This is a genomic window from Gardnerella vaginalis, from assembly GCF_040427915.1.
In the GTDB taxonomy this organism is placed as follows: Bacteria; Actinomycetota; Actinomycetes; order Actinomycetales; family Bifidobacteriaceae; genus Bifidobacterium; species Bifidobacterium vaginale_C.
The window spans coordinates 1,211,099-1,268,769 of the sequence record NZ_JBETXJ010000002.1; the positions used below are offsets into that span (position 1 = coordinate 1,211,099).

General features: G+C 40.2%; 47 protein-coding genes, 1 tRNA gene, 1 pseudogene and 1 riboswitch (2 of these 50 running past the window's edge). Of the genes and pseudogenes, 42 read left to right on the forward strand and 7 right to left on the reverse strand.

The features are described from left to right. From ABVC65_RS04880 to ABVC65_RS04890, 3 genes are all read left to right on the forward strand, one after another. Positions 1-1,025 carry the 3' portion of a branched-chain amino acid aminotransferase gene (locus ABVC65_RS04880; RefSeq protein WP_353582726.1) on the forward strand. It extends 145 nt beyond the left edge of the window, so 1,025 of the gene's 1,170 nt are visible here — the last part of the coding sequence; the start codon falls outside the window, past its left edge; it ends in the stop codon at positions 1,023-1,025. Positions 1,026-1,208: 183 nt separating this feature from the next. Further along, positions 1,209-1,964: a trimeric intracellular cation channel family protein gene (locus ABVC65_RS04885; protein WP_004121498.1), complete on the forward strand. Its 756-nt coding sequence runs from the start codon at positions 1,209-1,211 to the stop codon at positions 1,962-1,964. A gap of 71 nt (positions 1,965-2,035) precedes the next feature. Continuing rightward, positions 2,036-2,227, forward strand: a riboswitch (Lysine riboswitch). Between the two features lie 51 nt (positions 2,228-2,278). Continuing rightward, entirely contained in the window at positions 2,279-3,727 is a 1,449-nt protein-coding gene (locus tag ABVC65_RS04890) for an amino acid permease (RefSeq protein WP_004124439.1), read from the forward strand. A 64-nt stretch (positions 3,728-3,791) separates the two neighbouring features. On the opposite strand, the gene ABVC65_RS04895 is transcribed toward ABVC65_RS04890, so the two are convergent. Together ABVC65_RS04895 and ABVC65_RS04900 are read right to left on the reverse strand one after the other, a co-directional pair. Then, entirely contained in the window at positions 3,792-4,790 is a 999-nt protein-coding gene (locus ABVC65_RS04895; protein ID WP_353582727.1) for a hypothetical protein, read from the reverse strand. A 208-nt stretch (positions 4,791-4,998) separates the two neighbouring features. Then, positions 4,999-5,074: transfer RNA gene (locus ABVC65_RS04900), tRNA-Asn, on the reverse strand. Between the two features lie 276 nt (positions 5,075-5,350). On the opposite strand from ABVC65_RS04900, the gene ABVC65_RS04905 reads away from it, so the two are divergent. Together ABVC65_RS04905 and ABVC65_RS04910 are read left to right on the forward strand one after the other, a co-directional pair. Next, on the forward strand, positions 5,351-6,112 hold the full coding sequence (locus ABVC65_RS04905; protein ID WP_353582728.1) for a M23 family metallopeptidase: 762 nt from the start codon (positions 5,351-5,353) through the stop codon (positions 6,110-6,112). 95 nt (positions 6,113-6,207) lie between these two features. Next, positions 6,208-8,022: an AMP-dependent synthetase/ligase gene (locus tag ABVC65_RS04910; protein WP_353582729.1), complete on the forward strand. Its 1,815-nt coding sequence runs from the start codon at positions 6,208-6,210 to the stop codon at positions 8,020-8,022. Between the two features lie 6 nt (positions 8,023-8,028). On the opposite strand, the gene ABVC65_RS04915 is transcribed toward ABVC65_RS04910, so the two are convergent. From ABVC65_RS04915 to ABVC65_RS04925, 3 genes are all read right to left on the reverse strand, one after another. After that, entirely contained in the window at positions 8,029-9,750 is a 1,722-nt protein-coding gene (locus ABVC65_RS04915) for a hypothetical protein (RefSeq protein WP_353582730.1), read from the reverse strand. An 87-nt stretch (positions 9,751-9,837) separates the two neighbouring features. Further along, the gene (locus tag ABVC65_RS04920; protein WP_029600507.1) at positions 9,838-10,644 is read right to left on the reverse strand and encodes a fructosamine kinase family protein; all 807 of its coding nucleotides are present in this window, start codon (positions 10,642-10,644) and stop codon (positions 9,838-9,840) included. An 82-nt stretch (positions 10,645-10,726) separates the two neighbouring features. After that, positions 10,727-11,155, reverse strand: coding sequence for a hypothetical protein (locus ABVC65_RS04925; RefSeq protein WP_004122522.1), 429 nt, complete (start codon positions 11,153-11,155; stop codon positions 10,727-10,729). Positions 11,156-11,360: 205 nt separating this feature from the next. Between ABVC65_RS04925 and leuS the strand changes: the two are divergent. The 37 genes and pseudogenes from leuS to ABVC65_RS05110 all read left to right on the forward strand — a co-directional run bounded on the left by leuS (position 11,361) and on the right by ABVC65_RS05110 (position 56,990). Then, positions 11,361-14,346: pseudogene (gene leuS / locus ABVC65_RS04930) on the forward strand (leucine--tRNA ligase). A gap of 148 nt (positions 14,347-14,494) precedes the next feature. Next, entirely contained in the window at positions 14,495-15,286 is a 792-nt protein-coding gene (locus tag ABVC65_RS04935; protein WP_353582731.1) for a ComEA family DNA-binding protein, read from the forward strand. A 26-nt stretch (positions 15,287-15,312) separates the two neighbouring features. Then, positions 15,313-17,136, forward strand: a complete 1,824-nt coding sequence (locus ABVC65_RS04940) for a ComEC/Rec2 family competence protein (RefSeq protein ID WP_353582732.1) — start codon at positions 15,313-15,315, stop codon at positions 17,134-17,136. Positions 17,137-17,262: 126 nt separating this feature from the next. Next, positions 17,263-18,234: a DNA polymerase III subunit delta gene (gene holA / locus ABVC65_RS04945; protein WP_353582733.1), complete on the forward strand. Its 972-nt coding sequence runs from the start codon at positions 17,263-17,265 to the stop codon at positions 18,232-18,234. Positions 18,235-18,298: 64 nt separating this feature from the next. After that, positions 18,299-18,868, forward strand: coding sequence for a tRNA (adenosine(37)-N6)-threonylcarbamoyltransferase complex ATPase subunit type 1 TsaE (gene tsaE / locus ABVC65_RS04950; protein WP_019261650.1), 570 nt, complete (start codon positions 18,299-18,301; stop codon positions 18,866-18,868). Positions 18,869-18,906: 38 nt separating this feature from the next. Further along, a complete protein-coding gene (gene tsaB, locus ABVC65_RS04955) occupies positions 18,907-19,701 on the forward strand; it encodes a tRNA (adenosine(37)-N6)-threonylcarbamoyltransferase complex dimerization subunit type 1 TsaB (RefSeq protein WP_353582734.1) in 795 nt (264 codons plus the stop codon). A 21-nt stretch (positions 19,702-19,722) separates the two neighbouring features. Then, a complete protein-coding gene (rimI, locus tag ABVC65_RS04960) occupies positions 19,723-20,349 on the forward strand; it encodes a ribosomal protein S18-alanine N-acetyltransferase (protein WP_353582735.1) in 627 nt (208 codons plus the stop codon). Next, positions 20,342-21,394, forward strand: coding sequence for a tRNA (adenosine(37)-N6)-threonylcarbamoyltransferase complex transferase subunit TsaD (gene tsaD, locus ABVC65_RS04965; RefSeq protein WP_353582736.1), 1,053 nt, complete (start codon positions 20,342-20,344; stop codon positions 21,392-21,394). Before rimI ends, tsaD begins: the two co-directional genes overlap by 8 nt. 35 nt (positions 21,395-21,429) lie before the next feature. Continuing rightward, positions 21,430-22,530: a tRNA (adenine-N1)-methyltransferase gene (locus ABVC65_RS04970; RefSeq protein ID WP_353582737.1), complete on the forward strand. Its 1,101-nt coding sequence runs from the start codon at positions 21,430-21,432 to the stop codon at positions 22,528-22,530. A 21-nt stretch (positions 22,531-22,551) separates the two neighbouring features. Then, positions 22,552-23,109: a SixA phosphatase family protein gene (locus ABVC65_RS04975; protein WP_004117220.1), complete on the forward strand. Its 558-nt coding sequence runs from the start codon at positions 22,552-22,554 to the stop codon at positions 23,107-23,109. 134 nt (positions 23,110-23,243) lie between these two features. Next, a complete protein-coding gene (gene metE / locus ABVC65_RS04980) occupies positions 23,244-25,580 on the forward strand; it encodes a 5-methyltetrahydropteroyltriglutamate--homocysteine S-methyltransferase (RefSeq protein ID WP_353582738.1) in 2,337 nt (778 codons plus the stop codon). After that, complete coding sequence (gene metF, locus ABVC65_RS04985; protein WP_016825114.1) at positions 25,577-26,431, forward strand: methylenetetrahydrofolate reductase [NAD(P)H]; 855 nt, start codon at positions 25,577-25,579, stop codon at positions 26,429-26,431. The genes metE and metF overlap by 4 nt, the downstream gene beginning before the upstream one ends. A 49-nt stretch (positions 26,432-26,480) precedes the next feature. Next, a complete protein-coding gene (locus ABVC65_RS04990) occupies positions 26,481-29,786 on the forward strand; it encodes a bifunctional [glutamine synthetase] adenylyltransferase/[glutamine synthetase]-adenylyl-L-tyrosine phosphorylase (protein WP_004122485.1) in 3,306 nt (1,101 codons plus the stop codon). A gap of 108 nt (positions 29,787-29,894) precedes the next feature. Continuing rightward, positions 29,895-31,124, forward strand: coding sequence for an aspartate carbamoyltransferase (gene pyrB / locus ABVC65_RS04995; protein ID WP_004123465.1), 1,230 nt, complete (start codon positions 29,895-29,897; stop codon positions 31,122-31,124). An 87-nt stretch (positions 31,125-31,211) separates the two neighbouring features. Beyond that, entirely contained in the window at positions 31,212-32,624 is a 1,413-nt protein-coding gene (locus tag ABVC65_RS05000; RefSeq protein WP_353582739.1) for a dihydroorotase, read from the forward strand. An 84-nt stretch (positions 32,625-32,708) separates the two neighbouring features. Continuing rightward, a complete protein-coding gene (gene pyrF, locus ABVC65_RS05005; protein ID WP_004123471.1) occupies positions 32,709-33,743 on the forward strand; it encodes an orotidine-5'-phosphate decarboxylase in 1,035 nt (344 codons plus the stop codon). Between the two features lie 188 nt (positions 33,744-33,931). Continuing rightward, entirely contained in the window at positions 33,932-34,840 is a 909-nt protein-coding gene (locus ABVC65_RS05010; protein ID WP_004122473.1) for a dihydroorotate dehydrogenase electron transfer subunit, read from the forward strand. A 6-nt stretch (positions 34,841-34,846) separates the two neighbouring features. Beyond that, positions 34,847-35,842, forward strand: coding sequence for a dihydroorotate dehydrogenase (locus tag ABVC65_RS05015; protein WP_004122470.1), 996 nt, complete (start codon positions 34,847-34,849; stop codon positions 35,840-35,842). Positions 35,843-35,916: 74 nt separating this feature from the next. Next, positions 35,917-36,609 (forward strand): orotate phosphoribosyltransferase, encoded by a 693-nt coding sequence (gene pyrE, locus ABVC65_RS05020; protein WP_353582740.1) that lies wholly within the window; start codon positions 35,917-35,919, stop codon positions 36,607-36,609. 127 nt (positions 36,610-36,736) lie between these two features. After that, positions 36,737-37,678, forward strand: a complete 942-nt coding sequence (locus tag ABVC65_RS05025; RefSeq protein WP_353582741.1) for a hypothetical protein — start codon at positions 36,737-36,739, stop codon at positions 37,676-37,678. A gap of 135 nt (positions 37,679-37,813) precedes the next feature. Further along, a complete protein-coding gene (gene efp, locus ABVC65_RS05030) occupies positions 37,814-38,377 on the forward strand; it encodes an elongation factor P (protein ID WP_004115197.1) in 564 nt (187 codons plus the stop codon). 163 nt (positions 38,378-38,540) lie between these two features. After that, on the forward strand, positions 38,541-39,071 hold the full coding sequence (gene nusB / locus ABVC65_RS05035; protein WP_004122463.1) for a transcription antitermination factor NusB: 531 nt from the start codon (positions 38,541-38,543) through the stop codon (positions 39,069-39,071). Between the two features lie 189 nt (positions 39,072-39,260). Then, positions 39,261-40,475, forward strand: coding sequence for a glutamine-hydrolyzing carbamoyl-phosphate synthase small subunit (gene carA, locus ABVC65_RS05040; RefSeq protein ID WP_016825118.1), 1,215 nt, complete (start codon positions 39,261-39,263; stop codon positions 40,473-40,475). Positions 40,476-40,504: 29 nt separating this feature from the next. Next, positions 40,505-43,900: a carbamoyl-phosphate synthase large subunit gene (carB, locus tag ABVC65_RS05045; RefSeq protein ID WP_353582742.1), complete on the forward strand. Its 3,396-nt coding sequence runs from the start codon at positions 40,505-40,507 to the stop codon at positions 43,898-43,900. Positions 43,901-43,903: 3 nt separating this feature from the next. Then, positions 43,904-44,803 (forward strand): orotidine-5'-phosphate decarboxylase, encoded by a 900-nt coding sequence (pyrF, locus tag ABVC65_RS05050; protein WP_004115188.1) that lies wholly within the window; start codon positions 43,904-43,906, stop codon positions 44,801-44,803. A 22-nt stretch (positions 44,804-44,825) separates the two neighbouring features. Further along, a complete protein-coding gene (gene gmk / locus ABVC65_RS05055; RefSeq protein WP_004123482.1) occupies positions 44,826-45,443 on the forward strand; it encodes a guanylate kinase in 618 nt (205 codons plus the stop codon). Between the two features lie 99 nt (positions 45,444-45,542). Further along, positions 45,543-45,827 (forward strand): DNA-directed RNA polymerase subunit omega, encoded by a 285-nt coding sequence (gene rpoZ / locus ABVC65_RS05060; protein WP_004111763.1) that lies wholly within the window; start codon positions 45,543-45,545, stop codon positions 45,825-45,827. 116 nt (positions 45,828-45,943) lie between these two features. Continuing rightward, positions 45,944-47,170 carry a methionine adenosyltransferase gene (metK, locus tag ABVC65_RS05065; RefSeq protein ID WP_353582743.1) on the forward strand — a complete coding sequence of 409 codons (1,227 nt, stop codon included), beginning with the start codon at positions 45,944-45,946 and terminating at the stop codon, positions 47,168-47,170. 24 nt (positions 47,171-47,194) lie between these two features. Further along, positions 47,195-49,639 carry a primosomal protein N' gene (locus tag ABVC65_RS05070; RefSeq protein ID WP_353582744.1) on the forward strand — a complete coding sequence of 815 codons (2,445 nt, stop codon included), beginning with the start codon at positions 47,195-47,197 and terminating at the stop codon, positions 49,637-49,639. A gap of 46 nt (positions 49,640-49,685) precedes the next feature. Further along, positions 49,686-50,810: a shikimate dehydrogenase gene (locus tag ABVC65_RS05075; protein ID WP_353582745.1), complete on the forward strand. Its 1,125-nt coding sequence runs from the start codon at positions 49,686-49,688 to the stop codon at positions 50,808-50,810. Further along, positions 50,807-51,706 (forward strand): RNase adapter RapZ, encoded by a 900-nt coding sequence (rapZ, locus tag ABVC65_RS05080; protein ID WP_004122445.1) that lies wholly within the window; start codon positions 50,807-50,809, stop codon positions 51,704-51,706. The genes ABVC65_RS05075 and rapZ overlap by 4 nt, the downstream gene beginning before the upstream one ends. A gap of 174 nt (positions 51,707-51,880) precedes the next feature. After that, on the forward strand, positions 51,881-52,819 hold the full coding sequence (gene whiA, locus ABVC65_RS05085; RefSeq protein ID WP_004117190.1) for a DNA-binding protein WhiA: 939 nt from the start codon (positions 51,881-51,883) through the stop codon (positions 52,817-52,819). Between the two features lie 212 nt (positions 52,820-53,031). Next, a complete protein-coding gene (locus ABVC65_RS05090; RefSeq protein ID WP_004123485.1) occupies positions 53,032-54,237 on the forward strand; it encodes a phosphoglycerate kinase in 1,206 nt (401 codons plus the stop codon). 104 nt (positions 54,238-54,341) lie between these two features. Next, the gene (gene tpiA / locus ABVC65_RS05095; protein WP_353582746.1) at positions 54,342-55,139 is read left to right on the forward strand and encodes a triose-phosphate isomerase; all 798 of its coding nucleotides are present in this window, start codon (positions 54,342-54,344) and stop codon (positions 55,137-55,139) included. 59 nt (positions 55,140-55,198) lie between these two features. After that, on the forward strand, positions 55,199-55,447 hold the full coding sequence (secG, locus tag ABVC65_RS05100) for a preprotein translocase subunit SecG (protein WP_004115170.1): 249 nt from the start codon (positions 55,199-55,201) through the stop codon (positions 55,445-55,447). A gap of 130 nt (positions 55,448-55,577) precedes the next feature. Beyond that, on the forward strand, positions 55,578-56,414 hold the full coding sequence (locus tag ABVC65_RS05105; protein ID WP_353582747.1) for an HAD hydrolase family protein: 837 nt from the start codon (positions 55,578-55,580) through the stop codon (positions 56,412-56,414). A 234-nt stretch (positions 56,415-56,648) separates the two neighbouring features. Further along, positions 56,649-56,990: a hypothetical protein gene (locus ABVC65_RS05110; RefSeq protein ID WP_353582748.1), complete on the forward strand. Its 342-nt coding sequence runs from the start codon at positions 56,649-56,651 to the stop codon at positions 56,988-56,990. A gap of 223 nt (positions 56,991-57,213) precedes the next feature. On the opposite strand, the gene ABVC65_RS05115 is transcribed toward ABVC65_RS05110, so the two are convergent. Continuing rightward, complete coding sequence (locus ABVC65_RS05115; protein ID WP_075523999.1) at positions 57,214-57,663, reverse strand: hypothetical protein; 450 nt, start codon at positions 57,661-57,663, stop codon at positions 57,214-57,216. A 1-nt stretch (position 57,664) separates the two neighbouring features. Then, positions 57,665-57,671, reverse strand: partial view of a helix-turn-helix transcriptional regulator gene (locus ABVC65_RS05120; protein WP_004128511.1) — the 3' end only. It continues 194 nt past the right edge of the window; the window shows 7 of its 201 coding nt (coding positions 195-201); its start codon lies off the right edge, out of view; its stop codon occupies positions 57,665-57,667.

Below are 57,671 nucleotides of genomic sequence, written 5' to 3' on the forward strand. Positions count from 1 at the left end.
TGATTGATAAGCCTGCTTTTGGTCAGATTTTCTCCGACAATATGGTCCATATGTCTTGGACCAAGGGAGAAGGCTGGTCGGATAGACGTGTTGAGCCTTATGGACCATTAAAAATGGATCCAGGTGCTTCTGTGTTGCATTATGCCCAAGAATGCTTTGAAGGTTTGAAGGCTTATAAACGAACTGATGGATCCATCTGGCTTTTCCGTCCAGATATTAATGCGGCACGATTCCAGAATTCTGCTAAGCGTTTGTACTTGCCAGATCTTTCTATAGACGATTTTATTGGATCTGTTGCAGCCTTGGTTAAGCGAGATAAAGAGTGGGTTCCAAGCCGACGCGAATATACTCTTTATATGCGTCCGTTCATGTTTGCTTCCGAGCCGTTCTTGGGTGTGCGAGAAGCTCATGAGGTTGAATATTGTGTTATTGCTTCTCCGTCAGGACCATATTTTAAGGGTGGCCTGAAGCCAGTTAGTATTTGGGTTGAAGATCAGTGGTTCCGCACTGGCCCTGGTGGCACTGGTTTTGCTAAGTGTGGTGGAAATTATGCGGCTTCCTTGCTCGGCGAATACAAGGGTATTGAGCACGGTTGCGAACAGGTTTGCTTCGTTGATGCAGCAACTAAGACCTATTTGGAAGAGCTTGGTGGAATGAACGTGTTTGTTTTGCACAAGGATGGTCATTTGGAAACTCCATCTCTTACTGGTAGCATTCTTCCAGGTGTTACACGTCGTTCTATTATTCAGCTTGCAGAAGAAGCGGGTCACAAGGTTGTTGAAACTATGATTCCACTTCAGGGATTGCTCGACGATATTCGATCTGGTGAGGTCACTGAGGTCTTTGCTTGCGGAACTGCTGCGATTATTACGCCTATTGGGCGCTTTAAGTCAGATAACTTTGATCTTAAAGTTGCTGATGCTGGAGTTGGTGAGTTGACTCAGGCTTTGCGTGATGAATTGCTTGGTATTCAGCTTGGAGATGTTGAAGATACTCACAACTGGATGTGGAAGGTGTGCGACTAGTTAAAAGCTGTTTAAAAGCTGTTTAAAAGTCGTTTTAAAGCCGTTAGAGTTTTAGTATTTGGCGCGTCATTTTTTATGTATTATAAGAGGTGGCGCGCTAATTGTATGCTTAATTGGTTATAGGCTAAGTATTGGGCGGATTTTGTTTTTTAAGTGTTTAACTAACCTTGGAAAGGAAATATTGTGGAAGGGGCTTTAGGAGATAACGTTTTCTTCCTTGTTGTTGAATACATTGCTATGGGTTGCTGCGGAATGGTTGGCGGAATGTGGGCTATTCGCAAGAATTATGATATTTTTGCAATAATCACAACATCATGGCTTACGGCATTGGGTGGAGGAATTGTTAGAGACGTTTTGCTTGGGGCATTGCCGCCAGTTGGCATTGCAGATAGGGGATTTGTTTTTACTGGTCTTGCTTCGGGTGTTATTGTTGCTTTCGCTCATCTAGAGATTGATGAGTGGAAATGGCTTATGCTAACTCTGGACGCTTTAGCATTGGGGCTTTTTGCTGTAAATGGTACCGCTAAAGGCTTGGATTTTCACATGTCTGGAATGGCATCCGTGTTTTTGGGTATGGCTACAGCTCTTGGTGGTGGTTTAATTCGAGATATGGTTTTGAATCAAGTTCCTGTAATTGTGCGAGATAAGCATTGGTATGCGTTTCCTGCTGGCGTTGGATGTGTTTTAACAGTATTTGTTGTAAAAGCTCAACGTGCAGGGTATTTCGATGTTATTACAGAAATGATTTTAGACACGCTCATTGTTGTGCTCGTAGTAACTATGCGATTAATGTCGGTAAAGTTTGATTTAACGCTTTTTGGTGCAATGAACCGCAAATCGCCAATAAAAATAAGCAAATATCGTAGACATAACACATATAATCGTAAAATTTCCGATAAATCTATGAAAAATACAGAAAAAAATAATCAAAATAAATAGAAAATCTAGCCTAATCTGAATAAATATCGATTAGTGTCTAGACTTTGTCTTTGCCTATCTTAATAATGAAACACATCGACCAGAGGTCGCGCTCAACATGAGTAGCAATCATTAGCCAGAAAGAGGCGTTAAGTGATTTGCAAAAGGGGAGAGCGCCGAAGTTTGTAGGCTATTCTTTCTAGCTTACAAGCTGGGACTTGGCTTAATAGGCCAAGGACTGTCGCAGCAATTTTGGCAATTTGCTGCGGAGTGCTATCGACATGCATACTGTTGCCTGTTTGCCTCTGTTTGAATATTGTCAAAAGGAGGAAACAATGAATAACGACAGTTCATCAACTACTGAATCTCAAACCGTGCATCGCGGTTTAAAAACACGCCATATTTCCATGATTGCTTTGGGTGGAAGCATTGGAACAGGCTTATTTGTAGCTAGTGGCGCAACAATCCATATGGCAGGTCCTGGTGGCGCGCTTCTAGCGTATGCTGCAATAGGCATCATGGTTTATTTTCTTATGACATCTCTAGGAGAGATGGCAACATATATGCCAATTAGTGGGTCTTTTGCATCATATTCTGGAAAGTTTATTGATCCTGCTTTAGGATTTGCAATGGGTTGGAATTATTGGTTTAACTGGGCAATCACGGTTGCTGTAGATATAAGCACGGCAGCAATCGTTTTGCAATACTGGCTTCCGAAAGTCCCAATATGGGTATTTTCGCTAACAGTTCTTGTTGTTATTCTTTTGATTAACATTCTTACGGTTAAGTGCTTTGGAGAAACAGAGTACTGGCTTTCGATTATTAAAGTTGTAACCGTTATTATATTCCTTGCTATTGGTTTGCTTACGATTGTTGGAATTTTAGGTGGAAAAGCGCCATTGCTAAGCAACTTTACACATAAGAATGCTCCATTTGCTGGCGGAATCCCAGCTGTTTTAGGTGCGTTTGCTATTGCAGGATTCTCGTTCCAGGGAACAGAGCTTATTGGCATTACAGCAGGTGAATCTGCAACACCAGATAAGAGCATTCCAAAGGCTGTAAAGCAAGTGTTCTGGCGTATTGTTTTGTTCTACATTCTTGCAATCTTTGTAATCGCATGCATTATTCCATACACAAGCCCAAGTTTGCTTGGATCGGAAGCTAGCGATATCTCTATAAGCCCATTCACTCTTGTGTTCCAGCGCGCAGGATTGGCGATTGCAGCAACTATCATGAACGCTGTTGTGCTTACATCTGTTATCTCGGCAGCAAACTCTGGAATGTACGCTTCTACTAGAATGCTTTACGCCCTTGCAAAAGATAATCACGCTCCAAAGATGTTTGGAAACGTAGATAGAAGAGGCGTTCCAATGCAATCTTTGGTTGCAACGTTTGTTGTAGCTCTTTTAACATTCTTGATGAGTATTTTTGGAACTCAAATTTACATGTTCTTAGTTGCTGCAAGTGGTTTGACTGGATTTATTGCATGGGCAGGAATCGCAGCTGCACACTACAGGTTCCGCAAAGCGTATATTGCTCAAGGAAAGTCTTTAGACGATCTTGTTTATAAAGCTAAGTGGTATCCATTTGGTCCTATTGTGGCTCTTGTATTGTGCATTTTGGTTATTGTTGGCCAAGATCTTGAATCATTCCACACGCTTAATTGGCAAGCGATTGGCATAACTTATATGTCTGTGCCGCTGTTCATTGTGCTTTATGTTGGATACAAGATTAAGTATCACACTAAGGTTATTCCGTTAGATCAAGTTGATTTAACAAAGTGATTAGAATATAAAAAATGCGCTCAGTGATTTGCTGAGCGCATTTTTTATATTGAATTAACAGAGTTTAGTGAGTAGTGTTTGCGTCTTGAGCAGGTGGCTGATTAGTAGTAGAAGGATGATCCGTGCCGCCGTTTGCACCGCCATTATTTGTTGGGTTTGGCGTTGGGTTTGGCGTTGGCTGAACTGGTGGGTTTGGAGCAGGAGGTTGGTTGTTGTTTCCTCCTTCTCCGCCATCATTATTTTTATCGTTATTTTTCTTTTCCTCTTCAGCTTTCCTCCTAGCCTGTTCTTCTAGCTGCTTCTGTAGGTTTTCGTAAGCATCCCTAATTCGCTTTCTTCTTTCTAATTCTAAACGTCTCTTTTCTGCATCAGACTTTGCCTTTGCTTTAGCTTTAGCAGCTTGTTCGTCAGCTTGACGCTTTGCTTCTTCAATCTTTTTCTGCATGGCGTTATCTGCTTGAACTTTTTCTTCTTGAGTAGGAGGAATATTTTGAATAATAATATTCGGCTTACGCTTTACCTTAGGAGCTATACGAATAACAGGAGCAGTGATCTTCTGTAGTTCCTTCTGACTTTCTTCAGCCTTCTGCTTTTCCTGTGCATTAGCTGTAGTATCTGTAGATGCTGCAGAAAGCTTATCGATCATTGCAGAAGTCACTCCACGAATACGCTGAGCATTGTCAGAATACCACTGAGTTGCAGCTATAGCTTGAGCTCCCTGAGACCCTAACTCTTCTGGAGAATTAGCATTGCATACAACTGTTTCTGGCAAACGCTGCTTCAAAAGCTTAGCAAGTAATTTGCCATTTTCTGAGTTATCTTGAGCAAAAGAGATAAGAAGAGAATTTTTAGTAAGTTTTTTCCATGACTGGCTTGCTTTGCTAACTTGTGCAACCTTAATTTCGCACTGTTTTCTAGCTTCTTTCATACGAGATGAGTGCTGAATGCTCCAGCAAATACCACCAACGCCTAATACTAAAGCTAATACAATGACGCCAGCAATGAGAATTATCATCTTCTTTTTATGGCCATTATTTGTGGCTTCGGAGATGTTTTCTAACATGTATCATCCTCTGTTTTTATCAATCTTCGCCAAGAATTGCTTTTTGCAAAACAACACTTATAGTTTACGCCAAACTAAGTACGTGACCCTTGTAGTTTGTAGCATTTTTGATGGTTTGCAGGACAAGCAATATTACTTGCGATTCATTAGAATACAATATTCAAATAAATTCAAAACAAAAAACCACCAGGTTCGCTGGTGGTTTTCTTGGCTCCTGCGGCTGGGCTTGAACCAGCGACCATTCGATTAACAGTCGAACGCTCTGCCAACTGAGCTACGCAGGAATATCCTCTGTGCTTGGCTGTGTGCCGTGCACAAGACATTTATATTACACGGAATTTTATGATATGCAAATATAGCGTGTTTGGGCGTGTCGAAAACTCGTAATCGTTGGAATATCAACGATTTGCATGCTTTAACCACATTGATAAAAAAGTGTTCCTAAAAAAAGAATTTTGTGAAAAACTTTCAAATATAAGCAAAAACCTTTAAATAATGCAGATTTTCGCTGTTGAAGCATAAAACAAATTTGATTTATGAAAGGAGAAAAATAAAATATCATGAGAAAAATATTTGATTTAAAAATGATTAAGCCCAGAATCTTAAAAGTCAAAAAATTTATATTAAAACAAAAATCACAGTTTGTTAGAATACTGATTTTTATGATTCTGGTTGTAATCATGTTGATTATTCATAGTTGCATAAATCCTACAATAAACAAAAGTATTGAGTATGAATATTTGCAATCGAATCAAACTGATTATAGTGTGTCTTCATTTGACTCTGGTTGCATAGAAAAATCTTTTGTAGGTAAAAATCAAAAAATAGTCGCGAATACAGTTAGTCAGGCTTCAACAGCTTCAACACTAAAAGAAACTACAAATTGTAAATCAAGGATGGTATGGCCAGTAAAAAATGTAAATATTATTAAAGATTTTGATGCTCCAGCAAAACCATGGCTCGCGGGTCATAGAGGAGTAGACTTGCAAGCAGAGGAAGGAACTGAGCTATACGCTCCTTCAGACGGAATAATAAATTTTGCTGGACTAGTTGCTGGAAAATCTGTTGTAACAATCAAACATGGAGTTTTATCTTCTACATTTGAGCCAGCATATACAGATTTACCAGTTGGAACAGTTGTTAGAAAAGGTCAATTTTTTGGTTACGTAACAGTTGGATCAGATCATTGCGACAATTTGTGTATTCAATGGGGGTTAAAACGAAGAAACAGGACTTATGCAAATCCGAGGAAAATGGTAGCGAAAAAACGAATAATTTTAAAACCCAAAGAAGATACAAAAGAAGAAAAAAATAGTCTGTAAAATGTGTGTCGTATAGTGTAATAAGAGTCTTGGGCTTAAGACATTAACCTAAGATTATTACATAAGATTTTCTTAAACATATTTAGGGAGCGAATATGCAAAAGTATTCTCGTAATCTCGATGAGAAAATTGATTACAATGCAAACATTTTTTCGCTTCTTGAAAGTCGCGTAGAACGTAAGCCGAACGATTCATTGGTTGAGTATGTAGGACGCGACGGAAAATGGAATTCCTACAGTGCGAAAGACTTTAAAGATTTGGTTATATCGGTAGCAAAAGGATTCATAGCACACGGTGTGATGCCAGGAGATACTATATCGATAATAGCGCATACTTCATGGCAGTGGACTGTACTTGATATGGCAATAATGTCTATAGGCGCGTTAACAGTGCCAATTTATGAAACAAGTTCTGCAGTGCAAATAGAAAATATTATTAACGATTCTAAAGTAAGCATGATTTTTGTTGAAGATGAAAATATGCGTGAAACTGTGGAAATATCAAAGAAGTCATGCCCAAGTCTTAACGATGTATATGTATTAAGCAGAGACGCAATAGATGCGTTAATTGAGTATGGGAAAACAGTTACAGACTCAGAATTTTATGAAAGAGAAAAAGCCGTTAAAGGCGATGATCTAGCTACAATCGTTTACACATCTGGATCTACAGGAGACCCGAAAGGTATAGAACTTTCGCACGGAAATTTTGTGTTTATAGCAAAATCTGGAATGCTTTCCATGCCAGATATAGCATTAAAAGGAAAACCAAGACTTCTTTTATTCCTTCCTTTAGCACATGTATTTGCAAGATTTATGCAGTTCTTCTGTTTTGCAGGAAATGTAACACTTGGATTGTCAAGCAACCTTAAAACAATACTAAGTGATTTTAAAAGTTTTAAACCGACTTTCATACTTGGTGTACCTAGAATATTTGAAAAAATCTACAATGCTGCCTCTCAAAAAGCTGGTAGAGGAGTAAAAGGATTTATATTTGCTCAAAGCGTAAAAGTAGCAAAAGAATGGTCAAAAGCTCAACAATCGGGGAGAATGATTTCGCCAATGTTAGCTATAGGCCACTCATTATGTAAAAAGCTCGTTTACAACTCAATTTTGCAAGTTTTTGGAGGAGACGTTGAATATGGTGTTTCAGGAGGAGCGCCATTAGACAAATCGATTTCGCATTTCTTCAATGGCATGGGATTGCCAATTCTCGAAGGGTACGGAATGACAGAAACATGTGCTCCGTCAATGGTAAATCCAACAAAAGGTTATAAAATTGGAACAGTTGGTTTGCCAGTGCAGGGAGTGTCTGTAGCAATAGATGATGAGGGAGAGCTTTGTATTAAAAGTCCCGCTGTTTGCAAAGGATATCATAATCATCCAGAGATAACTGAAAAACAAATAGTAAATGGGTGGTTGCATACAGGAGACTTCGGATCTTTAGATTCCGACGGTTTTGTAAAAATTACTGGTCGCAAAAAAGATCTGATAATAACAGCTGGCGGGAAAAACGTTTCACCTAGCATACTCGAAGCATCAGTTATGACTTCTTCAATTATTTCTCAATGCGTTGTTATTGGAGACAGAAAACCTTTTATCTCTGCGATTATTGCGTTAGATCTTACAGAAGTGAATTCTTGGCTGAAATCTCGAGGAGCAAGCCCAGTGCGCTCGCTGGAAGAGGCAAGAAAAAATTCAATCGTCATAAGTTCCGTAGAACAAAGCATAGTTAAAGCAAATTCTAATGTTTCTAGAGCAGAATCAATTAGAAAATTTGAGATTGTTCCAGATGCTTTTACTCAAGAAAATGGTTTAGTTACACCAAGCCTTAAAGCAAAGCGCAATGCGGTTATAGAACGTTATAGCGATCTTATCGAAAATAAGATTTATGCTCCAAGACCGAGAAAGTAACGCAATTTACAGTCCTGCATCTGCAAGAGTTACGTATCCAGGGTCGATCAAAAGAGCTTTAAGATTAGTTGCGCTTACAGCGAGAATTGGTTCTGTTATTACAGGTATATCTTTTTCTAATCCACTGTTATTTACAAAAATAGAAATATCTTCGAGCTGAGATAATTTTCCATTAACATTTAGAGAACTGCATTCTTGAGCAACATCAGTAGAAATTTTCTGAATGTTTTCTATAGAAGTCATCCATTGCTTTCCATTTACAAGATTTGGTAAGGCATCTTTGTAAGCGCCGTAGCCAGTAATAACAGGCCATTTTGAATCGTTCAACAATTCATTAGCTGAATCTTTAAGCTCGGAATCTTCAGCATTTTTATTCTCTTTATTGGATTCAGATGAATTCAAATCATTATTTTTTGCGCTAGATTTTTGTGATTCATTATTTTTCGCAGTAGAAGCAGGCGTTGGAACCTTTTTCTTAGTTAAATTTCGTTTTCCTATAAAGCTTCCGATTATATCTGGAAGAGTAAAGGAAGGGTTAATATCTGCAGAGCTTCCCTTATATCCAAGGTCTTCAAGAGCTTTTTCTACTTGCATAACAACTTGATCATCTAAAGCAATAATGCCGTCTACGTGTTTTGTGGAAGTTGTTTCGTTATCATTCTTTATTACTAATCTCGACTTAAGTTCTGCCTTAACAGAGTCGGAATTATCTGCGTCGAAAGCAGCACTTTCCCAGTCATTCTCCGTTGAATCCTTATTAAGTTTTCCAGAAGGCGAAATCATTAATCCAGATGTGAAATAAGGTTTTAGAATTTTCCAGATTCCAGCGAAAGCAAGTCGTGCAAATTCATCATCAAATTCTTGAAGCTTGGAACTTGAATTATCAGAATCTGAATTACCATGAGTATTTACTCCAACATGCATATGAACATTTTGTTTTTGATTGTGACAAGGCAAAAGCACTTCTACACTTTTTGGATTATCTTTAGAAGCCTGATTTAATGCTAATTTTTGCACAAGAGTATACGCTTGAATTTCTCCAATGCTCTGAGCAGAAGAAAGTTTGAAGAATGCATCTGGCTTAAAATCTCTAGTAAGCCTAGATAACATAACGACATGCATGCCAGATTTTTTAGCCAAATCTAATGACGATGTAAGTCTATTTTCTGCTTCCTCTTGTGATTTTAGATCTTCTTCTTTTAGTTGCTCTTTAGGTGTTGTGGGTTGAGTTACGTAATCACCGTAATTATTATTACCGTTTTTATTACTCCAAGGAGCAACAACAATAGTCGTATTAGAAAGTTGCTTTTTTACGCTGCTATGAACATCTCTGATACTGGTTTTCTTGTTTTTGTTTTTAGAAGAATTTTTTGTTTTTAAAGATGTGATCATGCTCACAACGTAATCTTGAATATCTTGACTTTGATCGTATAAGCTGCTGGACGATTTAGTAGTAATAGAATTTTCTGAAAATCCTTGTTTTTTTAGCGATTTAATAATCTCTGGTACAAGAGTATCCCACGTGCTTAAAGGGGTTTTCCTACTTAGATTAAGACCGTCTGACGGCGTAAAAATAATAACACTACCATGATTTAAGCGAGTTTTAATAGAATTAGACGCTGTGTTTTGGGTAGTAGTTCCGCATGCACAAACAGCAAAAAGCATCATGCTAAATACTGTTATAGCAGCAATAGCTTTGCTTAAAAAGTGTTTCCGCACGCGAACCATATTTATAACCTTTCGTAAATATTTTAGTTATAGAATTTACTTTTATTATTAATTCTTTATATTCTTTATGTATTATCTATATATGATTTAACGGTTGAGTAAATCAAAGCACATATCGCGGTATTCGCTAACATAGCCTCCACCAAAGAAGACGCAATGTCCAGCAATAGGGTAGAGTTGCCAAATTGTCATGCGATTTTCAAAACCAGATTTTAATGGATGAACAGATTGATAGCCATCTAAAATTTGCTTAAAATAGCTGATCCCAAACAGTTGCAGCATTGCTAAGTCTTCCTCACGATGACCTCCGTGAGCTGCTGGATCAATCAAAACAGCCTCTGTGTGTTCGCCATCTTCGCTTTTAGTCCAAAGCACATTTCCACTCCACAAGTCTCCATGGACTCGCGCTGGTTTATCTTCAGCGGCTTTTCCCAGCAAATCTGGCAGAGCATCAATAACTTTATTTGTAAGATCTAAATCGCTTTTTGTAAGGCTACCTCTAGAAATACCAAGGTTTACCATTGGTAAAAGTCTTCCTTCTGCCAAATAGTCAATAACGTTACTCCAATTGCCACAATCCATTTTTACTGGGTCGCTTAAAGGTCCAAAATAGCATGTGCCATTATAATCTGCAGGTGGCTCCCCAAAATATTTTGCACCGAAATCGTGCATATGTGCCAAAGATGCACCAAATTCAAACGCTGCTAAAGGAGTGGGGCTTGTGGTTTCAATGCGTTCAATATTTAAATAGTCGTTTCCCCAATCAAAAACTTTAGCTACTTTAGGTCCGCCATTGTCGTAAGCTTCTCGAAGCCAGTTAAGTCCACGACCTTCGCATTCAAAGAATCGTTCTGGTGCGTATGATCTACTCTTTTTATACACGTTATTACTCATAGCAACCTCTGCGCTTGTATTTATACCAATCACATTATTTTACTTAAGACTTTGCACAATAATTATCTTTGTGTCTGATTCTTTATTTTTGGCTTTTAACTGGGCAAAATGTTTTAGCAAATTGATACCCAAAAAGCAATCCAGCTAAAGTAAGAGCAGAACCTAATCCAGTATAAAATACGGCTATAAATTGTTCTGGAGCAATATTGCTCGCGCGTAGAAGAATGCCAAAAGTCATCATGAATGCCATTATTATAAAGGATTTAATATCGAAGAAATTAAGGAAAAATTGCTTGTTTTCCTTGTATGCGTTAATCCTAGCAGTATGTTTTTTAACAAGTTTTCCGAAAATAAACACTTGGAATATTGCAAAAACAGCTAAAGATAAAGCGAAATTAATAGGGGATAAAAAGTTTGAGTATGCAATAATACCAATCTTAAGAATGTTGAATCCAGCAAAACACCATACAAGGCATGCAATTAATAAAAGTGTGTTCTTTGATACCTTCATAACTAACCTCGTTAAATCACATTATTCTTAATAAATTCTTATGTTAAACGTTTAAAACAATTGTAGTAATGATTTTTATGAAAAACGCTAAATAAGAGTATTTTGTGAATTGTGCATTAAAACTTTCAAAAAAGATAAGAAAATATGGATAAAAGTTGAAAAAAGTGTTGCAAATTGACGATATGAGTCGCTATAGTGCTTGTTTATGGAAGACAACGATCAACAGTATTCAACAGCTGACAATAAAGCTACTATTGCTGAGCCAGCTTTTCGTTACAATGCGCAGCTCGCACAAGATATTGAGCAGCGCTGGCAAAAGACTTGGGACGAGCAAGGCACGTTCTGGGCTGCTAATGTTAAGGGCGATTTGAAGGATGGCGAAGGCAGATTGGCTTGTGGTCGTCCTTCTTTCTTTGCAATGGACATGTTCCCTTATCCTTCTGGAAAGGGCTTACACGTTGGACATCCTCTTGGATATTTGGCAACGGATGTTGTAAGTCGATATCACCGTATGAAGGGTGAGAATGTTCTTCACGCAATGGGCTACGACGCTTTTGGACTTCCTGCAGAACAATATGCTGTTCAAACTGGTCAGCATCCGCGCATTACTACTGAGGCAAATATTGCAAATATGCGCAGGCAGTTGCATCGCATGGGATTGAGCTTTGATGATCGTAGATCTTTTGCAACTATTGATACAAACTACGTTCGTTGGACTCAATGGATTTTCTCGAAGCTTTATGACGCTTGGTATGACCCTGATTTTGTACGCAAAGATGGCGGTAAAGGTTCTGCTAGACCAATTGCTGAGTTAGTTGACGAATTTAAGAGCGGCAAGCGCGAAATTCCTGGTTTTTCTGGCAAAAAGTGGGAAGAGCTTAATAAAGTAGAGCAAGCAGATGTGTTAAACGATTTCCGTATTGCTTATATTTCTAAATCTCCTGTAAATTGGTGCCCAGGATTGGGAACTGTTCTTGCAAACGAGGAAGTTACTGCAGAAGGCAAGTCTGAGCGCGGAAACTTCCCAGTATTCCAGCGCAATCTTCGTCAGTGGTCCATGCGAATTACAGCTTACGCGCACCGTTTGGTTGAAGATTTGAATACTATTGACTGGCCGGAAAAAGTTAAGCTTATGCAGCGAAACTGGATCGGCGAATCTCACGGCGCTTCAGTGCATTTTGAAGTGCCGTGTGCTGACGGCGAAACTCGCGATTTGGAAGTGTACACGACTCGTCCAGACACGCTTTTTGGCACAACTTTTGCGGTTGTTTCTGTTGATCACCCAATTCTTGAACACGTTCCAGAAGCTTGGGGCGCGGATGTTCCAGAAAGCTGGAAGGGCGGTTACGCAAATCTTAAAGACGGTTTAGCTGAGTATCAAGCTCAAGCTCGCGCTAAAACCGCTAAAGATCGCACGGAAGATGCTGGAGCAAAAACTGGCCTGTTTACGGGTCTTTACGCAATTAATCCTGTAACTGGAGCGAAACTTCCACTGTTTACTGCTGACTACGTGCTTATGGGCTACGGTACGGGCGCAATTATGGCAGTTCCTGGCGGCGATCAGCGCGATTACGATTTTGCTAAAGCCTTCGATTTGCCAGTAATCTACACGGTTGAGCCTTTGCCTGATTCCGAAGAAAAGTTGGAAGATTATGAGGGTAAAGCTCCATTCGTTTCTCACGACGGAATTGTTATTAATTCAGCAGTAGAGCATACTCATAAGCTCGGTGACGCTTTGTCTATTAACGGTTTGCGCGTAGACGAAGCTATCAAAAAGGTGACGACTTGGCTTGAAACAGCTTGTGTTGGTAAAGGTAGAGTTTCTTACCGACTCCGCGACTGGCTGTTCTCTAGGCAGCGCTACTGGGGTGAGCCTTTCCCAATCGTTTACGATGAGGACGGTGTTGCTCACTTAGTTCCAGATTCTGAGCTTCCAATTGCATTGCCAGAACGTTCCAGACTATCAGCCGAAAACTTACGCGCCAGACGACGCGAATTCGGAGCCAGAAGCTCCTTTGAGCAGAAACGAGGATTGGGTAAAAGTTCAGCTCGACCTTGGCGATGGTGTAAAAACCTATTATCGTGACACCAACACTATGCCAAACTGGGCTGGTTCCTGCTGGTATTACATGCGTTACTTGGATCCGAACGACGCTGAGCACATGGTTGATAACGATGAATACGACTACTGGATGGGCACGAAGAGACCAGGCAAAGAGCATGTTTCTGGAGGCGTTGACCTTTATGTTGGTGGCGTAGAGCATGCAGTTTTGCACTTGCTTTACTCCAGATTCTGGCATAAGGCGCTTTACGACTTGGGTTACGTTGATTCTGCTGAGCCTTTCCATCGCTTGTTTAACCAGGGCATGATTCAGGCTTATGCGTACACGGATGAGCGTGGACAGTACGTTCCAGCCGACGAGGTTGAAGAAGGTGCTAATAACGGTGCTGGCGAGCCAACATTTACGTGGCACGGCGAAACCGTGAATCGTGAGTTTGGCAAGATGGGCAAGAGCTTAAAGAATATTGTGACTCCAGACTACATGTACGAAAACTATGGCGCAGATACGTTCCGTTTGTACGAAATGAGTATGGGCCCACTTTCTGAGTCTCGCCCGTGGAATACGCGTAACGTTGTTGGCGGTATGAGATTCTTGCAGCGCTTGTGGCGTAACGTTGTGAACGAAGAAACTGGAGCTTGTGTAGTAACAGACGACGCACTAGATGAAAAGACGCTTAAGCTTCTTAACAACACGATTGCAGAAGTTACTGTAGAGATGGAAGCAATGCGTCCAAACACTGCAATTGCTAAGCTGATTGTGTTGAATAATCACTTAACTTCTCTACCTCATGTGCCTCGTGCAGCTGTTGAGCCGCTTGTCCTTATGCTTTCTCCAATTGCACCGCATATTTGCGAAGAAATGTGGAGCAAGCTTGGACATACTAAGTCTATTGCTCACGCAGATTGGCCAGTTGCGGATTCTCGCTACGTTGGTGCGGATACTGTAACTGCTGTTGTGCAAATCAAAGGCAAGGTTCGCGCAAAGCTTGAAGTTGACCCTAATATTGAGGCTAACGAGCTTGAAAAACTTGCTTTAGATGCAGTAGCTGATCGCTTGGGCGGGAAGAAGCCGCGCAAGGTGATTGTGAAAGCACCAAAGATTGTGTCTATTGTGCCAGATGAAAGCTGAAAAAACAAATGTTTTCTAGGCAAAATAGCCTTTAACCACATTGGTTAATTTTACTTGAAAGATGCGTATCTTCATTTAATAGTGGAGATACGCATCTTTTTTATTTAACAATCAAAAATAAATAAGCTGAAACGAAGGAGGTGGTTAAATGAACAAAAACAATAGTAACGTTCTAGAAAGATTGGCAGCTATTGATGCTTTAAATAATAATTATGAAAATACAAATTATTTGCAAAATACTTTGAATGATGATTCTAAAAACCGCATATTGGCACAAGAGAAAAACAATTCTATAGATTATCAGCTTGCTGATTTTCCCATAAGCTCAAAAGATTCTGCTTCAAATATTGATAATCTTAATAAACGAAATAATTTTGAAAAAAGAAATCTCGTCAGATTACGAATAAAACCAGTACATGCTTTGTCTATTATGCTAATTCTCGTAGTATTTTTAGCATCAAGTTTAACCATGCTCATATGTCAATCTAGAACTTATAACAAGATTTATTCTTATCAAGCACAACGAGAATCTAAAGTTGAATCTTTAACTAAAAAATTTGAATCAAATAATAAAGATGATGATGAATATAGCAATGATTCTAAAGAGGATTCTAAAAAAGACTTACATGCAAATGAGACTAAAGATTTAACTGTTAAAAATAAAAATGAAGATTTTAGTGATAACACGCACAAAATTAACGAAAATGATATAAGCAAAAATAATAGTATCAACAAAGACAAAAGCGGTTGCATAAATATAAACACAGCAGGGTTGGAAGAATTACAAACACTAAAAGGTATAGGGCCAAAAATGTCTCAAAGAATATTGGATATGCGTAAAAAGTTGCGTGTTTTTAAGCGGATTGAAGATCTTATGCAAGTTAAAGGAATTGGGCAAAAGACTTTTTTAAAACTTAAATCAGCAACCTGCGTTGGGTAAAATTATGTGATTTTTAAGGTTGGAAAATGAAAGAATTATATTGGGATCTTGAAAATGGAAACAAGGATTTTAGGCTTGTTCCTATTGCGTTTAGCGTATGGTTTGGTTGCTTATTTGCTCGATTTATAGTTGATTCACAACAAGATTTTTTCTATATGATAATCGCAATAATATCGTTTACTCTTTTGTGCTTTTATACTATTTTTTCAGTAGGAAATTGCATTTTTACGTGCTGCTTAAAAAATACAACTGATTACAAAAGTCGCATAAAATTAAAGTTTTATGAGTTAATTAAAAAATTAAAAATAATAGGATACAAGCATGCTTTTTTAACAAGTCTTTGTGCGTTTCTAGCAGCTTTTATAATGTGTTCAATTATTTTAAACATAGAACATATGGACCCTGTTTTTAGTGCTATTAAAGATCTAAAGCAAAGTGATACAGAATATAAATTTAATCGAAAAAACGAGGTTCAATCTATCAGATTACTTATGGATATAACGTCTCCTCCAAGAGTATCGCAATCCTTTAAGGGGGATTGCGTATTAAACGTGAATGTAAAACAGATTGAAATTATGGATAAAGAAAAAGTTATTAGTAGAAGTAAAAGCTTTGTGTCTGCTAAACTTTACGCTTTTAATCCAGATTGCAAAATAATGAACTACGGGTACAAGATAAGTAGTTTTGGAAAAATTTCGATTTCAAAATTTGACTCTCATGCGATAGAAATTCAAGTTCCTAAAGCAAACAAAACAGATAAAACGAAATTATATAAAGTAGAAGTTATTGAAAAAGCTAATCTTTTTAAGACATTATTAAATGTATTGTGGAAAGAATTTTACAATGTGACTAGTTCTTTAGATGAACAGGGTCAAATGCTTGTTCCTGGTCTTACTGTAGGACTTTTGGGTCAAGAGCATTTAAGTGATGTAGAAGATTTACGAAAAGTTAGTATCGATAGCACTTATGCGAACACTATGAAACAAAGATTCAAAATAGCTGGAATAATGCACCTTATGGCAGTTTCTGGAGGACATTTTTTGCTTTTATCTTGCGTGATTCGTAAGACATGTGCTTTTTTGCTTTTGCCAAGAGTAGTGAGCGCAATATTTGAAGCTTGTGGTCATATTCTTTTATCGTGTATTGTGTATCCGTCAGCATCGGTTCTTAGAGCGCTTATAATGGGTTTAATTTCTGCTGGTGCATTAATGTTTTCTAGACAATACCAGTCTGCTAGTGCTTTAAGCCTAACTGTTATAAGTGTTCTTTTTATTTGTCCAAAATATGCGTGGGACTACTCGTTTGCTCTTTCTGTTTGCGCAACTTTTGGAATAATAATTATGGGCATTCCATTGAAGAAAATATTTTTAAGGTATATGTCATCAAGTCTTGCAAGCGCATTAAGCATAACGTTGTGTGCACAGTGTTTTACGCTTCCTGTGCAAATATTAATGCAACCACAAGTATCTTTCATATCTGTTATAGCAAATTTAATTGTTGCACCTTTTGTTGATTTTGCAACAATATTTGGTCTGCTTTCGCTTGTATGCGCTCATTGGAGTTATTCTATTTCTCTGATTTTTGCCACAATTTCATCTTTTGGAACAAACATTATGGCAAATTGCGCATGGTATTTGGGAGATTTACAAATTGGAACAATACCTTGGGTTAATGGTTCTTTAGGTGCGTGGCTAATCGCGTGCGCTGAATTCACCATCTTTTTATTAGCACTTCTCATAAATAAATATTTTAGAAAAAGTGAATCATATAATAGTTTAAGGATATTTTTACAAGTTAAGTCGAATCGTTTTAAGCAGCTTATAAATGATTCAACAAAACTTTTTGAATGATTAAGTATTTTAAGTTTTATATGGTTTGTACAATTGATAAGCGTGCAAAATTAAGCGGATTAAATAAAAACAAGGATAGTCCCATTAGTTAAATCGTGAGAATATAAATATTCTTAAGGAGTACGTATGCAAGCGTTAAAAAAATTTGCGCCATTTACAGTTGTGGTTGGCGGTGATGCGTATTTAAATGATTTAAACGCTCGCGACTTAAAAACTCGCATATTGAGCTCCTATCCAGATGCTGATGTAGTAAATTTAGACGCTTTAAATGCCGATAAATATGCTTTTATAACTGCTACAGGACCATCTTTGTTTTCTAGTGGAACAATTGTTGTTATTAACAATCTTGAACAAGCTAATGAAGATTTAGTCGAAGCAATAATAGGGTTTTGTGCTAGAGAATCTAAATCTAATAACAATGATTGCTGGGTTATTGCGCGCCACGAAGGAGGTGTTAAAGGAAAGTCAATTGTTACAAAACTTGAAAAAGCTGGAGCAAGTAAAATAACGGTACCAGATCTTAAAAAAGATGATGCAAGATTGAATTTTGTGCTAAGTCTTTTCGAAAGGCAAAATCGTAGTATAGAGCCTGCAGCAGCTGGACGCATAACAGAAGTCTTAGGTGGGAAAACCGACCAATTAGCGGCGCTTTGTTCTCAATTGTGCTTTGATTTTGACGATAATCCAATTACTTTAAAAATAGTTGATCAATATTTAATATCAGACCCTCAGGTTACTGGGTTTTTTGTAGCTGATAAAGCTGCAGAAGGTAACTATGGTCAAGCTGTTCTTGCAGCAAGAACAGCGATTTTGCAAGGTGTTGATGCTATAGCATTGATTGGGGCTTTGGCTGCAAAAATGCGAATAATTACAAAGGCTATAGCTGTTAAAAATGGGGAAATTTCTAATGCTCAAGCAAAAGTTAACCCTTGGGCTTTAAAAATGGCTATGAGATCTTTAGGCGGATGGAATGATAATGGGATTCGTAAGTGTTTTAAATGTTTAGCATGGGCAGATGAGCAGTGCAAAGGTGGAACTAGTGATGCTGATTATGCTTTAGAAAAGTGTATTAGCATAATCGCTTGCCGTGGGCGTTAATGTGAAAATTTTAAAAGCATAAAGTGTTAAAACATAAAGCGTTAAAAGTCTAATATGAAAGTGTGTGATTTTGGAAAATCAAAATATCAAAAAGCTCGTAATTCCAACTGATTCGTGTATGCGAGATCTTGGAAAAACTATTGCAAAAATAGTGCATGAAACAGACGTTATTTTGCTTTCTGGCCCACTTGGCGCTGGGAAAACAACGTTCGCGCAGGGTTTTGGACAGGGCTTGGGAATAAAAGATCCGATAGTTTCCCCAACTTTTACTATTGCTAGAGAGCTAAAAGGCACATTTTCTGATGGAAAAGTTGCGAATCTTATTCATGTAGATGCTTATAGGCTTGGTGGAAAAGATTACGCTCCAGGACAAGATGTTGTTTCTAGGCTTTTAGATGAGCTTGAATCTTTAGGTTTAGACGAAGCCTTGGAAGAACCAGGTGATGGAACTGTTGTTCTTATGGAGTGGGGAGAACAGATGGCTGGTGTTCTTGCTGATGTTCGTCTTGAAGTTCATATTGATAGGCCAATTGATAAAGACAAGTCAAATGAGTTTACAAGTGAAGGCAAGCGCGTTGTAACTCTTATCCCGGTCGGAGGAGATTGGTGCAATCGCTTAAAAATTCTTGATTAAGAGTAAGCTAAATTGGTTGGTCAATTTAAGGAAAGAAAATGAGCAATACGCTAATTATAGACACGTCATATGGTTCTACCGTTGGTATTGTGGGGCATGATCCGATAGTAGAAACAGATTCTCGCACGCATGTTGAAAGATTGCAAGTAAACATTGATTCTGCTGTAAAAAATTCTGGATTAGATCTTAAACAAATAGACGAGATTGTAGTTGGAGTAGGTCCTGCTCCTTTTACAGGTTTAAGAGCTGGGTTGGTTGCAGCTAAAGCGATTGCTTTTGCGAATAACGCAAAGATTCTAGGATGCAACAGTTTGCTTCCACAAAGTTTAATGATTCGTTTTGGCGCTTTTGAAGAATCTCTTAAAAATGGCGTTATCTCTAATAATACAATAGTCGAAAATAATGAATCTTGCGTAGCTAAACACACGTATGTTCTTTCGTTAAATGATGCTAGAAGACGTCAAGTTTATATGAGTTTATATGACGATAGTGGTTGTGCAGTAATAGAAATGGACATTGATTATCCTGCAAATATTGTTGATAGAGTAAATCAATATTTTGAATCAAATAAGATTTGTGACTACTGTGTTTGCGTTGCAGGTCATGGTGCTAAAAAATACGCTGAAGATTGGAAGAAAATCGAAAATATACGCCTAATTACAGAAGTGAGCGCTCTTGATTTAGGTGTAAAAGGATTAGAGATATTTAAGCTGTGTGCAAGTCAAAAGGACGTTATTGAACCGCTTTATTTAAGAAGACCAGATGTATCCGTTCCAAACCCGTTGAAGCATGTTTTAGGATCTGGTTCTGCTACAAAAGTGTCGGAAAAATAGGATTCAAGCAGAAGTACGCATATGATTGTAGACATAACTTGTTCAAAATATCCAGCTTGTGCATCAAATAAGAAAAGCTGCGCAATAGAGAAAATTGATTCTGCAAATTCTGAAACAATAGTTTCTCAAATTGCAAAAATCGAAGCAGACTTGTTTGGATCAGGATGCTGGAACAAGAACATGATTTTGCAAGAGTTACAAGCACCAATGCGCGCGTATTATGCCTATATTGACGAAAATGCAAATACTGATACAAATACAGATACGGTAGCTGGGTATGCGGGATTTTGGTTTGATGGCGACGACGCTCAAATAATGACAATAGGCGTTGCAAAAGAATATCAAAAGCAAGGAATTGCAAGCAATCTTCTAAAAACTATGATTGAAAATGCAAAATCAATAGGCGCAAAACGAATGCTTTTAGAAGTTAAAGTAAACAATAATCCAGCATTAAAACTGTATGAAAAATTCGGTTTTACAAAAATGGGATTAAGAAAAAGATACTACATGCCAGAGGGAATAGACGCATATACAATGTGCGCACAAATAGAAGACTTAGACGGTTTAGAAAATTTAGAAAGCTCAAAAAGCTTAGAAGAATCTAGCGAAGCTTATAACAGTGCTAAAAGTGAGGAAAACAATGAGTGAAACAAGCGAGCCAATAGTTTTAGGTATTGAATCAACTTGCGACGAAACAGCAGCCGCAATCGTTAAAGGAAGAACATTAGTTTCTAACGTTGTAGCATCCTCAATGCAAGAGCATGCGCGCTATGGTGGTGTTATACCAGAAATCGCATCGCGTGCGCATGCGGAAGCATTCGTGCCAGTGGTATCAAAAGCATTAGCGGATGCAAATATGGATTTGAGTGATATTGATGCTATAGCAGTAAGCGCGGGTCCAGGATTAGCAGGATGCTTAGCTGTTGGCGTTTCGGGTGCTAAAGCACTAGCTAGTGCCGCAAAAAAACCGATTTATGGAATAAACCACGTTATTGGACACATTGCAGTAACGCAATTGCAATTCGGTGACGTGCCTAAAGATGTTCTAGCGCTTATAGTTTCGGGAGGTCATACTTCTCTTTTGCATGTTAATAACATTGCGCGCAGCATAGATGTTGTTGGAACAACATTAGACGATGCGGCTGGCGAATGCTTTGATAAAGTAGCTAGATTGCTGGGATTCCCTTATCCAGGAGGTCCGCATATTGATAGGCATGGGCGTCTTGGGAATCCAAATACGTTGAAAGTTCCGCAAGGACTTACGCAAGGTCGTTCTGGCAAAGAACATCCTTACGACTTTAGTTTTTCGGGTGTCAAAACAGCTGTTGCGCGTTGGGTGGAAGCTCGACAAGCACAAGGCTTAGAAATACCAGTAGACGATGTTTGTGCGTCTTTAGCAAACTCTGTTGCGGATGTTCTTTCGCGCAAAGCTATGATGGGCTGCGAGGAATACGGTTCAAAAACTTTGTTGATTGGTGGCGGATTCTCCGCAAACTCGCAACTTAGAGAGCATCTTTTAGAGCAAGGCAAAGAGCATGGAATCGAAGTTCGTTTGCCGCAGCTTAAGCTTTGCACGGATAACGGAGCAATGGTGGCAATGCTTGGTGTGAATTTGGTGGAAGCAGGAGTTCGTCCGTCTGCTCCAGATTTTGCAATCGATTCAGCAATGCCACTTACAACCGTTAGCTTATAATAGTAAAAGTAGTTCTAAAATAAGCGAGGTGTTTTGTGTACGAAGGCTATGCACGTAGAGGAGTTTTGCAAGTTGGTGAAAAAATCCAATTCACCGATAGAAAAGGCAAGCGAATCACAGCACAGCTTACTAAAGGCGGAGTTACACAAACCGAGCACGGCATTATTTTGCACGACGATGTTATTGGCAAAACTCAAGGTGTTGTAGTAACAACAGTTAGTACAAAACGCGATTTTGAGCGTAGTAATAAGCAACTTGACGCATCTAAAGAATCAAACAAGCCATGGATGGCAGCGCGTGCAATAGGCGGATGGGATTATGTAGTTATGCGCCCACGATTGGCGGATTACGTTTTATCTATGCCAAGAGGCGCTCAAATCATGTATCCAAAAGATATTGCACAAGTGATTTCTTTAGGAGATATTCGCTCTGGAATGCGCGTTTTAGAGTCTGGAGCAGGCTCTGGCGCAATGAGCTTAAGTCTTTTAGACGCTGTTGGTCAAAGTGGTGAGCTTACAACAATAGAGCTTAGACCTGATTTTGCTAGAATCGCGCAACTAAACGCAACAATTTACTATGGCGAAAAACCAGAATGGTGGAATCTTTTAACTGGAGATTTTGACTCAGTAGCAAAGTCACTTCCAGAAGGCTATTTTGATCGCATTATGCTAGACATGCTTGATCCTTGGAACAGGCTTGAACAAGCCTATAGGGTTATTGCTCCAGGTGGCGTATTAGTTGCGTACGTAACAACCACAACGCAAATGTCTAGAATGACACAAAGTTTGCGAGCTTCGGGAGTTTGGACAGAACCAGAGATTCAAGAAACGTTAGAAAGAACTTGGAAAGCACAAGATTTAGCAGTTAGACCAGATCATGCAATGATAGGTCATACTGGTTTTTTGGTTATTTCGCGCGCAATGGCGCAAGGATTTAATGCGTTAAAGAAGCGCGAGCGTGCTACAAAAGATACTGTTAGCGATATTGATGACTTAACTCCCGAAGAGCGCGCAGAACAGCTAGAAGATTTGTCTCTTAGAGATATATCAGATAGAAAGCTTAGAAAAGTCCTTAGAGATTTAGATTTGCAAATCGCACAATTACCTAACTCAAATCCAAAGCCTAATAAGGCTTAACTGAAGACTGAGGAGATTAAAATGGCGGCGTCAATCAAAAAAATCGTTAAAAAAGTAAAGCATGCAAAATATGTGCTATTACTGATGCGCCACGCAAAAGCACAGCCGCCAACAATGGGAGATGATTGGGGAAGGGACCTTAGCGATAAAGGTTTGAAACAGGCGAAAATAATGGCAAAAGGTTTACAATCCTTAAAGCTTGTTCCAGACTACATTATTTGTTCAAGTGCAAATCGCACCGAACAAACAATGCACAAAATGCTTAAAAAGTTTGGAGATTCTCCAATAGTAGCGTCAAGAAAAAGCTTATATGATGGCGGAATGCAGTCTGTAATGGATGAGCTTTGCGCGATTAGGAGTGATTCTAGAATAACAATGATTATTGGTCATGAGCCAACAATGTCGATGGCTGCGCAATGGCTTTCTTCTCCAGATTCAGATCCTGATATATTAGGAACAATGCGACTCGGATTAGCTAATGCTTCGATTATTGTTTTAGTGTCTGATGTACCTTTTGCATCCTGCGGTTTGCGAGGAGCTAAAGCGTTGGGAATTATAACCCCAAAGGATTTTGAATAGTAAAAATACGCTTAAATTTAAATAAAATCTACATATAAGTTTAGATTATAACGACACCCCAAAATAGCTAATGACCTCATTAAGCCAAATGTTTGCTAGGCTGAATCAGGTTAAAGAATTGTTTTGGAGGATATATGTCTACTGTTTTAACGTCCGTATCAGGATTCCCACGAATCGGCGCAAATCGCGATCTTAAAAAAATAATTGAACGCTATTGGAAAAAAGATGCAACTTTAGAAGAAGTGAGACAAGTTGCAAAAGATTTGCGCAAAAAGCATTGGAAAATTCAGGCAGAAGCTGGAATAGAACTTATACCAAGCAATGATTTTAGCTATTACGATCAAATGCTAGACACAGCAATCTTGCTTGGTGCAGTGCCAGAAAGATACAAGAAGCTAAAGTTTGAAAATGCAGAAGATACGCTTTTTGCAATTGCGCGCGGATATCAAGGGGAACGAGGAGATGTAACAGCGCTTCCAATGAAAAAGTGGTTCACAACCAACTACCACTACATTGTTCCAGAAGTAGAAAATCCGCAAGATTTGCATTTAGCTGGCACAAAACCATTCGACGAGTTCAATGAAGCAAAAGCGCTCGGAATTGAAACGAAGCCAGTGTTGATTGGACCATACACCTTCTTAAAACTAGCGCGCACTCCGCAAGCTCAAGAATTAGAGGCAAATAAAGAAACAATTGAAGCATTAGCAAACGCATATTGCGATATTGTAAAACGATTTGTAAGTCTTGGAGCAAAATGGCTACAATTTGACGAGCCATACTTGTGCTTAGATAAAGAAGATGGCGATTTAAGGATTTTTAGCGATTTATATAAGCCGATTCTTCAAAGCAGACTTGAAAGTGCGGAGAATGCTGAAAACGTTAAAATTTTGCTCAACACGTATTTTGGCAATATTTTAGACTCGTACAAAACGCTAAACGATTTAGCTTTCGATGCAATTGGCTTAGATTTTGTAGAAGGCAAAGAAGAAAACCTTACAGCTTTGCAAGAATATGGAGTAAACGAAAATACAACTATTTTTGCAGGAGTTGTAAATGGCAGAAACATTTGGAAAAATGATTACGCACAAAGTCTTGGCTTGTTAGATGCTTTGCAAAAAAATGTTACTAATCGCGTAGCTGTTTCTACTGCATGCTCGCTTTTGCATGTTCCATTTAGTACGGATGGAGAAGAGCTTGGAGAAGACGTATTAAAGCATTTTGCGTTTGCTGTAGAAAAGTTGCAGGAAGTAAACGAAATTGCTCAACTTTGCGTTTTGAATGATGATGAGCTTAAAAATAGCAAGGAACTAGCGCAGAATCAGGCATTATTTGACGGGTCTAGAGTAAAAGTAGACGAAAACGTTAAAGCGCGAATCGCAAGCCTTAAGCCAGAAGATTTTGAGCGAAAGCCATCGCGCGCGGAGCGTCAAAAATTGCAAAAAGAAGCATTAGGTTTGCCTGACTTGCCTACAACAACTATCGGATCCTTCCCTCAAACAAAAGAAATAAGGGCGACTAGAGCGCTTTTTAGAAAAGGCGAAATTAGTAAAGAAGAATACGACGACTTTATTCGCAATCAAATAGACGAGTGCATAGAACACCAGGAGCGCATTGGCTTAGACGTTCTTGTGCATGGCGAGTTTGAGCGAAACGACATGGTTGAATACTTTGGCCAGCATTTGCACGGATTTAAGTTTACAAAAAACGCTTGGGTTCAGTCTTACGGAACTCGATGCGTAAAGCCTCCAATCGTTTGGAGCGACGTTTCTAGAGCGCAGCCGATCACAGTAGAGTGGAGTGCGTATGCTCAAAGCCGCACAAACCATGTTATGAAAGGCATGCTAACAGGGCCTGTTACGATTCTTAACTGGTCTTGGCCTCGCGAAGATATTACGCACGAAGAGCAAACTCAGCAGCTTGCTCTTGCAATTCGAGACGAAGTCTTGGACTTGGAGCGTGCTGGAATTCGCGTAATTCAAATCGATGAGGCAGCTTTGCGTGAAAAGTTGCCGCTTAGGCGTTCGGATTGGCATAAGAAGTATTTGGATTGGGCGATTGCAGCTTTCCGTCTTGTGCACTCTGCTGTAGATGCCACTACGCAAATCCACACGCATATGTGCTACTCGGAGTTTAACGACATTATTCGAGACATTGATGCAATGGACGCGGACGTAATATCGTTTGAAGCTTCGCGTGGAGATTTAGTTGTTTTGGACGCTATTCATAACGCGAACTTTGAAACAGAAGCGGGTCCTGGTGTTTACGACATTCACTCTCCTCGCGTTCCTAGCGAAGAAGAAATTGTTAACAGGATTCACGAGATTTTGCACAAAATGCCAGCCAACAAACTTTGGATTAACCCAGATTGTGGCTTGAAAACTAGAGGCAATGCAGAAACGTGGGTTAGCTTGCAAAATCTTGTTTCGGCAGCTAAAAAAGTTAGAAGCGAATTGGGTGGCGGTCTAAAATGACGTACAAACCAAAGTTTTCGCTAGAGGTGTTTCCGCCTAAAAGAACATCTCCAATAGGAACGATTTACGACACTTTAGACGGCTTAAGGGGCTTGGATCCAGATTTTATATCCGTAACTTACGGAACTGGAAAATCTTCGGATCGAACTGCTACTGCTAGAATCGCCAACACTATTCGATCGGAGTATGGCATTAAAACTGTTGCTCACTTAACAGCAAGATACTTGGACTATGACGATGTTGACGAAGCTTTAGACATGTTTGATAAGGCAGGCGTTAGTGGCGTTTTAGCTTTGCGCGGAGATGTTATTGAAAATCAGAATGCTGCTGGAGTGTTTAATCACGCAAGCGATTTAGTATCGTATATTCACTCAAAGCGCCCAGATTTGCCTATTTTGGGGGCGTGCTACCCAGAAAAACATCCAGAAGCTGCTACTTTGCAAGAAGACATCGATAATCTAAAGCGAAAAGTTGATGCTGGAGTAACTCACTTGATTTCGCAACTTTTTTACAATAACGATGACTTTTTGCACTTTAGGGATTTAGCTAGAAAATCTGGCATTAACGTTCCAATTGAAGCTGGGGTTATGCCTGTTGTAAACGCGAATCAAGTTAAGCGAATGACAAAAATGTGCTCTTCTAAAATAAGTGAGCCAGTTTTAGCAATGATTGAGCGATGGGGAAGTAACCCAGAAGTCTTGCAAGACGCTGGAAGCATATTTGCGTCTCAACAGATTAACGATTTAGTTGCGGAAGGCGTAGACGGAATACACTTGTACACAATGAATCGTCCTGGCGTTACTAGAAGCATTTGGTCAAACGTTAAGCCACTTTTTACTAAGATAGTGTAAATTTGTATATTTGTGGTGCAGCACAAGGGTCATGTTGTACTGCACCACAATGTACAGTGGCGTTATGAGCAGTCAAAAAAGCAGTAATAGCGATTTAGATCATAATTTAGGTACTGATTTAAAACAGCATGCGGATTTTAATTTAAGTTTTGCTAAAGAAACTGACTTATCATACAGAACTCTAGTTAAAGCTGGATTTGCTCGTCCAGAATCTGCTCGTAAAACCATAGAAGATATTTGCAAAAATTGTGAGAATAATTCAATTAATGTGCTCAAAATCTTAGAAAGCATAAATAGAGCAGAAGACCCAGATTACGCAATTTTAGCGTTTAAAGATATATATCAATCTCAGAAAAAAACTGTTGAAAATATTGCGGAGAACTCGAATAATTCATTAATAACAAGCCCACTTGCGTCTTTAATGCAAGTTCTTGGAGCATCTAAATCATTTGCGATGCTAATGAGAACGCACACTGATTTAATAAACGCTGCAGCAAATGACCCAAATCATTTACTACACATGACTTTAGAAGAACGTGTTTCGGATTTACTAGAAGCTATTCAATCTTACAGTGCAACAATAGTAAACGAAGAAAAAGAAGATTCACAAAATTTAAAAGAAGAAGACAACGTTGGCGCCAAGAATTGTAGCTCGTACACTGTTCCAATAAGCTCTATGGGTTTTGCTCAAGCTGTTTGTGCTCTTAGAGCGAGATGTCGCCAGCATATTGCTGCAATTATGGCATATGATTTGGCTAGTGCAGACCCTGTAGAATTACAGCCAGATATAAGTCGTAAACTTTCGGATGCTGCGGATGCGGCTCTTGAAGCTGCACTTGCGATAGCGCGCGGGCAAGTTTCTGGATCTTGTTGCTGCAGGTTTGCAATAATAGCAATGGGAAAATTGGGAGCGCAAGAAGTAAACTACGTTTCCGACATTGACTTAATATATGTAGTAGAACCAACTAATGGCGTTAAACAAGATGAAGCTTTGCGAGTTGGGTCTTCTATTGCACTTGTTTTGCAAAAAGTGTGTCAATCGATTGTTATGGGTTGTGCGGAGCCACCATTATGGCAAATTGATACAGCACTAAGACCAGAAGGCAAAGATGGACCTCTTGTTAGGCGCTTGGAATCACATAACGAATACTACGAAAAGTGGGCAAGTAGCTGGGAGTTTCAAGCATTACTAAAGTCGAGACCAGCCGCAGGAGACGCGCAGCTTGGTAAAGATTATAGACAAATGGCAGATTCGCTTATTTGGAAAGCGTCTGGGCGAGAACACTTTGTTGCAGATTGCCAACATATGCGACAGCGAGTAGAGTCTTTGATCCCTGCGTCTCAGCGAGATTTAGACATGAAGCTTGGGCGCGGAGGATTGCGAGATGTTGAGTTTACAGTTCAAATGCTGCAACTTGTGCACGGAAGTGAAGATAAGTCTTTGCGAGTTAGAGATACTTTAGGCGCGCTTAACGCACTATCTGCTGGAGGCTACGTTTCTAGGTCGCAAGCTGCAATTTTGGCAGAACACTACCGTTTTGAGCGAGTTCTCGAACATCGACAGCAAATGTGGAATATGCAACGCACTCATTTATTCCCAGATTTAGGTTCGCAAGGAAATGGTGGATTAGATCGCGCTAGAAGCATTAGTGCAGAAGAGCTTAATAGTAACGAGCAAATTAGGCGTCTTGCTAGAGCTGTTAGACTTAAGCCAGAAGAGCTTGTTGCGCGATTTGACAAAGCGCGCCGAGAAATTAGGCATTTGCATAAAGATATTTACTACCGTCCAATGCTGCCGATTAATGCGCAAACTGATGCGGATCCTATTGTGTTGTCTGCAGAAGCTGCGCGCGCTCGCTTTGCATCGATAGGTTTTGCTGATGCAAAAGCTGCACAAATGCATGTTGAAGCGCTTACTGATGGACTTTCACGCGCTGCTAAAATTCACAGAATTTTGCTTCCAGCAGTGTTGAAATGGCTTGGAGAAGGCCAAAATCCCGACATGGGTTTGCTTGTTTTCAGGAGACTTTCAGAGCGTTTCGGTGGTAAGAACACGTATCTTGGATTTTTGCGTGATTCTCCTAGCGCGGCTCGCAGGCTTTGTCATGTTTTGTCTGATTCGCGTTATTTAGGCGATGCAATGATGCAGTCAATACAATCTATTACTTGGCTTGGAGACGATTCGGCGCTTACACCTAGAGGCAGAGAAAGTTTAGATATGCAAACAAGCGCAATGTTGGCAAGATATTCAAGCAGCATTGTGGATTTTGCTCAGTCTTTGCGTGCTTTAAGAAGGCAAGAAATTGAGCGAGTAGCTCTTGCTTGGATGTGTGGGATTATTGACGATGATACTTCGATGCAAGCGATGAGTGATGTGTTTGATGCTGTACTTGATGCTGCTCTGCAATGGTCTATGAAAGATGCGTCTTTAAAAATGGACTTAGAAGAGAGTAAAGCTTCGATTGCCATTATTGCCCTCGGACGTTATGGTGGCAGGGAAGTTAATTTCTGTTCTGACGCGGATATGATGGTTGTTTATAAGCCGATGGCGAATGATGATGATTGCAAGATTGAATATGATTCTATATCTGATATTGCTCACCGTTTCGCGCAGACTACTGTAGACATATTGCGCAATATCCTGCAAGGTCCTCTTACTTTAGAGCCAAAAATCATGGTCGATTTAGATTTGCGACCAGAAGGTAAAGATGGTCCGCTTGTGCGTTCGCTAGAATCGTGTGAGCATTATTACCAAAAGTGGGCTAGTACGTGGGAAAATCAAGCACTTTTGCGCGCACGTTTTGCTGCAGGGTCGAAAGATTTGGCAGATGCTTTGCTAAGCGGAGTAGTAAACAATTTGCGTTATTCACCAGATCCTCTTAACGAATCTCAATTGGCGGAAATTCGTAAGCTTAAAGCGCGTATGGAAGCAGAACGCTTACCAAGAGGCGTTAGTAGAGACAGACATTTGAAGCTTGGTCGCGGTGGTTTAAGCGATGTTGAGTGGACTGTTCAGCTTTTGCAATTGCAATATGCTGGAAAATACGAGTCCTTGCGAGTAGTTGGCACAATGCAAGCGTTGAAAGCGCTTAAAGAATTGAATTTGATCGAAGATGAAGACGCAAATGTGTTAGAAAAATGCTGGCATATGTGTTCTGCAGTGCGAAATGCGAACTTCTTGTGGTCTGGTTCCTTGGAGCGCGCGGATGTTATTCCAACAGACTCTTATTCTTTAGGCGGAATCGCAACTTATCTTGGGTACGATCCAAACCAAGGTCGCGTTTTTGAAAACGATTTAATGGCTGTTATGCGTCAATGCCGCGAAGTCATGTCCCGTCTCTTCTACTGTCGCTAATAGTTAGACATTTTATTGTGTCGGTAAGTCTGACAAATCGTGTACAATCTACAAGGTCGCGTGTGGTCGCGGTCGTTTGCCAACTAGCGAAAGGTAAGCGGTTCTATTATGACGAACGCATTTTATGATTCTTCTAATCAGGTTTTTTCTCGTTGTGCAATTGCTCAATCGTTAGCAAACAAAAGCGTTGTTACATTAGACGATATTTCTACAGCTCAAATACGAATGCTATTAGATAAAGCACGATATATTGACGAGCACAGAAAAGAAGTGGCCCACACTTGCGATGGTAGAGTGTTGGCCACTCTTTTTTATGAGCCGAGCACGAGAACGCGACTAAGCTTTGAAACAGCAATGCTTCGCTTAGGTGGAAAGGTGATCGGTTTTGCGGGAGCACAGCTTTCTAGTGCAAGCAAAGGCGAAACGGTTAGCGACACTTTAAAAGTGGTGTCAAATTATGTAGATGTTGTAGCAATGCGTCATCCTAAAGAAGGTGCTGCATTTGTGGCGTCGCATGCAGGAAGTGTTCCTGTTGTTAATGCAGGAGACGGCGGCCATATGCATCCTACTCAAACTCTTGCAGATTTAGCTACAATTCTTGCGCGATTTGGCAGGCTGAATAACTTAACAGTTGGTTTATGCGGAGACTTAACATACGGTCGCACTGTTCACTCGCTTATTGAAACTTTATGCCGCTTTGGGAATGTTCACTTTGTGCTAATTAGCCCAGATGAGCTTAAAACTCCTCAGTACGTAATCGACCGCATTAACGATACGCCTTCGTGCACTTACGAAGAAACTCGCGACTTAATGGAAGTTATTGGCAGCTTGGACGTGCTTTATATGACTCGCGTGCAAGAAGAGCGTTTTACAGATCGCGAGCAATACTTGCGACTTCGTGACACTTATATTTTAACAGAAGAAAAATTGCAAAAAGCAAAATCTTATATGCCAGTGCTTCATCCGCTTCCGCGTATTAACGAAATCGCTGTTGATGTTGATGACGATCCTCGTGCAGCATACTTTGAGCAGGTTAAAAATGGCATGCTTATGCGAATGGCATTAGAAAGCTCTGTATTAGGAGATGAGCTTCCAGGATATGAGCCGACTGATTTTGTGAATATTCCTAAAGATGAGTTGGAAGCTCACGATTCTCATGGAATTTCGTTGGCTAATCCTCGCGTTCACATATCTGACGAGAATGCTCCAGAAAATCTTATATGTCCTAACTCTCGTTGCATAACAAACAGTGAGTTGACTCTTAAGCGTAGATTCTATAAAGCTGAGTCAGATAGACATGAGTATCATTGCTTGTATTGTGATGAAGAATTGCAGTGAATTCAAGTAGAATACACGTAAATAACATAATTCAAAATCAACAATAAAACTGAATAAAAAATAGAAATAAGCAAAACTAGGAGCAATATGAACGACTCACGCATGTTAACCTTGCGAAATATTGCCGTTTGGGATACTGGCGAGCGAATCGATTTGGTTATAGATGGCGTTAGACAAGACGCTTTAATTGAGAAAAACGCTCGAATTTCGGGGGAAATTGATGCAAGTGATTGGATTGTTGCTCCTGGTTTTGCAGACCCGCACGTGCATTTTAGGGATCCTGGTCAGACTGATAAAGAAACAATGATGACTGGGGGCAATGCTGCTGCTGCCGGAGGATATACGAATGTGTTGATTATGCCAAACACAATTCCAGCTGTTGACGGTGAGCCTTGGAATGATGCTCCTTTTGATGTAGAAAACGTTATAGATTTTTTGCAAAGATACGGGTGTATTTATGGCGTAAAACTGCCAGTACACTACGATTTAAGTGTTTGTGCTTCAATAAGTAGGCAAGGTTTAAAACCAAGCAATATTGAGCTCTGGAAAAAATATGTTCATGGTGTTGATGATAATCAAAAAACTTCGCCTATGAAAAAGCATCCAATTACTGCAATAAGTGATGATGGTTCTGCTGTTACAGATTCGATTTTGCTAGACGTTCTTAAAATGGCGAAAGAAACAGGATTGCCACTTGTTGAGCATTGTGAGCACCATTATTATGGTTCGGTAAACGAAGGACCAGTTGCTAAAATTCTAGGCGTTGGCGGAATTCCTGCATCTACAGAGCTTGCGATTGTTAATAGGGATATAGAAGCAGTTCGCAAAATAGGTGTTCACGTGCACTTCCAGCATGTTAGTACGGCTGCCGCTTTCGAAGCTATTCGCAAAGCCAAGAAGGAAGGTTTGCCGATTACTTGCGAAACAGCACCGCATTACGTTGCTCTTTGCGATGAGGATGTGCTTAAGTATGGGTCAATGGCAAAGATGAATCCACCGCTAAGATCTAAAGCGGATAGACAGGCAACTCTTGCTGCTATTGCAGATGGCACTATAGACATGATTGCCACGGATCACGCTCCTCACACAGCAGGTGATAAAGCTGGCGATTTTGCTAATACTCCAAATGGGATTATTGGTTTGGAATGTGCTTATGGCGTATGTCGTAAAGTGCTTGTTGACGCTGGGTATACGGATGATAAGCACTTAATTGAACTTATGTCGATTAATCCTATGCAATTTATGAGTAGAAGACCTACAGATGTTGCAGCTTTGCTTAATGTGTCTTCGCGTTGTGCCGTGAGACGAACATTAAAATTAAGTGAAACTGAACATCCAGAAAATATTGATTTAGTGCTTATTAATATGCGTGAAAAATGGAGCGTTGATGCGAATTCCTTCCATTCAAAGGCTCGTAATACTCCATTTGAAGGATGGCAGTTACAGGGAAGACCAGTTGCTACTATTGTTGGCTCAGAAATCGCCTTTTCTCGCATGTAATTTGTGTATTTTATAAATCGTGTTTTATAAGTAAAGACAAAGACTAAAAACTAAAAAATAGTTTGCGGCTAGTAGAGGAACAATATGGACGAACTGATAGAAGAAATCGCAGCGAAGCAAAACCCTACTGTTGTTGGATTAGATCCAAAGCCTGGGATTTTGCCTGCGCAAATTCTAAGTGGATTATCTGATGAAGTTTTGCAAGAAGTCGAAGATGAAGAGGCTTTGCCAACCTTGCTTGCTGCATCGTACTTTGAGTTTAATCGTGCGATTATTGATGCGATTTACGACATTGTTCCAGCTGTTAAGCCACAAATTGCAATGTACGAGGCACTTGGTTCCGCTGGAATCGACACTTATGCTATGACTTGTGATTATGCAAAATCACGTGGGTTATTTGTTATTGGTGACGCAAAACGAGGCGATATTGGTTCCACGGCAGCTCAGTATGCAGCACATTTGCGAGGATTTGCTGATCTTAATTCGTATTTTAAAGATGATTCTTACGATTTTAGCGAATCTTTAGTTAATCTTCTTAAAAGCGCTAGCACAAAAGATGTTTGGCACGAGGACTCTCTTACCGTAAACCCATATATGGGTTCAGATGGCGTTAAGCCATTTATAGATGAGGCAGTAGCGCGTAATAAAAATATTTTTGTTCTTCTGCGCACGTCTAATCCTTCTAGCAAAGAGCTTCAAGAACTTGTTGTTGAAGATGGCAAACCAGTTTATGAGCATATGGCAGGTTTGATAGAAAAATGGGGTGAATCAAATATTGGGACTAAAGGGTATTCACGAGTAGGAGCAGTAGTTGGAGCAACTCATCCAGAAGAAGGTAAGCGTTTGCGCGAGATTATGCCGCACACTTTCTTCCTTGTTCCAGGTTATGGCGCACAAGGTGGAACGGCACAAGATGTTTCTGGAATGTTTGATGAAAATGGTCGAGGTGCAATAGTGAATTCTTCTCGAGGAATTATTGGTTCTTGGCAAAAATCGCAAGATTATGTTAAAAACAAGTCTTCTCTTTCTCTTAATAATATTCTTGAGATTGTATCTGATTCTGCTCGCAAATCTGCTTTAAACATGAGAGATGATTTAAGACAAGCAGTATATAAATAAATCGTGTGTTAGTGTTAATGCAAAGCGAATCACAATTAGGAATTATTTCAAGATCATTGTGTCAAAATTGTGAATATGCGCGTGTAAAAACAATTATGCATGTATAACTAAATATAACTAAAACTGAAAATAGCTAAAGATAGCTAAATTACGCAACGATACGACTACATAAGGTAGGGTAAAACTAGATGAGTGATGGCATGTTTATTCAAACTCGAAAATCTTTGAGAAACGCCATATTTACGTTACGTGAAGACGCTTATGATTCTTCGGGTGCAGATTCTTTTAGTGCAAAAAGTTTGCACGCTGATGATTTAAAATACACTCGTCTTTTAGGTCGCCGTGCTATAGAAGTTCTTGATAATCAAAAACTTGACGAAGGTGTGTATCGCTTAGTTTTGCGCGATGATGCTATTGCTAAAACTGCCGCTCCTGCGCAATTTGTTAACTTATATTCTCCAGATTCTACAACTATGCTTCCACGACCATTTGGTGTTGCAAGCGTTGATGGAGATACTTTTAGTCTTATTTTTGCTGTTATTGGTAAAGGAACTACCGAATTTTCGGAGCTCAAAGCAGGAGATACTGTAGACGCTTTAGGCCCATTAGGATTGGGTTTTGATATTTCTAAGCCAGCACACTATGTTCTTGTAAGCGGAGGATTGGGTGTTCCTCCTTTGATTTGTGCTGCACAGGCGATTGCAAAAAACAAGAATTGCAAAGTGACTGCGGTTCTTGGATATCGCGATAACCATTTTGCTGACTCATTTATGAAGGAATACGTTGATAATGTTTATAGCATTAGCAACGCGCAAGGAACTGTTATTACTTTGCTTAATGAACTCGAGCAAGAAAATCATTTTGATTTTAATGGAGATTTGCCTATTGTTGTTCTTTCTTGCGGTCCTATGCCAATGATGAAGGCTGTAGCTCATTGGGCGCATGAGCGTAATGTTAAATGTCAATTAAGCTTAGAGGCGAGAATGGGATGCGGATATGGAACTTGTGTTGCTTGCGTTGTAGATACTTTAGAAGGAAGACTTAAAGTTTGTAACGAGGGACCAGTGTTTGACACCGAAAGATTAGGCTGGGAGTAAAAAGATATGAGTAACGAAATGAATAATGCTTTAGAAAATGCGCAAAATGGCGCACAGAATAGCGCATCAACTCTTGGGTTTGACACTAGTCATGTGTGGAAACACAGCACTAAAGTAGCTGGAGTTGAATGGAAGAATATGGTTGGGACCGCTTCTGGCACATTCCAACTTGCAGCTTGCGCGCACTTTTACGATGTGAGTCAGCTTGGAGCAATTTGTACAAAAGGTGTTTCCCCGGTTCCTTGGCAAGGAAATCCTGCTCCGCGCACTGCAGAATCGCCTTCTGGAATGGTGAATGCTGTTGGCTTGCAAAATCCTGGAGTTGACCACTATTTAGTAGATGAGTTGCCAAAGCTTAAAAAGCTGGGGGCTCTTGTAATTACTAACGTTGCAGGCCATAGTGATGACGATTATGCTCAAGTTGTTGAAAAGCTTGCAGATTCTGCTGCAGACATGCTTGAGATTAATGTAAGTTGCCCAAACGTGACTCATGGTGGAATGAGCGTTGGTACGGATCCTATTGCGCTTCATCGCTTAATTAAGCGTCTTCGCGCAATGACGGATAAGCCGATGATTGTAAAAATGACGCCAAACGTTACTGATATCGTCTCGATTTGCAAAGCTGCGGTTGATGCTGGAGCGGATGCTCTAAGCATGATTAACACTCTGGTTGGATTGCGAATTGATATTCGCACAGGCGAGCCTATTATTGCAAACCGTACTGGCGGCGTTTCCGGTCCTGCTATTTTCCCGATTGGACTTGGGTTTGTGTGGCGAGTTCGTCAAGCTATGCCAGATATTCCAATTATCGGCATTGGTGGCATTGATTCTGGCGAAAAAGCTTTGGAATACTTGTATGCTGGCGCTAATGCTGTAGAAGTTGGTGCTGCTGCTTTGGTGGATCCTACTGCTCCTATTCGTATTGCGAGAGAGCTTGATGATTTGCTTGATTCTCGTCCAAAGCTTGCGTCTTTGCTTGCAGAAGGAAAGACTTGGCGCTGAAATTAAGTATTTAAAAGGTATTTAGAAAGTATTTAAAAAAGTATTTAAAATTATTTTAAGAAAGAGAGCTAATTATGGCAGAATTAGACGAGCGTTTTACAAAGTTTTTGCTTGACTCGGGCGCGCTTAAGTTTGGTGACTTTACGTTAAAATCTGGTCGTCAATCACCTTATTTTATTAATGCTGGAGCTTTTGACGACGGCATGAAAATCGCGAGCTTAGGAGCATACTACGCTCAGCGCGTTGTTGCAGCAATTGAAGAAGGCAAACTTCCGCAAGATATTGACACTGTTTTCGGTCCTGCTTATAAGGGTATTCCGCTGGCAGTTTCTACGGCGATGGCTTTGACAAATAATCACAATATGCCTGTTGGTTTTACTTTCGACCGCAAAGAGCGAAAGGATCATGGCGACGGCGGAATTATGGTTGGAAAACCGTTAAAAGACGGCATGAAAGTTTTGCTTGTTGACGACGTGATGACAGCTGGAACTGCAGTTCGCGAAACTTTGCCAAAACTTAAAGCGGAAGCAAATGTGCAAGTTGTAGGCTTGATTTTGGCAGTAGACAGAATGGAACGCACAAAAGACAGTGAGCTTTCTGCAGTAAAAGCAGTAGAGCAGGAGTTTGGTTTCCCAGTTTTGCCAATTGCTAACGTGCGTGAAATTTTCGCTGCAGCACAAAAACTCACTAATAATGACGGAAGCGCTGTTATGGATGAGAATTTGGCTGCTCGAGCTGAAAATTATTTGCGAGAATATGGTGCATGAATTGTCTGTGCAATATAGACTTATACAATTATAGACTTGTATAATTAAGCAATTATATAAGTCATGTATGAGTTGTGTTCTTGCTATTTTATTCATACATATGTTTGTTAAATAGGAATGGCGGATTATGAAAGAGGACAATAACGAATATCAGGATTTGAATGATATAGCTTCATTTAATAATCCGCCTGAGTGTGAGCAAGATACCATTTTTGATCGGTCTAGTAATGATTCAAACAGATCATTATTAAGCGATAAGAAAGCTATTGCAGTGATTATATCTGTTTCACTTATTGCAGTAGCAATTGTTATCGGAATATGGTTATCTTTGTTTGCACATACTTCTAGTAATATAAACGCTGGCGAGCCCTCTAAAAAGTGCGTTCAGTTGCGTACACAAGTTCTTTCAGCTAAAGCTGACCTTAAAAAAATCATTTCAAGCCAAAACGTGCATGATGCTTCTGAAATAAAATCTTCCGATTTTGATGCTGATTTTGATTCAGTTAAGGATACTGTTGACGATTTTCAATCTTCCTTAAATTATGCCAATGATGATTTGAAAAATGATATTTCAGATTGTCCAGTTGGAGCCAGTTCTTACGATTCACCATCAGTCGAAAATAAGCTTTCCAACCAGTTGGATACTTTGAATAAAGATGCTGATTCGCTTAAAAAATCTTCTGATAATCTTTTAAAAACAAGTAGAACTTCTTTTGGCGATCAATTGTTAAATCTTGTTAAAAAAGCTAGAGAGCTTGTAGAAAAAGCGAAAGATTTGCCTATTTTAGCTGTTGCTTCTAAAAGTCTAGAAAATGCTATTAATGATGCTGGTAATGCTCTTGCTAAAAGCAGCAATAATTATCAAGAGTTAAAGCAGTCTTATCAAAAAATAAAAGCTGTTATAAGCCAGTACGAAGATAGAATTAAAAAAGTGAGCGATAGATTTTTAAGTAGAGATGGCAATGGGTATCCTTTTGATGCTCCACATCCTCAGGATGATCAAGGTGGCTATATTCCAATGGGTCGTAGTCAAAACTCAGAGTCGTCGGAACAAAACGATCAAGAGTAACGAATAATCACGTTAAATGCGTGTTGTTATTTTAGTTGTTATTTTAATTAGTTGACGCTTTGTGGCATAATAAGCAAGGTTTATTTCTTAGCTGTGTAAATTGCAGCTTTAATTAACGAAAGAAACGGATAACTCGTGGCACAGACTACCAATGATATTAAAAATGGATCGGTTTTGAACCTTGAAGGTCAGCTTTGGACCGTCATCAAGTTCCAGCATGTTAAGCCAGGTAAAGGTCCTGCTTTTGTGCGTACCACCATTAAGAACGTGCTCTCGGGCAAGATTGTCGACAAGACTTTTAACGCCGGCATGAAAATGGAGTTCGAGACCGTTGATAATCGCACTTTGCAGTACTCTTATGAAGATGGCGATAACTTCGTCTTTATGGATATGAACACTTATGATCAGGTTTATATTCCTAAGGACTTAGTTGGTGAACAAAGCAAGTATTTGCTTGAAGGCACTGATTGCATTGTAAGTTTCCATGACGGCACTCCTTTGAGCGTTGAGCTTCCAGCTTCTGTAATTTTGACCATCACTCACACTGAACCTGGTTTGCAAGGTAACCGTTCTAACGCTGGCACAAAGCCTGCAACTGTTGAAACTGGTGCTGAGATTCAGGTTCCACTGTTTGTTGGCGAAGGTGAAAAGGTGAAGGTTGACACTCGTGACGGCTCTTACCTTGGTCGTGAAAACTAATTAAATTTTTTGTATAAAGCGACTCGGCGGCGATTCTTGTTGCTGAGTCGTTTTATTTTGCAATAGCTATTTTGTGCAATATTTGATATATATTGATGTAAGTTTAATTCTTGTAGACTTTAAGGATCTATAAGATTATGTAGTTTGATAGAAAGACGATACTATGGCACGCTCCACCGCTCGCAAAAGGGCTTTGAATACGCTGTATGAGGCAGATGAAAAGAATCAAAATATTCTTTCTTTGCTTGAAGAACGTTTGAAGGAGCCAGGTGCGCAAACTCCTCTTCCAGATTATGCTGTTGATATTATTCGAGGAGTTGGTGAGCGTAGAAATAGGATTGATAAGACGTTGAATCGTTATTCTACTGGCTGGAAAGTCGGAAGAATGGCGGTGATTGATCGTAATATTTTGCGAATAGCTGTATGGGAGATTCTCTTAAACGACGAAGTGCCAGATAAGGTTGCTATCGATGAGGCTATTTCTCTTGCAAAAATGTATAGTGATGATGATGCTATTGCGTTTATTCATGGCTTGTTAAGCGCGATTATGGCAGACAAAGAAGCTTGCTTAGCAAAGTTTAATGGTGAGGCATCTGCGGAAGATACTGCTGGAGAAGTTAATGAAACTGAAGCAGCTGATTCTTCAGATGTTGAACAATCTTCTAATGAATCTAATGCTGATTCTGTTGAGTGAATTTAAAATTGCGTGTAATCCGTTTAGTGCAGTAGCATTAAGCGGATTTTTTTTTATTATGAATTCGTAGTAATGAATTCGCAATAATAATTTGCATTAAGAAATTGTTGATAGCTATTATCGGCGCGTCGCCGTCCGCCAATCTGAGTAAACTTGCCACGAATAACCTAAAGCCATAAGGGGGTTAAGGTGGGCTATAACGACACCTTCGCCGGATTCGGCACTGATGATGCAGTATTAGTATTGGAAGACGGACAAGTTTACGTTGGTAAACCATTTGGCGCAAAAGGTTCTACGCGCGCTGAAATCGTGTTCTCTACAGGAATGACTGGTTACCAAGAAACGCTTACTGATCCAAGTTATGATCAACAAATAGTTGTTCAAACGTTCCCACACATAGGAAATACGGGAATTAACAATGAAGACCCAGAATCTTCAAAAATATGGGTTGCAGGATACGTGGTAAAAGCTCCAAGCCCTATTGTTAGCAATTGGAGATCCACTGGTTCCTTGGAAGATGATTTAGAAAAACAAGGAATAGTAGGAATCAGTGGTATTGATACGAGAATGCTGGTACGACATTTACGCTCAGTTGGCGTTATGCGTGCCGGCATTTTTTCTAATGAAGCACTGATAGACAAAGCTACTGGAGCAATTCGTACAGTTGCGTCTTTTGTGAATGAGATTAAACAAACTCCTCAAATGCAAGGCTTGCGACTAACAGACGAAGTTAGTACACAAGAAGATTATACGATTGAGCCTTGTGGAGATTACGAAGGCAAGGAGCCTCTTTACACTGTTGTAGCTGTGGACTTTGGTATAAAAGCCATGACTCCGCATCGTTTGGCACAGCGCGGATGCCGTGTACACGTTGTAAGCTCCTCAATAAGCTTTGAGTCACTTCAAGCGCTTAATGCAGATGGCGTGTTCTTCTCGAATGGACCAGGTGATCCTGCTCAAGCAAATCGAGAAGTGGAATTATTACGTAACGTGTTAGACGCAGGATACCCATTCTTTGGAATATGCTTTGGAAACCAACTTTTAGGTCGCGCGCTTGGGTTTGGAACGTACAAGCTTAAGTTTGGTCATCGTGGCATAAATCAGCCTGTAAAAGACGTGACTACTGGAAAAGTGGAAGTTACGGCTCATAATCACGGCTTTGCTGTAGACGCTCCTATTGGTGAGACTATCCAATCGCCTTATGAAAATGGACATTTTGGTCGCGTAATAGTGTCTCATGTGGATCTTAACGACAATGTTGTAGAAGGCTTACAATGCCTTGATATTCCAGCTTTTTCTGTGCAATATCACCCAGAAGCAGCCGCAGGACCTCATGATGCATCGTACTTGTTTAACCGCTTTGTAGAACTTATGCAAAATCACAAGAATAAGAGCGAAAAATAGTAGGTATAAAGGGATAAAAGGAATTTATAATGCCAAAACGTGCTGATATTAAATCCGTAATGGTTATTGGTTCTGGTCCAATCGTAATTGGTCAGGCTGCAGAATTCGACTACTCTGGAACGCAAGCTTGCCGAGTACTTCACGAAGAAGGAATCCGCGTAATTCTTGTAAACTCTAATCCTGCTACTATTATGACGGACCCAGAGCTTGCAGACGCAACATATATTGAGCCGATAGACACGGCAATTTTGGAGCGCATTATTGCTAAAGAGAAGCCAGATGCGCTTCTTCCAACATTAGGTGGTCAAACTGCTCTTAATGCCGCAATGGACTTGGGTCGTGCAGGAATCTTAGAAAAGTATAATGTAGAGCTTATTGGTGCATCTCTTGAGGCAATCGACCGCGGCGAAGACCGTGAGCTTTTCAAAAAAGTTGTCGAAAAAGCTGGAGCCGAAAGCGCAAAATCCTTCATTGCTCACTCAATTGAAGAAGTAGACAAAATTGTTGAAACACTAGGATACCCAGTTGTTGTGCGTCCAAGCTTCACAATGGGTGGCTTAGGCTCTGGAATTGCTCACAATCAAGAAGAATTACATCGCATTGCAGGAGCAGGTATTCACTATTCTCCAACAGACGAAGTGCTTATTGAAGAAGGCATTGAAGGCTGGAAGGAATTTGAGCTTGAGCTTATGCGAGATTCCAAAGACAACGTTGTTGTTGTGTGCCCAATTGAAAACGTTGATCCTGTGGGTGTTCACACTGGAGATTCGATTACAGTTGCTCCATGCTTTACGCTAACAGATCGCGAGTATCAAAAGATGCGCGATATTGGTATTGCAATTATTCGAGGCGTTGGCGTTGATACCGGCGGATGCAATATTCAGTTCGCAATCAACCCTCAAACTGGTCGCATTATCGTAATCGAAATGAATCCGCGAGTTTCGCGTTCTTCTGCGCTCGCATCTAAAGCAACTGGTTTCCCGATTGCAAAAATCGCTACAAAACTTGCTCTCGGCTACACTTTGGACGAAATTCAAAACGATATTACGCGTTCAACTCCTGCAAGCTTTGAGCCAACGATTGACTATGTTGTAACTAAGATTCCGCGCTTTGCTTTTGAAAAGTTCCCTGGAGCAGACACTACGCTTACTACTTCTATGAAGTCGGTCGGCGAAGCAATGGCTTTGGCTGGAAACTTCCAGGAATCTCTTGGCAAAGCAATGCGCTCAATCGACAAGCGTCACGCTTGCTTTAACTGGGACGGCGAGCGCCCAAGTAAAGAAGAAGTTAGTAAGCTTCTTGAAGAAATGCACACTCCAACCGAGCACCGCTACTTGCAAATTCAGCGCGCGCTATGGGGTGGGGCTACACCTGAGCAGATTTTTGACGCAACAAAGATAGACCCATGGTTTGTTGAGCAGCTTTCGTTAATTAACAAAACAGCTTTAGAGGTTCGTGAAGCAGAAAATTTGACGCCAAAAGTGTTAAAGAATGCTAAGCTTGCTGGTCTTTCGGATGTTCAAATTGCGCATTTGCGTAATCTTGGCGATGAAGGCGAAAACATGGTTCGTGAGCTGCGTTGGGCGTATGGATTGCATCCTGTTTACAAAACGGTTGACACGTGTGCTGCCGAATTTGATGCTGTAACGCCTTATTACTATTCTTGCTACGCTGACGAAAGCGAGCTTAAGCCACGCGATCGCGAAGCTGTAATCATTCTTGGCTCTGGTCCAAATAGAATCGGCCAGGGTATTGAGTTTGACTACACTTGCGTTCATGCTGTTCAGGAATTGGGTAAGGATTACGACACAATCATGGTCAATTGCAATCCTGAAACAGTTTCTACAGACTACGATATGTCGGATCGCCTTTACTTTGAGCCTCTTACTTTTGAAGATGTGCTCGAAATTTACCAAGCAGAAAAGAAGCTTGGTCCAGTAAAAGGCGTGATTGTGCAGCTTGGTGGTCAAACGCCACTTTCGCTTGCTGCGCGTCTTAAAGCTGCAGGAGTGCCAATTTTGGGAACTACGCCTGAGGCTATTGATTTGGCAGAAAATCGTGAGCTTTTCGGTGAGGTTCTTCGCCAAGAAGGCATGAATGCTCCGCGCTACGGCACTGCATTAAGTCTTGAAGAGGCTAAGGATGCAGCTCACGCAATTGGCTACCCGGTTCTTGTGCGACCAAGCTACGTGCTTGGCGGTCGTGGCATGGAAATCGTGTACGATGATGCTCAGCTTGCAAAATATGTGGATCGCGCTTTACAGGAAGCTCAAGCAGACACTGTTGTTTCTGGTCGTTTGCCTTCGCCGCTTTTGATTGATAAGTTCCTTCAGGACGCTATTGAGATTGATGTTGACGCACTTTACGACGGCAACGAGCTTTATATTGGTGGAATTATGGAGCATGTTGAGGAAGCTGGCGTTCACTCTGGTGATGCTGCTTGCACTCTTCCTCCAAGCACGCTTTCGGATGATCAAATTCGCCGTCTTAGGGAGGGCACGCTTTCGATTGCTCGCGGATGCTCAGTTCGTGGTCTTATTAATGTGCAATATGCTTTTATGGCAAACACTTTGTACGTAATTGAGGCGAATCCTCGAGCGTCTCGTACTGTTCCGTTTGCGTCTAAAGCTACGGGAGTTGCTCTTGCTAAAGCTGCTGCTCGAATTATGGCTGGCGAAACAATCGCACAGCAGCGAAAGCGCGGTCTTCTTCTTCCTAAGGGAGATGGTGGAGATATTCATCCAGGCCAGCAGGTTGCTATTAAAGCTTCCGTTTTGCCTTTCAAGCGTTTCCGCACGCCTGTTGGTCGCACAGTCGATATTTTGCTCGGACCAGAAATGCGCTCTACTGGAGAAGTTATGGGCTTCGACCGCGACTTCCCGCATGCTTTTGCTAAGAGCCAGCTTGCAGCGTACAAGGGCGGTTTGCCTACAAGTGGCAACGTGTTTGTGTCTGTAAGTGATGCAGATAAAAGGCAATTGCCGCTACTTGCAGTGCGCCTAGTAGAGCTTGGATTTACTATTTGGGCGACCGAAGGTACGGCTTCTGTTCTTCGACGCTACGGCATTGATTCTGTGATTGTTGATAAGCTTTCCAGCCAAGGCGACACGGCGAAGGATGTGCGAAATGCTGAGCCTTCGCATGAAAGAATCGGCAAAAACGTGGTTGAGCTGATTGAGAATGGTAAGATTGATATGGTGTTGAACACGCCGAATTCAAGAGGGTCGCGTACGGATGGTTATGCTATTCGTGCAGCTGCTGTTGCAGCAGACCTTCCGCAATTCACTACAATTACGGAGTTTGCACCAGTTCTTATGGCTATAGAAGCTGTTAAGAACAACGATTACCAGGTGATGAGCATTCAGGAGCATGCCAAGCAACTGTTTGCAATCGAGAAGGCAGAAAACGAAGAAAGTCGGGCTTAATACATGACCGAAAGCATACGAGAGCAGGAATTGCAGGCGCAAAGATCCGATTTTGGATTGCGTCTAAAAAACGCTATGGCAAAATACGGTCCATTATGCGTTGGTATAGATCCGCACCGCAAGATGCTGCTTAATTGGGGATACAAGATGGATGCTCAAGGAGCAGAATTGTTCTCCATGCGTATGCTTCAGGCCATGAACGGCAGAGCTGCTGCCGTAAAATTCCAGTCGAGCATGTTCGAGCGCTACGGGTCTAAGGGGTTCGCAGCGCTCGAACGAGTGCTGTATGCTGCAAGGCAAATGGACGTAATTACTATTGTGGATTGCGGTCATGGTGGATTGTCTACGACAATCTCTGCGCTTGCCGACGCATACTTTAAGCCAGATGCGCCTCTTCTTACTGATGCTATTACGCTTCTTCCGTATTACGGAGCTAGGTCAATGGGTGGGTTGATTAATGAGGCTCTTAATAATGGCAAGGGAGTGTTCATTGCTTCGCTAACGTCTAATCGCGAAGGCGCTAGCTTGCAAACTGCTATTCGCCAGACTGGTTCCTACCGCGGCACAACTGTTGCTCATGGTATTGCTCAAACTGCGCAAATTTTTAACAACAATACAAAAGGCATGGGTTCTGTTGGCTTAATTGTTGGAGCTACTATTGGGGATTGGATGAATGGAGGTGGAATAGATTTAACGAGTTTTACTGGTCCTATTCTTTCTCCAGGTTACGGCTGGCAGGGAGCGGAAGCTAACGATTTGAAAACGGTTTTTGCTGGTACGCATGGAAATGTTTTAGTAACAGTTTCTAGGTCTATTGCTTCTCATGGTCCAGATATTGGTGCATTATCTACTGCAACTGAACGAATAGCTTGGGATATTCGTCAAGCTTTAATGGATTCATGAAAATTATTTAAGAGAGTCAAATATGGTTAGTTTAAACGATACACAGAGTATGCCAGTCGCTACTAAAAGGCGTTTGATTGTTCTTACTGGTCCTACTGCAGCTGGTAAGGGCACTGTTGAGGGAGTATTGCGCGAAAAACATCCTAATATTTGGCTTTCTGTTTCTGCTACTACTCGCAAGCCTCGTTATGATGAGTTTAATGGAATTCATTATTGGTTCATTGATGAAGAGGAGTTTGAGCGCAGGAAGAAGAACGGTGAGTTTCTGGAGACTGCTCTTGTTCATGGAATGGCACATTATGGCACTTTAATTCAGCCTGTTTTAGATCATCTTGCTCAAAACGTTCCAACTCTTTTAGAAATTGATCTTCAGGGAGCTAGAAGAGTAAAGCAAGAGGCTTCTAGACTTGGCTTGGAAGTTGTGTACGTGTTTATTGCCCCTCCTAGCTTTGAAGAGCTTAAACGCCGACTTATTGGTAGAGGCACTGAAACTCCTGAGCAGCAGGCTAAGCGTTTGCAAACCGCTAAAGTAGAAATGGCTGCGTCTAGCGAGTTTGATTTTGTGATTGTTAATGATGATGCTCAGCGCGCTGCAGATGAACTTTGGAAGATAATAGCTAAAGAATACGATTTAGATTAATTTAGATTAATTTAAATGAGTAATTCCTAAATATCCTTGCGATAGCTTACAATAGTCTACTTGGAAACTATTGTGGCACCATAGAATATGGAGAACATTATGGCATTGGGCACTAAGCCAACACCTACGGGACTTGCAAATCCGCCTATTGATGATTTGATGCAGCATGCGGATTCCAAGTATGCGCTTGCCTTGTTTGCCGCAAAACGAGCACGGCAGATTAATTCTTATTTCACTCAGCTCAACGAAGGATTGTTGCAGAACGTCGGTCCTCTTGTTGATTATAGAAACCAAGAGAAGCCTCTTTCTATCGCATTCCGAGAAATTAATAAAGGTTTGCTGGTGGAGAATCTTGGTGAAGATGATATGAATGAGGGAAATTAAGTTTTCTTTACATTTTTAATTGCAGCCGTATTATCCTATGCTTGTTGGTATTGGATATGCGGCTGTTATTGGTTTTAGCGCGTAAGTTTTAATTTTTTTTTAATTAAAGGGGAGTTATGTCGGAAGCTAAACTTATTTCTGCAGAATCCGTTACAGAAGGTCATCCCGATAAGCTTTGTGATCAGATTGCAGATGCGATTCTAGATGATATGCTTCGTCAAGATTCTCATGCGCATGTTGCTGTTGAAGTTTGTGCATGCGTAGGACAATTTGTAGTCTTCGGGGAAGTTAGGGGAGAAGTGTACACCGACATACCAGGCATTGTTAGAAAAGTTGTACGTGAAGTAGGATACAACAGTTCAACTGTTGGCTTGGATGCTGATTCATGTGGAGTAATGGTATCTTTAACAGAGCAAAGTGCAGAAATAAATCAAGGTGTTTCTAGGTTAAATCTTGAATCTGAAAGCTTAGCGTCTAAAGAAGATCGTTATAAAAGCCAAGGTGCAGGCGATCAAGGTGTTATGTTTGGATATGCTAGCGATGAGACAGACGCTTATATGCCCCTTCCAATATATCTAGCTCATCAGCTTGCCCAGCGCTTATCCTACGTACGAAAAGCTGGAATTGTATCTAAACTTAGACCGGACGGTAAAACACAGGTTACAATCGAATATGATGAATGTGGTAACCCTGTTCGTTTAGATACTGTTCTTATTTCAACACAGCATGACCCAGATGTGAGTCCTGATTGGCTTAGAAATCAGCTTGTCCAAAATGTTGTAGAGCCTGTTCTTAACAAAGTGCTAGGGAAAAACGTAAATCATAATGATTACAGAATGCTTGTAAATCCAACTGGATCTTTTGTTTTGGGTGGTCCTGCAGCAGATTCTGGTTTAACAGGCAGGAAAATTATTGTAGACACTTATGGTGGAGCCGCTCATCATGGTGGTGGTGCTTTCTCTGGCAAAGACCCTAGTAAAGTGGATCGTTCTGCAGCATACGCTGCGCGTTGGGTTGCTAAGAATCTTGTCGCCGCAGGTTTAGCACATAAGGTAGAGGTACAAGTTGCATATGCGATTGGAATTGCAGAACCTGTTAGCGTAAATGTAGAAACTTTTGGAACCGAAGCAAATGGAATTACTCGTTCGGATATTTCTAAGATTGTTCGAAAAGTCTTTGATTTGCGCCCAGCAGCAATTATCGACGAGCTTGATTTGCTTCAACCAATCTACTCGAAGACTTCTGCTTATGGGCATTTTGGAAGAACAGATGTTGATTTTCCTTGGGAAAGACTTAATCGTGTTGATCAGATTAAGAATGAGGTAAAATCTTTAAAAAATTGATTTAGGATTTAAAAGGATGTGCTAATGCTTGAGCAGCCTTCACTTGATGGTTTAGCGCGCAAACCACGTAGGCGTAAGAAGAGTGATTCAATACAGAGTCAAGCTGATAATCGCCCTATTGCTCATATTGTGCTGGATGTTCAAGCATCTCATCTCGGTAAAACTTTTGATTACATTGTTAGCAAAGATCAGGATGATTACGCTAAGCCAGGGTGTATGGTCCGTGTCAAATTTGGTGCTAGACGCGTAAATGGAATTATTTGGGGTAGGAGTGAATCAAGCACAACACCAATATCTTCATTAAAGTTTATTGAAAAAATTATTCCAATAGGAGAAGTAGTTTCTAAATCTTTTATGGAAGATATTGCTTCAATAGCTAATGCTTATGGCGGAACAAGAGCTAATATTATTAGGCTTGCTTTACCTAGAAGAATTGCTGGTGTAGATAAAGAAAATTTGCTGGACGATATTCATTTATCTAAAAGAGTAAAGTGGATTAACGAATTACAAAAAAATTTTAGGTCTAACAATACTTGTGAAATATCTCAATACGATGGAAGTGAGAATCTTAGAAAAACAACAGATGCTCGTATGATTGCATCCTACCAGAATGCGAATCTTCTTAAGCAATCCTTAGAGGATGTTCAGAAACCGTATTATTTTCATCATGAAAATAGTTCACTTTCGAATAATTATAAAAATAATTGCAAAGCTTTTCTTATAGATGCTTTACCAGGATCAATGAGATGGTCTCAGGATTTAGCGTGGATTATTGTAACTGCAATAAGAGCGGGTCGCCAAGTTGCTGTTGTTCTTCCTACAATTCGCGAAGTAAACGATGTTATGCGCTCCCTCATGGTTTATGGTCTTAAACCTTATAAAAAATCGCAGAATCCAAGTGGAAGTTTAAGTGGGGATGTTGCTCGTCTTTGTGCATATGATTCTCCAGCAGACAGGTATAGAGCGTGGAGAGCTATAGAAAAAGGAATTGTTCCATGTGTTTTAGGAACAAGATCTGCAATGTATGCTCCTGTTGAATCGCAAGCACTTTTTGTGATTGTAGAAGATAGCGCATATCAGTACGCAGATGGTATGATGCCCTATGCTCAAGCTAGAGGCGTTATGCGATTACGTGCACAAAATCATAATGGTGTTTTCATAACAATGTCTTTTGCTAGAAGCGTGATAAGTCAAGACGAATTAAAAGGAAAAAATCTTGCTGCAAAAGTAAGTGGACCTTTAATTGAAATTAAGCCATTTAATACTATTGTGAATAATGCCTGCCCATGGGTTCGTCTACTTAATTCTGATAACCTTAATAAGATAAATGATCCGAGTGCAGGATCTAGAATACCGTATACTGCATTAGCGTCGATTAGACAAACTTTAGACGCAAATATGCCTGTTTTACTTGTTACAGCACAAGACGATACTGTTCAGCGTGCTGCATGTAAAAAATGCCACAGTATGGCTCGTTGTAAGCGCTGTACAGGTCCTCTTGACTTACCTATAGATGGTTCTGCTCCTAAATGCGCATGGTGTGGAAGTGCTGCGATTGGATGGAAGTGCTCGAATTGTTCTAGTGGATCTAACTTTATCGAGGCTATTCGTGTTGGAGTTAATTTTACTGCCAAGGAAATATTTAAGATTTTTAAGGATGTTCCAATTATTATATCTTCTGCGAAGCAGAAAAGTGGTGTTATAGAGTGGATTGATCAGAAGCCGATGATTGTCATTTGTACTTTAGGAGCAGAACCTCGAGTTTTAAGCTCATCTAAAGATTCTTGCGGAGAATATGGTCTTGTTGCGATTTTAGACGCGTGGACGAGTCTTTACAACACTGGTTTAGATTCTCGAATAGACACTTTGAATGCTTGGATGAAAGCAGCTTCAATGTGTGCGTCAAAAAACAGAGGTGGAAGCGTTCTTATTTTGGGTGAAACTTACGATATTCTCGCTAAATCTTTGGAAGAATGGGATTCATCACTTCTTTCTAAACAAGAGTTGCAAGAAAGAAGTGAAGCACTTCTTCCGCCAACTGTATGCGTCGCAAGAATATGGGGTTTTAGGCAGGCTGTAATAGATACGCTTAATGCTATAGGTGCAATGAGTGTAGATGTAAGCGAAGATATTACAAAAGTCGCAAGCAAAAATGGTGATTTAGATAGTTCTAGTAATCTTCCAATGTTAAAAGTTGAAACTAAAAATAGTGATTCTAACGATGATTCTGATGAATCCGAATATCTTCCTCCTTTACTTGGAATTGTTCCAATGAAGCCTCCTTCAACATTGCACGAGCAAAATTCTCAACGCTTTGAAGAGTTAAACGACAGAGTTAAAGCAGTTGTGAGAGTGCCGTTAGAGTATAGAGATGAATTAGTTAGTCGTTTGAAAAAAGAATGCGCAAAGCATTTTGCAATGCGGAAAAATGGCGAATTAAAATTTAGTGTGGATCCTAAGGATTTGTAAAATCGCATAAACTTATTAATAAAGACTTATAAATAAAGAGGTTAAAATGGTTGAAAAATGCTACAATTGCGCGGTTTTGGGGAATCCCATATCGCACTCTCTGTCTCCAGTCCTGCATAATGCTGCATATAAGGCATTGGGCTTAAATAATTGGCATTATGGTAAAGAAAAAGTTAGCGAGGAAGACTTAAAAGATTTTATTGCAAATCTTGACGATTCCTGGAAAGGCTTAAGCCTTACAATGCCACTTAAAAAAACAATTATGAGCCTAGGTGTAGCTTGCGACTATTGGTCTAAAACGCTTGGTGTTGCAAATACTGCTGTGTTTAGTAAAAAGCCATGCTTAGAAAATCCTGAGACGATTGAGCTTTGTAACACAGACGTAAATGGGATTGTTGTGGCATTAATGCGCTCTTTAAAATCTCAAATATTAAACGCTAAAAGTGCGGTTATTATTGGCAGCGGAAACACTGCGTCTTCTGCAATGGCAGCTTTAATAGAAATTGCTCAAGGCTCAAAATTGAGCAAAATTAGTGTTGTTGCAAGATTGCAAAGCGATGGTAAAACCGTTAAAGGCGTTAGTAGATTTAACGATTTAGTAGATAAACATAACTCGGATTTTCCAAATAGCAGAAGAATAGAGCCGTCTAACTTGAATCTTAAAAACAAACGCGATTACAAGCCTGTTTGCGGTATAGAATTCCCTACTATTGATCCTGAATTTATAAAAATATCGCAAGATATAGAAAAATGTGATAAATCTCACATTCTAGAATCTATTTCTTCATTGGATGCAATTGAAGCAATTGCAAACGCAGATATTGTTATAAGCACTGTTCCAGCTCATGTAGCAGACGGATTAGCGCTAGCTTTGTGTGAATATTGCCAAGAAAAGTCAATAAAACATTTAGGAGCTTTGCTAGACGTTGTATATGATCCTCGACCAAGCCAGATACTTAAAGTTTGGAGAAAATACGGCATTGGTATTGGCGGAGAAGAAATGCTTTTACACCAGGCATTAGATCAAGTAAAACTCATGACTTTTGAATATAGATATGCGAGTGATGATTCTAGTGATGATTCTTGCACAAACAAACACCAATCTGACAAGGCTCCAGATTACGATTACATAAGAAGTTGCATGGAAAAAGCATTGCAGGAGGCGTTATGAGAACTGAAAATAGTGAATTCTCGCAGGTGGCAAGCGATTTTGAAGTAATGCTCATTACTGGCATGAGCGGCGCTGGCAGATCTCATGCAGCAAATGCTTTGGAAGACATGGGCTGGTATGTTATTGATAATCTTCCTCCAAAGCTACTTATTCCTCTTGTAGACATGATGACATCTTCTGGATCTAAAGTTCATAAGCTTGCAGCAGTTATTGACGTAAGATCACGCGGGTATTTTGATGATTTATTTGCTGTTTTGGGTCATATAGATGATTTAGGCGTAAAAACTCGAATACTATTTTTAGATGCATCTGATTCTGTGCTTATTAAAAGATATGAGTCAGTGCGCAGACCACATCCTTTGCAGCGCGGAGGAAGACTTATAGATGGTATTTTGGAAGAGCGTGAGCTTTTAGGCCATCTTAAAGATTGCGCGGATATTATTATCGATACTTCAAATCTTAGTATTCATCAGCTTTCCACTAAACTTTATGAAGGGTTGCTTGGAAAAGGATCTTCTACAGTATCTGTTCACATTTTTAGTTTTGGGTTCAAGTACGGAATGCCGATGGATGCCGATTTTGTGGCAGATATGCGATTTTTGCCCAATCCATTTTGGGTTCCAGAGCTTAGAGATTTAACAGGAAAAGATAAAGCAGTTAGCGATTATGTTCTTAAAAATCCAGCGGCAAAAGAATTCTTAGACTCTTACGAAAAAGCTCTTCTTACTGCAATCGATGGTTTTGCAAAAGAAGATAAGCATTATGTAACAATTGCTGTTGGATGCACTGGGGGTCAGCATAGGTCTGTAGCTATTAGCATAGAGCTTGCAAGACGACTAAAATTAAGAGGATTGCAGGTTACAGTATCTGCTAGAGAGATGAGATCTAGAACATGATTTAATTTCTCCTATAGGATTATGTAATATAAAAAGCAGAACTATAAAAGGTAAAATGTCCAAGTCATTGGGTATCACAGAAAGCCGAGCATGTAGGTGTTTTGCACATTGTGCAACGGCATCTTGTATGAATCCCAACGCATACTCTAAGAAGAACAAAATAGGAGGTTTCCCTTGGCTCTTCTTGACGACGTAAAGAACGAACTCGTCGCAAATAATAGTGAGCTACCAGCGGTTGTTATGGCTCAGGCAGCAGCAATGATGCGTTTTGGTGGCGGCTTAAGGCCAGTTAATAATCAGGCTGTGATTCGTGCACAGTTTGATTCTCTAAGCGCAGCGCAATGGCTTGTAGATACGCTTGTGACGTGTTTCCAAAGAGAAGCAACGATTTCTCAAACTACTCGTCAGACTCCTACAGGTGTTGTTACTCGTTACGATGTTCTTGTGGAGCGAGGTGCTGCAGCTTTGGCTCTACAATCAGGTTTGTTGGACCGTCGTATGCATATCGTTGCTGGTCTTGCCCCTGAAATTGTTGGTGGAAGTATTGCGCAGGTTAAAGCTGCGTGGAGAGGTGCTTTCTTAGCTCATGGGGCTATATCCGATCCTGGAAAGGCAAGCTATTTAGAGATTGTTTGCCCAACTCATGAGGCTGCTACGGCGTTGCAAGCAATGGCAGCACGACTTGGAGTTGGTGCAAAGGCGCGCAAAGTTAAAAGCTCTGAGCGTGTTACTTTGAGAGATTCTGACGCTATTGAGCGCATGCTGATTTTGATTGGAGCTCCTCGTTCTGCTCGAGAATGGACTGGTAAGCGTTCTGATGGTGAAGCAAGAGGAAAAGCTAATCGACTGGCAAACTTTGATGATGCTAACATGCGCAGAAGTGCTAAAGCTGCAGCGGAAGCATGTGAGAAAGTTCGTCACGCTTTTGATATTCTTGGAGACGATATTCCAGAGAATCTTTTAATGGCGGGAAAGTTGCGATTGCAGCATAGTGATGCAAGTCTAGAAGAACTTGGTCATTTAGCGGATCCTCCGATTACAAAAGATGCTGTTGCTGGTCGTATTCGTAGGCTTTTGCAGCTTTGTGCTAAAGTAGAAAAGTCGCGAATGTAATTGCTTTTTGACTAAGTATTTATTCGTATTAGCCGCATACTTTGAGTATGCGGCATTTTTGTAGTTTTTTATTATCTGATTTTGGGCGTGCTTGTTGCGCACATGCGATATAATTGCTCATGGAATTTATAGACGTTTTAGCTTTGCTTTCGTCTTTTTCTTGTTAAATTCGCCATCATGATTGGTTGAATCATGTTTTGGAAAGGATACCAATGAAGACACTTAAAGATTTGGGAGATTTGAGCGGCAAGCGCGTACTCGTTCGTGCTGATTTTAATGTTCCTCTCAAGGGCACGACTATCACAGACGATGGTCGCATTAAGGCTGCTTTGCCAACGATTAAAGCTTTGCGTGAGCAGGGTGCCAAGGTTATTTTAATGGCCCATCTTGGACGTCCAAAGGGTCAGGTTGTTCCAGAGCTTTCTTTGGCTCCAGTAGCGGCTCGCTTAGGTGAACTTCTTGGTGTTAATGTTGTTTTGGCTGCAGATACTTATGGTGAAGATGCTCAGGCTAAGGTAGCTGCCATGAATAATGGCGACGTTGTTTTGCTTGAAAACGTTCGTTTCAACGCTGAAGAAACCAGTAAGGATGCGTCCGAACGCGCTGAATATGCTAAGAAGATTGCTGCTCTTGGAGAAGTTTTCGTTTCCGACGGTTTCGGTGTTGTTCACCGCGCCCAGGGTTCAAATTACGATGTTGCTGCCGATCTTCCAGCTGCTGCTGGCTTGCTTGTTGAGAAGGAAGTTAAGGCTCTTTCTCGCGCAACCGAAAATCCAGAGCGTCCTTTGACAGTAGTTCTTGGTGGATCTAAGGTTTCCGACAAGCTTGGCGTTATTGAAAACTTGCTTTCTAAGGCTGATCGTCTTGTTATTGGCGGCGGTATGGTGTTCACTTTCTTGAAGGCTTTGGGTCACGAAGTTGGTACTTCTCTGCTTGAAGAGGATCAGCTCGAGAAAGTTAAGGGTTACATTGAAACCGCTAAGAAGAACGGCGTTGAGCTTGTTCTTCCAACCGATATTGTTGTTAACGCTGGCTTCCCAGCAGGAGACACTCCAGTTGCTCCAGAAGTAGTTCCAGCAGATGCTATTCCTGCAGACAAGATGGGCTTGGATATTGGTCCTGATTCTCAGAAGCTTTTCCACGACAAGATTGTTGATTCCAAGACTGTTGTTTGGAATGGACCAATGGGTGTGTTCGAGGTTCCAGAGTTTGCTGCTGGTACTCGCGCTGTAGCACAAGGTTTAGTTGATGCAACAAAGAATGGCACTTTCACTATCGTTGGTGGTGGCGATTCTGCTTCTGCAGTTCGTAACCTTGGCTTCCCTGAAGATGGATTCTCGCACATTTCTACTGGCGGTGGTGCTTCTCTCGAATTCTTAGAGGGTAAGACTCTTCCAGGTTTGAGTGTGCTTGAGTAAATGACTTTAAAATTATTGTGCCGACTTCGATTTTATAAATTCTTTTTGTAGATCGGGGTCGGCATAATGTTAATCTTTCGAATAGTTGATTCTTAAGGGTGATTATGGTTGTCAATAGGAAACCGATAGTTGCAGGCAATTGGAAGATGAATTTTAATCACCTTGAAGCCACTCATTTTATTCAAAAATTCTGGTGGCGTCTATGTGATTCTCACTTCGATTGTAAAAAATGCGATATTGCTCTTATGCCATCGTTTACGTCCTTAAGAAGCGTGCAAGTATTAGTTGAGTCTGATAATCTTCCTATTCTTTATGGCGCGCAAGCAGTTTCCGTTACAGCTCAAGGCGCGTTTACTGGAGATGTTTCTGCAGATATGCTTGCAAGCTTGGGCTGCTCAATGGTGATTGTAGGTCATTCTGAGCGACGCAAGTATCATCCAGAAGATGATGCGAATATTGTTGACCAAGTGCGAGCTGTGCTTGCTGCTGGTATGCAACCTATTCTTTGCGTTGGTGAAAGTTTTGAAGAGCGCAAGCAGGGTATAGAGCTTGATTTTGCAGTTGGACAGGTTCACGACGTTACTCGCGATTTGGATTCTAAGCAGGCAGAGCGTTTGATTATTGCCTACGAACCAGTTTGGGCTATTGGAACTGGAATGGTCGCTACAGCACAGTCTGCTCAAGATGCTGCTAAGGCTATTAGGGATGATCTGCAGGAAACTTTCGGGGATACTGTATCACAGAAAGTTAGAATACTTTATGGCGGCTCTGTAACGTCTTCTAATGCAGCAAGTCTTATTTGTGAGCCAGACGTTGATGGATTTCTTATTGGTGGAGCTTCTTTAGACATTGAGGAATTGGCTACTATTGTTCAATTGTCGTCTTACAAAAATCGAATTTAATACATAGGTCAATGGCTTTTACTATGCTTTACAACGTACTCTAAAACAGGAGGTTACTTGTGTCCGCTGTGAAAATTGTTTTGCAAGTGTTGCTTGTGCTGACCAGCATTTTGTTGACATTGTTGATTTTGATGCACAAGGGCAAGGGCGGCGGTCTTTCCGATATGTTCGGCGGCGGTTTAACGAAGAACGCTGGTAGCTCTGGTGTTGCAGAAAAGAACTTGAATCGTTGGACTGTTATTATAGCGTTGATTTGGGTGGCTGTTATTGTTGCCTTGAACCTTATGACTAAGTTCTCACTTATCTAAGTATTCTTTTAAGCGCGTAGTCGAAAGATTGCGCGCTTTTTATTTTATAAGCAGAGCAGGTGTACATTTTGCTATGCTTTTTAAGATGTTAGAAGATGTTAGACTAATTAAAATACATTAGGTTATTGTTATGCTTCATTTTTCTCCTTCTCTTGTGGTAGCAGATCTTGATGGCACTATGCTTCATGATGCTAATGCTTTTGAAAGCAGATATTTAAGCCAAGAAACTGTTAGCGCTTCTAAGCGTTTGAGTGAATGTGGAATTCAGCTTGCGATTATTACTGCTCGACCTGTTGGAAGTGCTTTTGATTTTATTCACGATTTGAATGCTCAAGTTTGCGCGTACCTTAATGGTGCTCTTATTGATTTTGACTGTGCTCACAGCACGATAGGTGAGCTTACTTCGCAAAGAAGCCTTGATACTCTTACGCGTTTTGGATTTGATTCTCAACATGCTTGTAGTGTGTGTTTGCGCTTGCTTAATGAGATTCCTACGCTTCGCATTGGCATTGTTATGAACGATGTTCGTTACACTAATTTTGATGTTCGTATGCTTTGGAACGAGCAGGATTTTATTATTACCGATTTTTCTAATGTTCCAAGTGGCATTGCAGACAAGATTATTATTGTTCCTCGAGAGAGTGAGAAGGAAAAACTTCAGAGCATTCTTCCAAGTGACTTTTCGCTACATATTAGCGAAGATGTTTTGTGGATGCTTACGAATCCTCTTGCAAACAAGGGACATGCGCTGAACGTTATTTGCAATCGCTTAAATGTAAAGCCGAGCCGCACAGTTGTTTTTGGAGACGATATTATTGATATCGACATGTTCCGCGCAGGGGGATACGGTGTAGCGGTAGCGAATAGTAATCCTCGGTTGCTTGCGATTGCAGACGAGGTTTGTGATTCCAACAACAACGACGGCGTTGCCAACTGGCTTAATTCAAATCTTTTTACTAGATTGTAAATAACCCACCTTTCGTTACTGGCGAATTTGTGTGACGAATTCTTTCGTATAGAGTCAAACGGAAAACTTGGTGACATTATCAGTGAAGAGAAGAAATCTACCATTCAAGTCGAAACAGCTAAAGATTTCAATGGATAATACCCATTTTTCATTAGTGGTGATGCTGTACTTTCTTGTGATAAACCACTAGTTAATAATAGGATCTGTTTATTAAATACTGGATGTAATGCAGACGTGAAATTTTATGTCGGTCCTGCTTCGTATTCAACAGATACATGGTGCATTACTGGTACTGATGGATTATCAGATTACTTATTCACTTTGCTTTATTCTATCAAACAAGAGCTTAACTTAAAGTTCTTCTTGGGAACAGGGCTAAAGCATTTACAAAAACCACTACTCAAAAATCGACCCATTTATATTCCAAATGAGATTGAACTTAAGGTGTTTAATAGCATTGCTATGCCTGCTTATACGACTATATCGTCTAATCAATGCGAAAATAGAGCTTTGATAGCTCTCCGTGATTGGCGTTTACCTATGCTCATGAACGGGCAAGCGACAATAGAAGATTAGGCAGCTAAATTATCATTTCTCTATCCATTAATTTCTTCTCCTTAATCTACAAATTTCAATTAACAAAGCGACTGAACTTATATTTCAATCGATAAAAGTCTTATATATTAAATTGTTTTAAGTGTGGATTCTTATCCTTACCATTTTTACATCCTAATTTTGAGTATAAAAAAGACGATAGAGTTTTAACTGTCTATCGTCTAATACCTTTACTATGATATTTTTAAATCTTTTTTGACCAATATACTTTTAATAATTTAGAAAATATTATTTGTACAAATGCAACTATTATTAACGCTAAAAAGGCTTCATAACTTACATATGCTACAATTAAAGAAACTATTACAATAACCATTGAAAATATAGGTATTATATTTGATCCTGACTTCATCTTTATTAATATCATTCTTTCATCTGTTTCTTTAGTATGCATCTTCTCTAATATATCTCTATTTCTATATGCTCTACCAAGCATTGACATGTAGAATACAGATACAAGTTCAAGTCCAATAAAAAATACTGCTACATAATATGTCACATCTTCTTTTAATGGGAATTTATATTTTAAGTAAAAATTTCCAATAATAACTGCGAGTAAGGCAACCATACATAATAAGACTAAAATACTAATTCTAAATCCTATTTCTTTTTTATATTTTTCTAATTTGTTCATATTAATCA

Coding starts and splice junctions, on each gene's coding strand:
- ABVC65_RS04890 (WP_004124439.1), top strand. CDS start 2,279: ATGAATAACGACAGTTCATCAACTACTGAATCTCAAACCGTGCATCGC.
- ABVC65_RS04895 (WP_353582727.1), bottom strand. CDS start 4,790: ATGTTAGAAAACATCTCCGAAGCCACAAATAATGGCCATAAAAAGAAG.
- ABVC65_RS04905 (WP_353582728.1), top strand. CDS start 5,351: ATGAGAAAAATATTTGATTTAAAAATGATTAAGCCCAGAATCTTAAAA.
- ABVC65_RS04910 (WP_353582729.1), top strand. CDS start 6,208: ATGCAAAAGTATTCTCGTAATCTCGATGAGAAAATTGATTACAATGCA.
- ABVC65_RS04915 (WP_353582730.1), bottom strand. CDS start 9,750: ATGGTTCGCGTGCGGAAACACTTTTTAAGCAAAGCTATTGCTGCTATA.
- ABVC65_RS04920 (WP_029600507.1), bottom strand. CDS start 10,644: ATGAGTAATAACGTGTATAAAAAGAGTAGATCATACGCACCAGAACGA.
- ABVC65_RS04925 (WP_004122522.1), bottom strand. CDS start 11,155: ATGAAGGTATCAAAGAACACACTTTTATTAATTGCATGCCTTGTATGG.
- ABVC65_RS04935 (WP_353582731.1), top strand. CDS start 14,495: ATGAACAAAAACAATAGTAACGTTCTAGAAAGATTGGCAGCTATTGAT.
- ABVC65_RS04940 (WP_353582732.1), top strand. CDS start 15,313: ATGAAAGAATTATATTGGGATCTTGAAAATGGAAACAAGGATTTTAGG.
- holA (WP_353582733.1), top strand. CDS start 17,263: ATGCAAGCGTTAAAAAAATTTGCGCCATTTACAGTTGTGGTTGGCGGT.
- tsaB (WP_353582734.1), top strand. CDS start 18,907: ATGAGCAATACGCTAATTATAGACACGTCATATGGTTCTACCGTTGGT.
- rimI (WP_353582735.1), top strand. CDS start 19,723: ATGATTGTAGACATAACTTGTTCAAAATATCCAGCTTGTGCATCAAAT.
- tsaD (WP_353582736.1), top strand. CDS start 20,342: ATGAGTGAAACAAGCGAGCCAATAGTTTTAGGTATTGAATCAACTTGC.
- ABVC65_RS04975 (WP_004117220.1), top strand. CDS start 22,552: ATGGCGGCGTCAATCAAAAAAATCGTTAAAAAAGTAAAGCATGCAAAA.
- metE (WP_353582738.1), top strand. CDS start 23,244: ATGTCTACTGTTTTAACGTCCGTATCAGGATTCCCACGAATCGGCGCA.
- metF (WP_016825114.1), top strand. CDS start 25,577: ATGACGTACAAACCAAAGTTTTCGCTAGAGGTGTTTCCGCCTAAAAGA.
- ABVC65_RS04990 (WP_004122485.1), top strand. CDS start 26,481: ATGTACAGTGGCGTTATGAGCAGTCAAAAAAGCAGTAATAGCGATTTA.
- pyrB (WP_004123465.1), top strand. CDS start 29,895: ATGACGAACGCATTTTATGATTCTTCTAATCAGGTTTTTTCTCGTTGT.
- ABVC65_RS05000 (WP_353582739.1), top strand. CDS start 31,212: ATGAACGACTCACGCATGTTAACCTTGCGAAATATTGCCGTTTGGGAT.
- pyrF (WP_004123471.1), top strand. CDS start 32,709: ATGGACGAACTGATAGAAGAAATCGCAGCGAAGCAAAACCCTACTGTT.
- ABVC65_RS05010 (WP_004122473.1), top strand. CDS start 33,932: ATGAGTGATGGCATGTTTATTCAAACTCGAAAATCTTTGAGAAACGCC.
- ABVC65_RS05015 (WP_004122470.1), top strand. CDS start 34,847: ATGAGTAACGAAATGAATAATGCTTTAGAAAATGCGCAAAATGGCGCA.
- pyrE (WP_353582740.1), top strand. CDS start 35,917: ATGGCAGAATTAGACGAGCGTTTTACAAAGTTTTTGCTTGACTCGGGC.
- ABVC65_RS05025 (WP_353582741.1), top strand. CDS start 36,737: ATGAAAGAGGACAATAACGAATATCAGGATTTGAATGATATAGCTTCA.
- nusB (WP_004122463.1), top strand. CDS start 38,541: ATGGCACGCTCCACCGCTCGCAAAAGGGCTTTGAATACGCTGTATGAG.
- carB (WP_353582742.1), top strand. CDS start 40,505: ATGCCAAAACGTGCTGATATTAAATCCGTAATGGTTATTGGTTCTGGT.
- pyrF (WP_004115188.1), top strand. CDS start 43,904: ATGACCGAAAGCATACGAGAGCAGGAATTGCAGGCGCAAAGATCCGAT.
- gmk (WP_004123482.1), top strand. CDS start 44,826: ATGGTTAGTTTAAACGATACACAGAGTATGCCAGTCGCTACTAAAAGG.
- rpoZ (WP_004111763.1), top strand. CDS start 45,543: ATGGCATTGGGCACTAAGCCAACACCTACGGGACTTGCAAATCCGCCT.
- metK (WP_353582743.1), top strand. CDS start 45,944: ATGTCGGAAGCTAAACTTATTTCTGCAGAATCCGTTACAGAAGGTCAT.
- ABVC65_RS05070 (WP_353582744.1), top strand. CDS start 47,195: ATGCTTGAGCAGCCTTCACTTGATGGTTTAGCGCGCAAACCACGTAGG.
- ABVC65_RS05075 (WP_353582745.1), top strand. CDS start 49,686: ATGGTTGAAAAATGCTACAATTGCGCGGTTTTGGGGAATCCCATATCG.
- rapZ (WP_004122445.1), top strand. CDS start 50,807: ATGAGAACTGAAAATAGTGAATTCTCGCAGGTGGCAAGCGATTTTGAA.
- ABVC65_RS05090 (WP_004123485.1), top strand. CDS start 53,032: ATGAAGACACTTAAAGATTTGGGAGATTTGAGCGGCAAGCGCGTACTC.
- tpiA (WP_353582746.1), top strand. CDS start 54,342: ATGGTTGTCAATAGGAAACCGATAGTTGCAGGCAATTGGAAGATGAAT.
- ABVC65_RS05105 (WP_353582747.1), top strand. CDS start 55,578: ATGCTTCATTTTTCTCCTTCTCTTGTGGTAGCAGATCTTGATGGCACT.
- ABVC65_RS05115 (WP_075523999.1), bottom strand. CDS start 57,663: ATGAACAAATTAGAAAAATATAAAAAAGAAATAGGATTTAGAATTAGT.